This is a genomic window from Salinispora sp. CH2A1_6, from assembly GCF_056820975.1.
Genome location: NZ_JBXEDG010000003.1, coordinates 1136966 through 1194636, shown reverse-complemented (window position 1 = coordinate 1194636; position 57671 = coordinate 1136966). Strand labels below are relative to the sequence as shown.

54 protein-coding genes, 1 tRNA gene and 1 pseudogene (2 of these 56 running past the window's edge) are annotated in these 57671 nt (G+C 70.3%); 14 read left to right on the top strand and 42 right to left on the bottom strand.

The window, feature by feature from the left end:
- Positions 1-538, bottom strand: partial view of a helix-turn-helix domain-containing protein gene (locus AC1UKG_RS10510; RefSeq protein ID WP_026271219.1) — the 5' portion only. Its footprint begins 158 nt before the window's first position; the window shows 538 of its 696 coding nt (coding positions 1-538); its start codon is at positions 536-538; its stop codon lies beyond the left edge, outside the window.
- Between the two features lie 148 nt (positions 539-686).
- Here AC1UKG_RS10510 and AC1UKG_RS10505 point away from each other — a divergent pair, with 148 nt between their 5' ends.
- Positions 687-1118 carry a DUF3140 domain-containing protein gene (locus tag AC1UKG_RS10505; RefSeq protein WP_482642690.1) on the top strand — a complete coding sequence of 144 codons (432 nt, stop codon included), beginning with the start codon at positions 687-689 and terminating at the stop codon, positions 1116-1118.
- Between the two features lie 45 nt (positions 1119-1163).
- On the opposite strand, the gene polA is transcribed toward AC1UKG_RS10505, so the two are convergent.
- The 7 genes from polA to AC1UKG_RS10470 form a co-directional block, all read right to left on the bottom strand.
- A complete protein-coding gene (polA, locus tag AC1UKG_RS10500; RefSeq protein ID WP_018742759.1) occupies positions 1164-3863 on the bottom strand; it encodes a DNA polymerase I in 2700 nt (899 codons plus the stop codon).
- 173 nt (positions 3864-4036) lie between these two features.
- Positions 4037-4747, bottom strand: a complete 711-nt coding sequence (locus AC1UKG_RS10495) for an ABC transporter ATP-binding protein (protein ID WP_018742760.1) — start codon at positions 4745-4747, stop codon at positions 4037-4039.
- Positions 4737-5660 (bottom strand): ABC transporter ATP-binding protein, encoded by a 924-nt coding sequence (locus tag AC1UKG_RS10490; RefSeq protein WP_018742761.1) that lies wholly within the window; start codon positions 5658-5660, stop codon positions 4737-4739. The genes AC1UKG_RS10495 and AC1UKG_RS10490 overlap by 11 nt, the downstream gene beginning before the upstream one ends.
- Entirely contained in the window at positions 5650-6822 is a 1173-nt protein-coding gene (locus tag AC1UKG_RS10485; RefSeq protein WP_033662587.1) for an ABC transporter permease subunit, read from the bottom strand. The genes AC1UKG_RS10490 and AC1UKG_RS10485 overlap by 11 nt, the downstream gene beginning before the upstream one ends.
- Positions 6819-7793 (bottom strand): branched-chain amino acid ABC transporter permease, encoded by a 975-nt coding sequence (locus AC1UKG_RS10480; RefSeq protein WP_018223328.1) that lies wholly within the window; start codon positions 7791-7793, stop codon positions 6819-6821. The genes AC1UKG_RS10485 and AC1UKG_RS10480 overlap by 4 nt, the downstream gene beginning before the upstream one ends.
- A gap of 67 nt (positions 7794-7860) precedes the next feature.
- Positions 7861-9009: a branched-chain amino acid ABC transporter substrate-binding protein gene (locus AC1UKG_RS10475; RefSeq protein ID WP_026271220.1), complete on the bottom strand. Its 1149-nt coding sequence runs from the start codon at positions 9007-9009 to the stop codon at positions 7861-7863.
- 429 nt (positions 9010-9438) lie between these two features.
- Positions 9439-10059 carry a response regulator gene (locus AC1UKG_RS10470; RefSeq protein WP_018742765.1) on the bottom strand — a complete coding sequence of 207 codons (621 nt, stop codon included), beginning with the start codon at positions 10057-10059 and terminating at the stop codon, positions 9439-9441.
- 99 nt (positions 10060-10158) lie between these two features.
- On the opposite strand from AC1UKG_RS10470, the gene AC1UKG_RS10465 reads away from it, so the two are divergent.
- Positions 10159-10235: transfer RNA gene (locus tag AC1UKG_RS10465), tRNA-Leu, on the top strand.
- Between the two features lie 516 nt (positions 10236-10751).
- Positions 10752-11231 carry an Lrp/AsnC family transcriptional regulator gene (locus tag AC1UKG_RS10460; protein ID WP_018742766.1) on the top strand — a complete coding sequence of 160 codons (480 nt, stop codon included), beginning with the start codon at positions 10752-10754 and terminating at the stop codon, positions 11229-11231.
- 207 nt (positions 11232-11438) lie between these two features.
- Here the strand turns inward: AC1UKG_RS10460 and AC1UKG_RS10455 are convergent, their stop codons facing one another.
- The 7 genes and pseudogenes from AC1UKG_RS10455 to AC1UKG_RS10425 all read right to left on the bottom strand — a co-directional run.
- Positions 11439-12431, bottom strand: a complete 993-nt coding sequence (locus AC1UKG_RS10455; RefSeq protein WP_026325146.1) for a sulfite exporter TauE/SafE family protein — start codon at positions 12429-12431, stop codon at positions 11439-11441.
- A 166-nt stretch (positions 12432-12597) separates the two neighbouring features.
- The gene (locus tag AC1UKG_RS10450; RefSeq protein ID WP_018742768.1) at positions 12598-13068 is read right to left on the bottom strand and encodes an RrF2 family transcriptional regulator; all 471 of its coding nucleotides are present in this window, start codon (positions 13066-13068) and stop codon (positions 12598-12600) included.
- Between the two features lie 208 nt (positions 13069-13276).
- Positions 13277-14398, bottom strand: coding sequence for a hypothetical protein (locus AC1UKG_RS10445; protein WP_482642689.1), 1122 nt, complete (start codon positions 14396-14398; stop codon positions 13277-13279).
- Positions 14395-14925, bottom strand: coding sequence for a SigE family RNA polymerase sigma factor (locus tag AC1UKG_RS10440; RefSeq protein WP_018742770.1), 531 nt, complete (start codon positions 14923-14925; stop codon positions 14395-14397). Before AC1UKG_RS10440 ends, AC1UKG_RS10445 begins: the two co-directional genes overlap by 4 nt.
- A gap of 295 nt (positions 14926-15220) precedes the next feature.
- Positions 15221-16105: an acyl-CoA thioesterase gene (locus tag AC1UKG_RS10435; RefSeq protein ID WP_026271221.1), complete on the bottom strand. Its 885-nt coding sequence runs from the start codon at positions 16103-16105 to the stop codon at positions 15221-15223.
- Positions 16106-16157: 52 nt separating this feature from the next.
- Positions 16158-17606 carry a pyruvate kinase gene (gene pyk / locus AC1UKG_RS10430; protein ID WP_026271222.1) on the bottom strand — a complete coding sequence of 483 codons (1449 nt, stop codon included), beginning with the start codon at positions 17604-17606 and terminating at the stop codon, positions 16158-16160.
- A gap of 329 nt (positions 17607-17935) precedes the next feature.
- Positions 17936-18781: pseudogene (locus AC1UKG_RS10425) on the bottom strand (esterase/lipase family protein); the annotation flags it as partial.
- 267 nt (positions 18782-19048) lie between these two features.
- On the opposite strand from AC1UKG_RS10425, the gene AC1UKG_RS10420 reads away from it, so the two are divergent.
- Genes AC1UKG_RS10420 through AC1UKG_RS10410 form a run of 3 tightly spaced genes read left to right on the top strand, consistent with a single transcriptional unit; the run spans position 19049 to position 21136 of the window.
- Complete coding sequence (locus AC1UKG_RS10420; RefSeq protein ID WP_482642688.1) at positions 19049-20026, top strand: ABC transporter ATP-binding protein; 978 nt, start codon at positions 19049-19051, stop codon at positions 20024-20026.
- Positions 20023-20874 (top strand): ABC transporter permease, encoded by an 852-nt coding sequence (locus AC1UKG_RS10415; protein WP_029123051.1) that lies wholly within the window; start codon positions 20023-20025, stop codon positions 20872-20874. Before AC1UKG_RS10420 ends, AC1UKG_RS10415 begins: the two co-directional genes overlap by 4 nt.
- Before the next feature lie 10 nt (positions 20875-20884).
- A complete protein-coding gene (locus AC1UKG_RS10410) occupies positions 20885-21136 on the top strand; it encodes a helix-turn-helix transcriptional regulator (RefSeq protein WP_018742776.1) in 252 nt (83 codons plus the stop codon).
- Positions 21137-21227: 91 nt separating this feature from the next.
- Here AC1UKG_RS10410 and AC1UKG_RS10405 read toward each other — a convergent pair whose 3' ends face one another.
- From AC1UKG_RS10405 to trpC, 8 genes are all read right to left on the bottom strand, one after another.
- Complete coding sequence (locus AC1UKG_RS10405) at positions 21228-22025, bottom strand: SGNH/GDSL hydrolase family protein (protein ID WP_018813674.1); 798 nt, start codon at positions 22023-22025, stop codon at positions 21228-21230.
- Between the two features lie 196 nt (positions 22026-22221).
- Positions 22222-23727 (bottom strand): glutamate synthase subunit beta, encoded by a 1506-nt coding sequence (locus AC1UKG_RS10400; protein ID WP_482642687.1) that lies wholly within the window; start codon positions 23725-23727, stop codon positions 22222-22224.
- Positions 23720-28441 carry a glutamate synthase large subunit gene (gltB, locus tag AC1UKG_RS10395; RefSeq protein ID WP_018742779.1) on the bottom strand — a complete coding sequence of 1574 codons (4722 nt, stop codon included), beginning with the start codon at positions 28439-28441 and terminating at the stop codon, positions 23720-23722. The genes AC1UKG_RS10400 and gltB overlap by 8 nt, the downstream gene beginning before the upstream one ends.
- A gap of 190 nt (positions 28442-28631) precedes the next feature.
- Positions 28632-29819 carry an FAD-dependent oxidoreductase gene (locus tag AC1UKG_RS10390; protein WP_482642686.1) on the bottom strand — a complete coding sequence of 396 codons (1188 nt, stop codon included), beginning with the start codon at positions 29817-29819 and terminating at the stop codon, positions 28632-28634.
- A gap of 14 nt (positions 29820-29833) precedes the next feature.
- Positions 29834-30931: a prolipoprotein diacylglyceryl transferase gene (gene lgt, locus AC1UKG_RS10385; protein ID WP_018742781.1), complete on the bottom strand. Its 1098-nt coding sequence runs from the start codon at positions 30929-30931 to the stop codon at positions 29834-29836.
- Positions 30932-31034: 103 nt separating this feature from the next.
- Complete coding sequence (trpA, locus tag AC1UKG_RS10380) at positions 31035-31838, bottom strand: tryptophan synthase subunit alpha (RefSeq protein WP_018742782.1); 804 nt, start codon at positions 31836-31838, stop codon at positions 31035-31037.
- A gap of 4 nt (positions 31839-31842) precedes the next feature.
- A complete protein-coding gene (trpB, locus tag AC1UKG_RS10375) occupies positions 31843-33075 on the bottom strand; it encodes a tryptophan synthase subunit beta (protein WP_018813678.1) in 1233 nt (410 codons plus the stop codon).
- Positions 33076-33108: 33 nt separating this feature from the next.
- Positions 33109-33912 carry an indole-3-glycerol phosphate synthase TrpC gene (gene trpC / locus AC1UKG_RS10370; protein ID WP_482642748.1) on the bottom strand — a complete coding sequence of 268 codons (804 nt, stop codon included), beginning with the start codon at positions 33910-33912 and terminating at the stop codon, positions 33109-33111.
- A 457-nt stretch (positions 33913-34369) separates the two neighbouring features.
- Between trpC and AC1UKG_RS10365 the strand changes: the two genes are divergently transcribed.
- Positions 34370-34603, top strand: coding sequence for a hypothetical protein (locus AC1UKG_RS10365; RefSeq protein WP_018742785.1), 234 nt, complete (start codon positions 34370-34372; stop codon positions 34601-34603).
- A gap of 14 nt (positions 34604-34617) precedes the next feature.
- Here AC1UKG_RS10365 and AC1UKG_RS10360 read toward each other — a convergent pair whose 3' ends face one another.
- Genes AC1UKG_RS10360 through hisI form a run of 3 tightly spaced genes read right to left on the bottom strand, consistent with a single transcriptional unit; the run spans position 34618 to position 37198 of the window.
- A complete protein-coding gene (locus AC1UKG_RS10360; protein WP_482642685.1) occupies positions 34618-35211 on the bottom strand; it encodes a Trp biosynthesis-associated membrane protein in 594 nt (197 codons plus the stop codon).
- A complete protein-coding gene (locus AC1UKG_RS10355) occupies positions 35208-36761 on the bottom strand; it encodes an anthranilate synthase component I (RefSeq protein WP_018742787.1) in 1554 nt (517 codons plus the stop codon). Before AC1UKG_RS10355 ends, AC1UKG_RS10360 begins: the two co-directional genes overlap by 4 nt.
- Complete coding sequence (gene hisI / locus AC1UKG_RS10350) at positions 36758-37198, bottom strand: phosphoribosyl-AMP cyclohydrolase (protein WP_018730776.1); 441 nt, start codon at positions 37196-37198, stop codon at positions 36758-36760. Before hisI ends, AC1UKG_RS10355 begins: the two co-directional genes overlap by 4 nt.
- Positions 37199-37315: 117 nt before the next feature.
- On the opposite strand from hisI, the gene AC1UKG_RS10345 reads away from it, so the two are divergent.
- The 3 genes from AC1UKG_RS10345 to AC1UKG_RS10335 are packed head-to-tail and all read left to right on the top strand — an operon-like array spanning position 37316 to position 39432.
- Positions 37316-38053, top strand: a complete 738-nt coding sequence (locus tag AC1UKG_RS10345) for an ABC transporter ATP-binding protein (protein WP_018813681.1) — start codon at positions 37316-37318, stop codon at positions 38051-38053.
- Positions 38050-38805 carry an ABC transporter permease gene (locus AC1UKG_RS10340; protein ID WP_018742789.1) on the top strand — a complete coding sequence of 252 codons (756 nt, stop codon included), beginning with the start codon at positions 38050-38052 and terminating at the stop codon, positions 38803-38805. Before AC1UKG_RS10345 ends, AC1UKG_RS10340 begins: the two co-directional genes overlap by 4 nt.
- 30 nt (positions 38806-38835) lie before the next feature.
- Positions 38836-39432, top strand: a complete 597-nt coding sequence (locus AC1UKG_RS10335; protein ID WP_018742790.1) for a TetR/AcrR family transcriptional regulator — start codon at positions 38836-38838, stop codon at positions 39430-39432.
- Between the two features lie 95 nt (positions 39433-39527).
- Here AC1UKG_RS10335 and AC1UKG_RS10330 read toward each other — a convergent pair whose 3' ends face one another.
- Together AC1UKG_RS10330 and AC1UKG_RS10325 are read right to left on the bottom strand one after the other, a co-directional pair.
- Positions 39528-41294 (bottom strand): ABC transporter ATP-binding protein, encoded by a 1767-nt coding sequence (locus tag AC1UKG_RS10330; RefSeq protein WP_018742791.1) that lies wholly within the window; start codon positions 41292-41294, stop codon positions 39528-39530.
- A 66-nt stretch (positions 41295-41360) separates the two neighbouring features.
- Positions 41361-43238 carry an ABC transporter ATP-binding protein gene (locus AC1UKG_RS10325; protein ID WP_050564230.1) on the bottom strand — a complete coding sequence of 626 codons (1878 nt, stop codon included), beginning with the start codon at positions 43236-43238 and terminating at the stop codon, positions 41361-41363.
- A 129-nt stretch (positions 43239-43367) separates the two neighbouring features.
- Here AC1UKG_RS10325 and AC1UKG_RS10320 point away from each other — a divergent pair, with 129 nt between their 5' ends.
- Entirely contained in the window at positions 43368-43997 is a 630-nt protein-coding gene (locus AC1UKG_RS10320; protein WP_018742793.1) for a TIGR03085 family metal-binding protein, read from the top strand.
- A gap of 96 nt (positions 43998-44093) precedes the next feature.
- On the opposite strand, the gene AC1UKG_RS10315 is transcribed toward AC1UKG_RS10320, so the two are convergent.
- Complete coding sequence (locus tag AC1UKG_RS10315; RefSeq protein ID WP_018742794.1) at positions 44094-45401, bottom strand: low temperature requirement protein A; 1308 nt, start codon at positions 45399-45401, stop codon at positions 44094-44096.
- Between the two features lie 58 nt (positions 45402-45459).
- Positions 45460-46917 (bottom strand): MocR-like transcription factor YczR, encoded by a 1458-nt coding sequence (gene yczR, locus AC1UKG_RS10310; protein WP_026271225.1) that lies wholly within the window; start codon positions 46915-46917, stop codon positions 45460-45462.
- A gap of 61 nt (positions 46918-46978) precedes the next feature.
- Here yczR and yczE point away from each other — a divergent pair, with 61 nt between their 5' ends.
- Complete coding sequence (yczE, locus tag AC1UKG_RS10305) at positions 46979-47620, top strand: membrane protein YczE (RefSeq protein ID WP_018742796.1); 642 nt, start codon at positions 46979-46981, stop codon at positions 47618-47620.
- A 143-nt stretch (positions 47621-47763) separates the two neighbouring features.
- Positions 47764-48225 carry a hypothetical protein gene (locus AC1UKG_RS10300; protein WP_018742797.1) on the top strand — a complete coding sequence of 154 codons (462 nt, stop codon included), beginning with the start codon at positions 47764-47766 and terminating at the stop codon, positions 48223-48225.
- Positions 48226-48259: 34 nt separating this feature from the next.
- Here AC1UKG_RS10300 and hisF read toward each other — a convergent pair whose 3' ends face one another.
- The 10 genes from hisF to hisD all read right to left on the bottom strand — a co-directional run bounded on the left by hisF (position 48260) and on the right by hisD (position 55679).
- Positions 48260-49024 (bottom strand): imidazole glycerol phosphate synthase subunit HisF, encoded by a 765-nt coding sequence (hisF, locus tag AC1UKG_RS10295; protein ID WP_018813682.1) that lies wholly within the window; start codon positions 49022-49024, stop codon positions 48260-48262.
- 110 nt (positions 49025-49134) lie between these two features.
- Positions 49135-50139 carry an NADP-dependent oxidoreductase gene (locus AC1UKG_RS10290; RefSeq protein WP_482642684.1) on the bottom strand — a complete coding sequence of 335 codons (1005 nt, stop codon included), beginning with the start codon at positions 50137-50139 and terminating at the stop codon, positions 49135-49137.
- Positions 50140-50144: 5 nt separating this feature from the next.
- The gene (locus AC1UKG_RS10285; RefSeq protein ID WP_018742800.1) at positions 50145-50594 is read right to left on the bottom strand and encodes a MarR family transcriptional regulator; all 450 of its coding nucleotides are present in this window, start codon (positions 50592-50594) and stop codon (positions 50145-50147) included.
- A 152-nt stretch (positions 50595-50746) separates the two neighbouring features.
- Positions 50747-51472 carry a bifunctional 1-(5-phosphoribosyl)-5-((5-phosphoribosylamino)methylideneamino)imidazole-4-carboxamide isomerase/phosphoribosylanthranilate isomerase PriA gene (gene priA, locus AC1UKG_RS10280; RefSeq protein WP_018742801.1) on the bottom strand — a complete coding sequence of 242 codons (726 nt, stop codon included), beginning with the start codon at positions 51470-51472 and terminating at the stop codon, positions 50747-50749.
- Positions 51473-51488: 16 nt separating this feature from the next.
- Positions 51489-51812 carry a hypothetical protein gene (locus AC1UKG_RS10275; RefSeq protein ID WP_018813685.1) on the bottom strand — a complete coding sequence of 108 codons (324 nt, stop codon included), beginning with the start codon at positions 51810-51812 and terminating at the stop codon, positions 51489-51491.
- Positions 51809-52474 carry an imidazole glycerol phosphate synthase subunit HisH gene (hisH, locus tag AC1UKG_RS10270; protein ID WP_482642683.1) on the bottom strand — a complete coding sequence of 222 codons (666 nt, stop codon included), beginning with the start codon at positions 52472-52474 and terminating at the stop codon, positions 51809-51811. The genes AC1UKG_RS10275 and hisH overlap by 4 nt, the downstream gene beginning before the upstream one ends.
- Positions 52471-52644 (bottom strand): hypothetical protein, encoded by a 174-nt coding sequence (locus tag AC1UKG_RS10265; protein WP_018730760.1) that lies wholly within the window; start codon positions 52642-52644, stop codon positions 52471-52473. The genes hisH and AC1UKG_RS10265 overlap by 4 nt, the downstream gene beginning before the upstream one ends.
- 31 nt (positions 52645-52675) lie before the next feature.
- Entirely contained in the window at positions 52676-53287 is a 612-nt protein-coding gene (hisB, locus tag AC1UKG_RS10260) for an imidazoleglycerol-phosphate dehydratase HisB (protein WP_018742805.1), read from the bottom strand.
- Entirely contained in the window at positions 53284-54360 is a 1077-nt protein-coding gene (locus tag AC1UKG_RS10255) for a histidinol-phosphate transaminase (protein WP_018742806.1), read from the bottom strand. Before AC1UKG_RS10255 ends, hisB begins: the two co-directional genes overlap by 4 nt.
- Positions 54357-55679 (bottom strand): histidinol dehydrogenase, encoded by a 1323-nt coding sequence (gene hisD / locus AC1UKG_RS10250; RefSeq protein WP_018813686.1) that lies wholly within the window; start codon positions 55677-55679, stop codon positions 54357-54359. Before hisD ends, AC1UKG_RS10255 begins: the two co-directional genes overlap by 4 nt.
- Positions 55680-55786: 107 nt before the next feature.
- Between hisD and AC1UKG_RS10245 the strand changes: the two genes are divergently transcribed.
- On the top strand, positions 55787-56485 hold the full coding sequence (locus AC1UKG_RS10245; RefSeq protein ID WP_018742808.1) for an LON peptidase substrate-binding domain-containing protein: 699 nt from the start codon (positions 55787-55789) through the stop codon (positions 56483-56485).
- Here AC1UKG_RS10245 and AC1UKG_RS10240 read toward each other — a convergent pair.
- The gene (locus AC1UKG_RS10240) at positions 56400-57227 is read right to left on the bottom strand and encodes a DUF2567 domain-containing protein (protein WP_018813687.1); all 828 of its coding nucleotides are present in this window, start codon (positions 57225-57227) and stop codon (positions 56400-56402) included. The genes AC1UKG_RS10245 and AC1UKG_RS10240 overlap by 86 nt on opposite strands.
- A gap of 56 nt (positions 57228-57283) precedes the next feature.
- On the bottom strand, positions 57284-57671 hold the 3' portion of the coding sequence (locus AC1UKG_RS10235) for an AAA family ATPase (protein ID WP_026271227.1). 1082 nt of this gene lie beyond the right edge of the window; only the last 388 of its 1470 coding nucleotides appear in the window; its start codon lies beyond the right edge, outside the window; its stop codon occupies positions 57284-57286.

Below are 57671 nucleotides of genomic sequence, written 5' to 3'. Positions count from 1 at the left end.
CCGCCGCCTCGCGTACCCGTTCGACCTGCCGTACGGCGCCCTGGGTGAGCCCGGTCGCCGCTCGGAATCGACGTTCGACGGTCCGCGGCGAGACCGCTGGCCGGTGACCTCGGCGCACTGCGGTGACGATCGGGTCACGGACTACGGCTTCCGCACGGACCAGGCGATCCACCAGGGCCTCGGCGTCATCCGCGCCGGGAGTTTCCCAGCGGACGCCCGCCAGCCGGAAGGTTCGGCGGGTGGTGTCGGGAAGCGCGATACCGCCGTCCACGAGAGCCGGCGTCGAGAGGGCCCGCAGCGACGTACCGACGGCGAAGTCGATCCCGACGAAGCTCGCGTCCTCCGGGACCAGTGCTGCGCTGGTCTTCGTCTCGGGTCCGGTGATGGCCGCGTAGGCAGTGCCCTGCCGCTCCCAGAACACCAGGCCCCAACAGACCGTCGCTACCGAGGTCATCTCCGCGACGCCCGTACTCGTGCCGGTCCATACAGCGTTGATCCAGGGCGAATCGGACGCACGGGTCTGGAGTCGTAGGGCCACCGGACAAGGATAGGGGCCGCTCACCGTTCCGCCGCCGACTCGCCCCGGATCTGAACGAGGCGAACGGGCGCACCGCCGTCGGGGCCGTTTCCGCAGGTCCGGCTCGGGTATTCCGGACCGGACCGGACCGGACGGGAGGTGCTACGCCGTGAGCCGTCGGAACGACCCGCAGCAGACATACCGAGAGTTCACCGCAGCAGTGAATATGCGCCCCGGTGAACTGTCGGCCTGGTTGGAGACCGAGAAGTCCAAGCATGTGGGCTGGCGGAGGCGGGGTGACCAGGGCGGCGAGACAGTCGGCCACCGCTCCGGGCGACGAATCCTCGACCTGCTCCGGCGTCGACGGGACGATCTCTCCGAGGACGACTACCGGCACATGCGGAAAGTTGTCGGCTACGTCCGCCGGCACATGGCGCAACGGCCCAGCGGCGATGTTCGGGACACCCGATGGCGGTACTCCCTGATGAACTGGGGGCACGACCCGGTCAAAGGCCCGCTGCCGCCACCGGGGGGCCCGTCCCGCAAGGCGCTACGACGGCACGGGGCCCCGCCCAGAGAACGCCGGGGCCCCGGCCGGTAGCGGGCATGAAGTCCCGCTGCTTCAGGTCCTCGGCGAGCGGGCCGATCAGTGGTCGGCGCTGTTCCAGTCCCGTCCGTCGCCGACCGACACCTCCAGCGGCACGGACAGTGGGTACGCCCCGCCCATCTCCCGCCGGACCAGCGTCTCCAGCACCTCCCGCTCCCCGGGGGCCACCTCGAAGACCAGTTCGTCGTGCACTTGGAGCAGCATCCGGGAACGCAGGCCGGCGTCGCGCAACGCCGCGTCCACGTGCATCATCGCCACCTTGATGACGTCGGCGGCAGAGCCCTGGATGGGAGCGTTGAGCGCCATCCGCTCGGCCATCTCCCGCCGCTGCCGGTTGTCGCTGACCAGGTCGGGCAGGTAGCGGCGACGGCCGAGGACGCTCTCGGTGTAGCCGTCGCGCCGGGCCCGGGCCACCACCTCCTGCAGGTAGTCGCGCACCCCACCGAAACCGGCGAAGTAGGTTTCCATCAGCCCGCGCGCCTCCTCGGCGGTAACGCCGAGCTGCTGGGAGAGGCCGAACGCGCTCAGCCCGTAGGCCAGGCCGTAGTTCATCGCCTTGATCTTGCGCCGCTGGTCGGGGGTGACCGCCTCCACCGGCACCTGGAAGACCGACGAGGCGGTAGCCGCATGGAAGTCGCGGCCCGAGTTGAAGGCGTCGATCAGGGCCTCGTCCGCCGACAGGTGGGCCATGATCCGCATCTCGATCTGGCTGTAGTCGGCGGTGAGCAGGCTTTCATACCCGGCGCCGACCACGAATGCCCGGCGGATCCGTCGCCCCTCCTCGGTGCGGATCGGAATGTTCTGCAGATTCGGCTCGGTGGAGGAGAGCCGGCCGGTGGCCGCCACCGTCTGGTTGAAGGTGGTATGGATTCGACCGTCGTCGGAGACCGACTTGAGTAGCCCGTCAACCGTGCTCTTCAGCTTCGCCACGTCCCGGTGCCGCAGCAGGTGCCCGAGCACCGGGTGCGGGTTCTGCCCGTGTAGCCACTGCAGGGCGTCCGCATCGGTGGTGTAACCGGTCTTGATCCGCTTGGTCTTGGGGAGTCCCAGCTCGCCGAAGAGGATCTCCTGCAACTGCTTCGGGGAGCCCAGGTTGAACTCCCGCCCGACCGCCTCGTAGGCACCCTGCGCGGCGGCCTTCACCTCCGCGGCGAAGTGCGCCTCCAACTCGGACAGGTACTGCGTGTCGGCGGCGATGCCGGTGCGCTCCATGCCGGCGAGAACCCGCATCAGCGGCAGCTCCACCTCAGCCATCAGCCGGGCCGACTGCTCACCGTCACGCGACAACTCCGCGTCGATCGCCTCGGCGAGGTCGAGAGTAGCCCGAGCGCGCAGCATCAGGTTCTGCTCGGCCGCACCGTCATCACCCAGGCCGTCGAGGGTGAGCTGCCCGGTTTCTGGCAGGTCGACCCGCAGTTCCCGGTGCAGATAGCGCAGGGCCAGATCAGTCAGGTCGTAGGAGCGCTGGTCGGGCCGGGCCAGGTAGGCGGCGATCTGCGTGTCTCTGGTGATACCCCGGATCGACCACCCGCGGGCGGCGAACGCGAGCACTGCCGGCTTGCTGTCGTGCAGCACCTTTGGTCGACTCACGTCAGCCAGCCACTCCGCCAGGGCCGCCTCGTCGGCGACGTCGAGTCGGCCGGGGTCGAACCAGGCCCCGGCCCCGGCGGCGGTCGCCAGCGCCAGGCCGGTCACGTCGGCGAGGTGCCGCCGGTTGGGCCCGGTGTCGAGCGTGACCGCGAGGCCGACCGGCGTGTTCGGTGCCGTGTGCGCCCCCAGCCACGCGGCGAGCGCTCCCGGCGCGACGAGGAGCTCGCCCGCCAGGTCGAAGCCCGCCTCGGCTTCCGGCTCAACGGCGTCCAGGTACTGGTAGAGCCGATCTCGAAGGATGCGGAACTCCAGCGTGTCGAAGACCTGGTGCACCGCCTCCCGGTCCCAGCCAGCCCAGCGTGTCTCCGCCAGTGGCAGAGGCAGCGCCAGGTCGGTGACCAGGCCGTTGAGCTCGTGATTGCGGATCACGTCGGCGAGTCGCTCCCGCAGATTCGCCCCGGCCTTACCCTTGATCTCGTCGGCGCGGGCGACGACACCCTCGACCCCGCCGTAAGCGGTGATCCATTTGGCGGCGGTCTTCGGGCCGACGCCGGGGACGCCGGGCAGGTTGTCGCTGGTCTCGCCGACCAACGCAGCGAGGTCTCGATAGTGCTGTGGAGGCACCCCGTATTTCGCCGTCACCGCAGCCGGGTCCATCCGGGCCAGGTCGGAGACGCCCTTGCGGGGATAGAGCACCGTGACGTCGTCATCAACGAGTTGGAAAGCGTCCCGGTCTCCGGTCGTGATCAGGACCGACATCCCCTGTTCGCGGGCCTGCCGGGTGAGCGTGGCGATCACGTCGTCCGCCTCATAGCCCGCCATCTCCACCGCCGGGACCCGCAACGCCGCCAGAATCTCCTTGACCAGGCTGACCTGGCCCTTGAAGTCGCTCGGGGTCTCGCTGCGGCCAGCTTTGTACGCGGCATACCTCTCGGTGCGGAAGGAGTGCCGGGAAACATCGAAGGCCACGGCGATGTGGGTCGGCTGCTCATCCCGAAGAACATTGATCAACATGGAGGTGAAGCCGTAGACCGCGTTAGTCGGTTGCCCCGTCGTGGTGGAGAAGTTCTCGACCGGCAGGGCGAAGAACGCCCGGTAGGCCAGGGAGTGTCCGTCAACGAGGAGCAGGCGCGGCTTCGTGGCTGTCACGGTGGCGACTCTAGTCCGTGCCGCCGACAGGGCCGGGCGGCGGCACCGGGACGCCGGCGCGGAAAATCACTCGCCCGGCCGTCGTCCTCGTGGAAGTGACCCGGATCCGCCCCGGCCAGCGGCGGCCGGTCGTCCCGGTGCGGGACGACCGACCGCGTGGGCAGTGCCGCCGGTCAGGCGACGCCCAGGTACGCCTCCTTGACCGATGGGTCGTGCAGCAGGTCCTGGCCGGATCCCTCCTTCACGATCCGGCCGGTCTCCAACACGTACCCCCGGTGTGCCCGGGAGAGCGCCTGCTGGGCGTTCTGCTCCACCAGGAGGACCGTGGTGCCCTGCTGGTTGATCTCCACGATGATGTCGAAGATCTGTTGAATGATCATCGGGGCGAGCCCCATCGACGGCTCATCCAACAGCAGCAGCTTCGGCCGGGCCATCAAGGCCCGCCCGACCGCGAGCATCTGCTGTTCGCCGCCGGAGAGCGTTCCCCCCAGCTGACGACGCCGCTCCGCCAGCCGCGGAAACAGCTCGAACACCCGCTTCAGGTCAGCGGCGATCCCCGCACTGTCCCGACGGGTGTACGCCCCCATGTCGAGGTTGTCCAGGACCGTCATACCCGGGAAGATGCCCCGCCCCTCGGGCGACTGGCAGATGCCCCGCCGTACCCGCAGGTCGGCTCGGAGGTTGGTGATGTCCTCCCCGTTGAACCGGATCGCTCCCCGGCTCACCGGACGGAGTCCGGAGATGGCCCGCATGGTGGTGGTCTTACCCGCGCCGTTCGCGCCGATGAGGGCTACCACCTCGCCCTCGTTCACGTGCAGGCTGATCCCGTGCAGCGCCTCGATCCGGCCGTACCGGAGGGTCAGATCGTCAATCTCAAGCAGCATCTGCGGGCTCCCCCAGGTACGCCGCGATCACCTTCGGGTCGTCCCGCACCTCGGCGGGCGCCCCCTCGGCGATCTTCTTTCCGAACTCCAGCACCACGATCCGGTCGGTGACCCCCATGACGAGGCGCATGTCGTGCTCGATGAGCAGCACCGTGAAACCGCGATCCCGGATCTTGCGGATCAGTTCGAGGAGTTCCTCCTTCTCCGCCGGGTTGAAGCCGGCGGCCGGCTCGTCCAGGCAGAGCAACTTCGGCTCGGTGGCCAGCGCCCGCGCGATCTCCAGCCGGCGCTGGTAGCCGTACGGAAGGTTACGAGCCAGGTCGTTGGCGCGGTCGTCAATGCCGACGAAGCGCAGCAGTTCGTACGCCTTACGCTCGCCGGCACGCTCCTCGAGCGTGTGCCGCGAAATGCCGAACACCTGCGCCGAGGAGCGGCGAACCTGCTGCCAGAACCGCACCAGCGCATTGGTCGAATCGACCGTGGGCAACTCCTCCGGCTTCGGCTTGACCCGGTACAGCCGAAACAGCGCACCAACCACACTGGTGCGGTGCTGGGAGTCCGCACCCACCAGCACGTTCTCCAGCGCGGTCATCTCCGGGAAGAGCCGGATGTTCTGGAACGTCCGGGCGATTCCCATCTGGTTGATCCGGTGCGGCTTCCGTCCGCTGACCTGCTGTCCGTCGAACCGAACCGCGCCGGAGGTCGGCCGGTAGACCCCGGTCATCGCGTTGAAGCAGGTGGTCTTGCCGGCCCCGTTCGGACCGATGAGCCCGAGGATCTCGCCCTTGTGGAGGTTGAAGCTCAGATTGTCCAGCGCCACCACGCCGCCAAAGCGGAGCGTGACCCCGGCCACCTCAAGCAGCACCTCGGGCTTGGCGGCGTCCTCGGGTGATGTCTTCTGCTTAGGCAACATTTACCGGAGCCTCCTTCGCCCTGTCCTGCAGCTCGCGCGTTCGTCGCCGACTCGGCAACAGACCCTGCGGGCGCAGCAGCATGATGAGCACCAATGCTAGGCCGAAGGCGAGGACCCGGTACTCCGAGAAGTCGCGGAACCGCTCCGGCAGGTACGCGAGCAGGAAGGCGCCGACCGCCACTCCCGCCATGTTGCCGGAGCCACCGACCACCACCATCGCGACGAACAGAATGGAGAGCTGGACGTTGAAGGTCTCGGGCTGGATGAAGGCCGACCGGCTGGCGAAGAGCAGCCCGGAGAAGCCACCCAGGGCGGCACCGATGGCGAACGCCCAGAGCTTGAACTTGAACGGGTAGACGCCCATCACCGCGGCGGCGTCCTCGTCCTCCCGAATAGCCAGCCACGACCGCCCCACCCGGCTGTGCTCCAGCCGCCGGACCAGCAGGACCATCAGCAGCACCACGCTCAACGCCAGCCAGTACCAGGGCTTGATGTCGAGCAGTCCGAAGATCTTGTTGTCGGGCGACGGCGGACCTTCCGGGCCGGGAATGCCGGGCACGCCCTGCGCCTCGCCGGCCCACCCCGAGTTCTTCGCGACGATCCGAATGATCTCACCGAAGCCCAGCGTCACGATGGCCAGGTAGTCACCCCGAAGCCGCAGCGTCGGCCAGCCAAGCAGGACGCCCGCGACCAACGAGAAGGCCAACGCGATCGGGATACAGATCGCCCACGCGATCGCCCAGTCCGAGGAGAGGCCGAACTGCTCCTGCAACGCCCCCACAACCGGCGACTCGGCCGACCCGAACAGCGCCACGCTGTAGGCGCCCACCGCGTAGAAGCCGACGTAGCCGAGGTCGAGCAGACCAGCCAGCCCGATCACGACGTTGAGCCCGATGGCCACCAGGACGTACAGGGCGCAGACGAAGAGGACCCCAGCCCAGTTGGCGCCGCCGTCGATGGAGTCGGTCCGGAACCAGTCCAGCCCCGGAATGATCAGGTTCGTCCCCGGGATGTCGCCGAGGAACGGCAGGTAGTAGAGGAAGGCAACGCCCGCGAGCAGGGTCAGCCAACGCTGCCAACGAGGTAGTGCCCGCCACCGGTCACCCATACCCCCCAGAACGTGTCGACGCCGCTCGTTGAATTGTCGTAGTGCCTCTGTCATGCCCTCGCCTTTCCGAGAGACTCACCAAGCAGGCCGGTCGGGCGGAAGATCAGCACCACCACGAGCACCACGAAGGCAGCCACATCCTCCCAGGTGGATCGGGTCAACGTCGCCGCGTACACCTCGATGACCCCGAGTAGTAGGCCACCGAGCAGCGCGCCGCGGAGGTTACCGATACCACCGAGCACCGCCGCGGTGAACGCCTTCAGCCCGACCACGAAGCCGATGTCGAACTTGGTGATCCCGTACCGCATGTTCCACAACAGGGCCGCGGCGCCCGCCATCAGACCACCCAGGACGAAGACCAGCATGATCACTCGGTCCTGGTGCACCCCCATCAGCGCGGCGGTGTCTGGGCTCTGTGCCACGGCCCGCACCCCGCGGCCGTACCGCGTCCGGTTGATGAACTGGTCCAACCCGTAGAGCATCACGAGGGCGGAAACCACCATGATGATCTGTACGTTGGTGATGTCCGCGCCCGCCACCGAGAGCACTGTCTCCTGCTTCAGCAGCGGCGGAATCCCGATCACGAGTCGGTTCTCGGTGAATCCGCGCCCCGAGAAGAACCCCGCCATCCACAGCGCGAAGATCTCCACCAGGACGAGCGAGAGCCCGATGGCGGTGATCAGGAAGATCAGCGGCGGCGCGTTCATCCGGCGTAGTCGCCGGTAGGCGACCCGTTCGACGGTGAGCGCGGTGGCACCCGAGGCCAGCGCACCGACCACCAGACCGATGAGCAGGTAGACGATCGCCATCCCGATCGGCGGGTTGTCGGCCACCCCGAGCAGCGACCAGGTACCGAGGATCGCGAAGGTACCCACCATGAAGATCTCAGAGTGCGCGAAGTTGATCAGACGGAGCACACCGTAGACGAGCGTGTACCCCAAGGCGACGAGGGCATAGATCGCCCCCTTGGACAAGCCGTCAACAGTGTGCTGGGCTAGGTCGCCGAATAAGGCATCGAAATTCACGGGTTTCTCCCCTTTGGCACCGTTACGCGGCCGGGGCAAGCCCCGGCCGCGTAACGGTCATCCTGGCTCAGCTGAGCTTGATCTCCTGCTGGGCCGTGATCTCACCGCCCTTGATCTCGTAGGCCCAGATCACCACCCGGGACTCGTCCACGTCACCGCCGTCGGCGAACTTGAGGGACTTCGAGACTCCCTCCTTGTCATAGGAGTCGACCCACGCCAGCAGGTCCGCACGCGTGGTGTTGCCCTCGGCCAGGCCCTCGATCAACACATTCGCGGCGTCGAAACCCTCGGCACCGTAGGAACCCGGAGGCCCGCCGTACTCCGCCTCGAAGTCGGCCGCGAAGGTGCCACCGGCCTTGTCCGGCGGCAGGCACGGGCAGGTCACGATCACACCCTCGGCACTGGCCCCCGCGCCCTTCGGGAAGGACGGATCGTAGAGACCGTCGAAGCCGAGGAAAGGCGTCGTGATGCCGGCCTCCCGCAGCTGCTTCACCAGCGGAGCCGCCTCGTTCGTGTAGCCGCCGTAGGCGATCGCGTCCGGCGCGGCAGCCTTGATCTTCGAAATGGTGGCGGCGAAGTTGACCTGCTTCTCCTGCACCTGGTCGGCGCCGCCCGCCAACGCACCGAGGGACTTGGTCAGCTCGTCGGTGATGCCGGCACCGTAGGTGGTGCCGTCATTGATCACGAAGACCTTCTTGGCCTGCACGACATCCCGCAGGTAGACGGCGGCGGCAGCCCCCTGGACGGCGTCGTTACCGACCACCCGGTGGAACACCTCGTTACCGCCCGCGGTCAACTCGATCGCAGTCGCCGAAGGGCTGACCATCACCATTCCGGCCGCCTCGTAGACCGCCATCGTCGCCTTGCTCTCACCGGAGAACGCGCCACCGATGACGCCCAGGAAGGACTCGTCCCCGGTGACCTGGTTCGCGACCGGCGTGGCCTGGGTCGGATCGCCCTGGGTGTCGAACTCCTGCAGGTCCACCTTGCAGTCCGGGTTCGCCTCGTTGTGCTGCTTCACCGCAAGCAGTGCGCCGTCGCGCGACGGAATCACCAGACCCGAGTTCGGGCCGCTGAAGGCACCGAAGATGGCGATCTTGCCACCGCAGTCACTGCTGCCGCCGGCGTTCTCCTCCTCCGCCTGACAGCCCGCAGCGCCAATGAGGGCCGCCGACAACCCTATGGCGCCGAGCGCCCGTACGTACTTACGCCTCACGGCTATAGACCTCCTCCAGTTGCAGGAGCCCGAGCACACCCCGAGGCAGGCACCGCACCAGTACGGCAGCCTCCCCACCTCGATGTGAGCCCGCACACCCGCTACGGCTCGTGATGGCGGAGCGTACTGGGTCGATAAACGGTCCCGGAAGGCCTCGAGGCCACGCTTGTCAAACCGTTACGAATACAAAGGCCGATACGACCCGAACCCGTAACATCCCTCACCGCTGGCCCGAGGCCACGAGCGCACCGGCGATGACCAGCGCAGCCGGCCACCGCCAGCAACGCCGGCGGCAATCGAATTCGGCGGCGAGTAAGATCAACTTTGGCGTCGGGTCATGCCGGGGTGCACCCCGGGCGCACGAGGCCCCGGCGGCGCCGACCCGGGCCGCCGCGACCCTCGGGAGAAGAAGCAGAAGCGGGACCAGACCTACTGGGCCGGACGGGGCACCTCGCCCCCGGCGGTCTCCTGAAGGATCCGCTCGGCGACCTCTTTCATGGTCATCCGGTGGTCCATCGCGGTGCGCTGGATCCACTTGAAGGCTTGTGGTTCGGTCATCCCGTATGTGGTCATCAGCGCACCCTTGGCCCGCTCGATGACCTTGCGGATCTCCAACCGGTCAGTGAGGCCAGCAACCTCCGCCTCCAGGGCGGCGACCTCCGAGTAGCGCGACAACGCGATCTCTACCGCTGGGACCAGGTCGCTCTTCTGGAAGGGCTTGACCAGGTACGCCATCGCGCCGGCCGCCCGCGCCCGCTCCACCAAGTCCCGCTGACTGAAGGCGGTCAGGATGATGACCGGAGCGATCCGCTCGCCAGCAATCCGCTCGGCAGCGGCCAGTCCGTCCATAATGGGCATCTTGATGTCGAGGATGACCAGATCCGGCTTCAGCTCGTTGGCGAGCCGAACGGCCGTCTCACCATCGCCGGCTTCTCCGACGACCTCGTAGCCTTCCTCGACGAGCATCTCGGCGAGATCCAGCCGGATGAGCGCCTCGTCCTCGGCGATCAGTACTCGCCTGCGCTCGGCGTCCGTCTGCGTCTCGGCCACGAGCAACTCCCACTAGTCCGTACCGACACCCGACCGGGTGCCGCGCCCCTTAGCCTAGTGGGTACTCTATAGGCCGACACCGAGGCTGTCGGCAGCACTGTCCCCGTATTCCAACCGGTAGAGAAACGGAGCTCAAACCTCCGACAGTGTGGGTTCGAATCCCACCGGGGACACCAACATCGTCGCGCGGGTGGCGGTCGGCACATCGCGAGCGACGTAACGCTGCGGGCCACGGCCCCAGCGGGAAGCGCAGCGGCGGCCGCCCGGCCCGCCCGCTCCGCAGCAGCGCGAAGGGCCCTCGGCCGGCGAGTTGCCGGCCGCCGCACCAGTCCACCGACGGGCGTGCCGCTCGCCCGGCACCTCGACCACCGCAACCGTCGCCGCTGATACCGCTTCCGCATCTCGGCTACCGGCGGGCGACCGGGTGCTGAGCCGCAGCACCGGCTCGAGGGGCACCGCGCGGCCTCGGAAGGCAAGCGCGACCTCGAAGGGACACCGTGGGGGCTCGGAAGGGATGTCCGAAGGCTCCTCGATGGCCGGCGGAGTCGTCTCGGCCGATCCGTTCGGCTTCGGCGTCCGGAGACCATCACGACGAGAACCTTTGAATATTTGGCTATAAAGTAGCTCTTCCTCCGAACCAGATGCGCTGTCTCCACGTTGAAACTCGCTAAAATTCGAGGAAGGATGCCACCATGTCCTCTTCCCCGAATCCGGTTCAGCCCTATGCGAGCCTCGATGACACCGACCGCGCGATCCTGGCGGAGCTGGTCGCAGACGGCCGCCTCCCGAACAACGCCCTCGCCGAGCGGGTCGGGGTGGCGCCGTCAACCTGCCTCGCACGAACCAGGGCGCTACGCGGATGCGGGGCGATCCGCGGCTTCCACGCCGAGGTGGATCCGGCGGCGGTGGGCCTGCCGGTACAGGCGCTGATCTCCGTACGACTCTCCGCCCACGACCGGGCCGTGGTGGACGCCTTCCGCGCCCGATCAGTCCGCCTACCGGGGATGGTGGCGGTGTTCCACGTGGCCGGTGCGGACGACTACGTGCTGCACGTCCGGGCAGCGTCGGCGGACGCACTGCGGGACTTCGTACTCGACCACCTGGCAGTCGATCCGGCGGTGCAGCACACCCAGACCAGCCTGATCTTCGAGCAGGCCCGGGGCCTGGGGTAGGACGGATCACCGTCTCGGTGACGCCCCGAAACAGGATCTTCACGTCCGTGTCACGCCGGAGACGCGGACCGCGCCTAGTTTTGGTTCCGGTGGTGGTTGGCACTCCCGGTCGGGACGGGTCGGGAGCTGCCAAGTTGTGACGCACCGGGCCGGGGTCGACGGATTCCGCGAAGCCGGTCCGGTGCCTCACGCTCGCGCCGACGAGCGCTAGCGAACCAACCCAGAGTCGGCCACCGCCTCCTCCCGGGACGGTTCGGTGGCACGCTCACCTCGAGGCGGCTCGCTGGCACGCTCATCCCGGGCCGGCGTGGCACCGCGGACACCGGCGACGACGGTCCGGGCACGCCGGGCGCGCAGCAAGGCCCGGAGCGCGAACGCGACCGCGACACCCCAGGCGAGCGCCAGCAGGGCATACCCCACCGGCCGCACACCCCCATCAAGATCGAGAGCGCGCATCAGCGTACGAGCGTTGGTCAGCACGATCACCCCGCCGACCACCGCGCCGAGCAGTTGGGCCGGGACAAGGCGCACCAGCCAGGCGGCCACCGGCGCCGCGATCAGACCACCGGCCAGTAGCGCGAGCACCATCGGCAGCAGAAAGCCCTCGGAGCCGAGCCCGATCAGGAAGCCGACGCTGGCCGCACCGGCGACAAGGAACTCGGCGGTGTCCACCGACCCGATCACCCTGCGGGGTTCCAGTCGTCCAGTGACCAGCAGCGCGGGGGTCGCCACCGGCCCCCAACCCCCGCCACCGGTCGCGTCAACGAAACCGGCGACCAGCCCCAGGGGACCGAGGAAGCGGCCGCGCAGTCGACCGGCCCGTCGTTCGGTGCGCAGCGGTCGGGCGAAACGCACCAACAGGTACGCGCCGAGGGTGAACAAAATCGCCGCCATCCAGGGCGCGGCGGCAGCGGTGGAGAGAGCGGACAGGAAGGTCGCTCCGGCGAACGCGCCGAGGGCACCGGGCACGGCGATCCGCCCAACGACACGCCAGTCGACGTTGCCGAACCGCCAGTGCGCCACACCCGCCGCGAGCGTGGTGCCCACCTCAGCAAGGTGCACCGAAGCCGAGGCCGCGGCCGGCGCGACACCGGCGAGCAGGAGCAGCGTCGAGGAGGTCAACCCGTAGGCCATCCCGAGGGCGCCGTCAACGAGCTGCGCCGCCAACCCGACGAGTGCGAGGACCAACAGCTTACGCACCACGCCTCCCTAGTTTTCGGATATCTCCTATCGACTTGGTCGACAATGCGGGATGAGTGGGGCCTGGGTCAACCTTGTTCAAGGGCGAGTTTCGGCTCAGGTCGGGCCTGGGTGAGGTCGGACGCGGCTCAGGTCCAGGCGCGCGGCTCAGGTCCAGGCGCGCGGCTCAGGTCCAGGCGCGCGGGTCGGCGACCAACTCGGTAACCCGCGCCGGCAGGGCACCGTCGGCGACATCCGCCACGGTGACCAGCTCAAGGATCTGGCGTTCGCTTGCCCGCAGGGCGATCCACACATCCTGCAGGGCCCGCGCGGCACCGTGGTAACCGAGCTGCTCCGGCCGCTGCCCACGGACATGGGCCAGCGGACCGTCGATCACCCGAATCACCTCGGCGAGGGAGATCTCGGCAGCCGGCCGTGCCAGCCAGTAGCCCCCTTCCGGGCCCCGCTGAGCTCGCACCACACCGCCGCGACGCAGCTGCAACAGGATGCTCTCCAGGAACTTCGGCGGGATTTCCTGGGCTCGGGCGATCTGGTCGGCTGTGACGAATCGCCCTCGGCCGGTCGAGGCACCACCGGTCACCGCGGCGAGCTCGGCGACCGCGCGGAGGGCATAGTCAACCCGGGCGGAGAGACGCATGGCAGACAGGCTAGCCGGCTCGTCCGTCAACGGCCCGATCGTCCCTCGGATCTATCCGGCTCTGGGCAGCGAACACATGGTGCGACGATCACCCACCAACAGCGCAGGACCTCCACCTTCGAGCGGCTCCGAATGCGTACAAGCTGGAGCCGCCGTGCCCCGTGACACGGCGGCTCCAGAGCTGAGAGGCCCAGGGCCGATGGCGCGGTTAACCGCGATCAGACCTGTAGGCCAGCAAGGTCAGACCTTCGAACTCAACGGGTTCGACGACGTTACTGAGGGGCTCGAAGGAGCTGTTGAGCACGCTGATACCGCTCGCCCGCCGAATCAACACCTTGTCGTCGACGGTGAACAGGATGCTTCGGATTTCTCCCTCGCCCGGCAGCGGCACCGTCGCGCCCGTGGTGGTGTCGACCACACCAAAGCTGCGATCTTGGCGGGACGGGTCGGTGCCGTGCCAGCCCACCGCAACATACCGGCCATCCATCGATATACTTCGAACGGTCCAGCCATCCCACCGCTTCGCCTCAGCGGCAGGCGGGGTGTAGTCATACTTCCGCACTTGCGTCCCATTTGTTACATACGGGGTGCCATCCTGCTCCGCGGCCAGCCATGTTCCATCGGCGGACCAGCCTTGCACGCTATCCGCCCGAGGGCTGTCGGCCACCGGCTCCTTGCTTGCCACATCGAGGAGCACAAACTGCCGATCCGCAAGCCGCACTCCCAGCAGGTCATCGCCCTTCCACAGCAACGGCCGGGAGCCAAGGCAGTTGACATCGCCCAGCACGCTGACCATCTCCGGCGCATCCCCCGCCACCCCCAGCGGACCCACCAGCAGTTCTCCACTATGGCGATTCGCGTCGCTGCCCTTGACAAAGGCCACCCACTTACCATTCGGGGAGATGGTGAGCGTGTTCCTGGGGCACGGGTCATCGTCCGAGAGCGGGAAGCGGGCCACCACGTTGTTGGCCTCGCCCCGTACGGCATGGACAGCGGCATCGTCGCCAAGACCCAGGTAGTAACGGGTGCCAGGCAACCCTGTTGGCTCAACTGGCGTCGACGACGGAGTCGGGGACGGGTCGGCCGGCGGCGATGGGGGAACGATGACCGAAGGAGAGTCGGCTGGCACCGACACCGGACCATCGCCACGGGGAATCACCGCAAAGGCCGTACCAGTGGCGGCAAATAGCGTGAGGACAGCAGCGGACGTGACGATCACACGTCGGATAGCGAGCCGACGGGAGGTACGCAAGACCTGGTCACATAGGTCAACGGCGTTGACCTCTTCCGCCAGATCGGCGAGGTCGAGCCGGAGGCGGTCGTCTTTCATCGGGCGCTTCCTTCCAGGGCGTACAGTTCGGCGAGCTCGGGTGCGACAGTGCGTAACTTGGCCAAGGCCTTGGATGTCTGGCTCTTGACGGTGCCGACAGTGACGCCGAGCAGGCCGGCGGTCTCCACTTCGGTACAGTCCTCGAAGAAGCGCAGCACCAGCACCGCCCGCTGCTTCGCCGAGAGCTGAGCCAGTGCGTTGCGCAACGTGAGCCGCAAGACGGCCTGGTCCGCGGCGTCCGAATGCGGCTTGCTGTCGCCTCGCTCGGGCATCTCACCCGGCATCGACTCGCCTACACGTCGACGTCGCCACCACGAAACCTGCTGGTGGTACATGATCTTCCGCGTGTAGGCTTCGGCGTTCCCGCTGTCGTGCAGCCGTTTCCACGATTGGTGCGTCCGAGCGAGGGCCGACTGGACAAGATCCTCAGCGAGGTGCTGGTCACCGGTCAGCAGGTAAGCCGACCGCAGTAGCGCAGGCGTCCGGTTCCGGACGAACGATTCGAACTCTTTCAGCAAAGGGTCCACACGAGCCGATCCTTGGGTGAGGGTGTCCGTCGACATTTTTTACGCCCCTCTAGACGCCCAACCCCAGCACTTTGGTTGCCGCACCGCCAAAATCTCCGGGGAACTCCACGCAGTCGACGAATGACCTGGATCAACAAGCTTGCCCGAGGCGGCGATCCTGGCGCACTCTGCTCCCAACGCCGTGAGCCGGCACCCATCTTCGGGTACCGGCTCACGGGGGGCGATGACGTTGTCGTGTCGATGCTGCCGGAAGAACTTCGCCCGGATCCCCTCGACACCGATCACGCGTTGGCCGTCAGGCGCCAACTCTGCGCAGCAAGCCCTCCTGCACCGCGCTGGCGATCTGCCGGCCGTCCCGGGTGAACATCCGCCCGGCCGCCAACCCCCGTGCGCCCGACGCCGACGGGCTCCAGCAGTCGTAGAGGAACCACTCGTCGGCGCGGAACGGCCGGTGGAACCAGAGGGCGTGATCGAGACTTGCGCCCACCACCCCGCCGGGCCCCCAGACCTCGCCATGCACCGACAACACCGAGTCCAGCAGGGTGAGGTCGGAGGCGTACGTCAGAGCGCAGGCGTGCAGCAGCGGATCATCCGGGAGTTCGCCGTCGATCCGCATCCACACCCGCTGGTTCGGCTCGGCCGGACGGTCGCCCGGGCGCACCCAGCCGGGCTCGCCGACGTAGCGGACGTCGATCGGCCGGGGGATCAGCGCCCAGATCCCCAGCCGTTCCGGGTAGCGGGCGAGCCGGTCACTCATCGTCGGGATCTCGTCCGGGCCGGGCACGTCCGGCGGGGCGGGCGCGTGGTGGTCCAGCCCTTCCTCCTGACGCTGGAAGGACGCCGACATGAAGAAGATCGGTTTGTCGTGCTGCAGCGCCACTGACCGGCGGACGGAGAAGGAACGACCGTCCCGGACACACTCGACCTGGTAGTCGATGGGCACGCTTGGATCGCCCGGCCGCACGAAGTAGCCATGCAGGGAGTGCACGGAGCGCTCCGGATCCACCGTCCGCCCGGCGGCGACCAGTGCCTGACCGGCGACCTGCCCCCCGTAGACCCGCTGCGGGCCGACCTGCGGGCTCATCCCCCGGAAGGCTCGCTCGCCGGTCGAGCTGAGGTCCAGCACCTCCAGCAGTTGATCGACGGCGGCCTGACCGACCACCGCACCGGACTCGCTCACCGGGCCTCCAGTCGCGACCACGAGGATCGCGAGCTCGGCTCGCTCCGAACGCTCACTGGAGCGCCCGGGCCGCAGCGAGGTCGACCAGCGACCCGAGTTGGTGCACGCGCAGGGTGTTGGTCGAGCCGGGCGTTCCGGGCGGGCTACCGGCGACGATCACCACGTAGTCGCCGGGGTTGGCCCGACCGAGGCCGAGCAGCGCCTCGTCAACCTGCCGAAACATGGCGTCGGTGTGCTCGACGAAGGGCATCAGGAACGTCTGCACCCCCCAGGAGAGGGCGAGCTGGTTGCGCACCTCCGGCACCGGAGTGAACGCGAGCAGCGGCAGGTCGCAGTGCAGCCGGGAGAGTCGCCGGACGGTGTCGCCGGTCTGCGAGAACGCCACCAGAGCCTTGGCGTCGATCGCCCGGGCGATCGACGATGCGGCGATGGTGAGCGCGCCGCCGTGGGTGCGCGGATCGTGCTGGAGCCGCGGCACCCCGATCGAGCCCGCCTCCGTCGTCGCCACGATCTTTGCCATGGTGCTGACGGTGAGCACCGGGTACTTCCCGACGCTGGTCTCGCCGGAGAGCATCACCGCGTCCGCGCCATCGAGCACGGCGTTGGCCACATCCGAGGCCTCGGCACGGGTGGGCCGGGAGTTCTCAATCATGGAGTCGAGCATCTGGGTGGCGACGATGACCGGCTTGGCGTTCTCCCGGCAGAGCTGCACTGCGCGCTTCTGCACCAGGGGCACCTGGTCCAGCGGCATCTCCACACCGAGGTCACCACGGGCCACCATGATCCCGTCGAAGGCCAGGACGATCGCCCCGAGCTGATCCACCGCCTCCGGCTTCTCCACCTTGGCCAGCACCGGCCGGTGCACACCCTCCTCGGCCATGATGGCGTGGACCAGCTTGATGTCGTCGGCGGAGCGGACGAAGGAGAGCGCCACCAGGTCGGCACCGAGGCCGAGGGCGAACCGCAGGTCCTCGGTGTCTTTCTCCGAGAGCGCGGGGACGCTGACCTTAACGTTCGGCAGCGACACACCCTTGTTGTTGGAGACCGGTCCGCCCTCGGTGACCAGGCAACGGATGTCGTTGCCGGTGACGTCGGTGACCTCGACCGCGACCCGGCCGTCGTCAATCAGCAGCCGGTCGCCGGGCTTCACCTCCTCGGGAAGTTTCCGGTAGGTGCAGGCGACCCGGTCCCGGGTCCCGAGAATGTCATCACTGGTGATGACCACCGAGTCACCGGTACGCCACTCGTGCGGGCCGTCGGCGAACCGACCGAGCCTGATCTTGGGACCCTGGAGATCGGCGAGAACCGCGACCGGCCTCCCCGCCGCCTCGGCCGCCTCCCGAACCAGCCGGCAAACCGCCTCGTGATCGGCGTGGCTGCCGTGGCTGAAGTTGAGCCTCGCCACATCCATTCCGGCCTCAACAAGGCCACGAATGCGCTCCGGCGAGGAGACGGCGGGGCCAAGTGTGCAAACGATCTTTGCGCGGCGTGTCACGCCCATCAGGCTAATCTCTCCTCCGGGCCGGTCCGGGGGCCGACCCCTGTCGCAATGCGAACACGTTCTCCGACGTTGCGCGGCTGCACGGCCGGCAGTGGATAACCGCCGGGAACGTCGTGGGGGGGCGGGCGTCGGCGACCGCGCGCCCCGAGATCGTACCGCCCGCGGTCAGCCCGGCAGAAAGGCATGGGTGAACAGCACAGAGACATTCCACTCGGTCGCTGGTTTTCCCGTGCCCCCCCGCTACGACCAGGGACGCGCACGCCTCGGGAGGCCGACGCAGCTCGGCACGGGCCCGGGGAGACAAACCGGACCAGCCGGCACAACCCGGTGGGGCGGATCGACTCGTCACGCAGCGCCTGGCGGATCACCGTGTAGGTGGTCCCGTCCAGCGCCAGCCCGAGGTGGCCGACCAGCCGCAGCGGACACCGGGACTGGATCAGTACGTTCTTCGCCCCGTCAGCCAGCGCGGCATTGCCCACCGGCCGCACCAACTCGTCCTGCCACGTACGGATCGTGGTGTAGCTGACCGAGCCGGGGGTGTCGTCACCCGCGTTGAGATCGGCGAGGAAGTCCGAGCCGATCGTCATCTGCTGACAGGCCACGACACCCGCGCAGTTGCCGAGCCCGAGGAAGGCGACGATATTGGCCACGTACGTCCCGTACTGCGGGCTGCCGAGGCTGACGTATCGGCCGACGGCTTCGGTACCACCGAGCCGCTTCAGGTAGTAGCGGGCCACCAAGCCCCCCTCGGAGTGCCCCACCAGGTCCACCCGGGCGGCACCGGTGGTGGCGCGAACCTGGTCAACGTACTCGGCGAAGGCGCGGGCCGAGGTCGGGATGTCGCCGAAGCCCAGCCCCGGCAGTTCGTAGACAAAGGGACGGAAGCCGTCGGCGTCCAGACGCGCGGCGAGCGGCTTGTACGCGAAGGCGAAGCCGCTCAACCCGCCAACGATGATCACGGGGTTGTCGGCTGCCTCAGCCGGGCCGGCTGCGGCGGCACCGGAACCGCTCGCCGGGGCATGGTGGGTGGACGTTTGCTCCGCCGCCGTCCCGGCGGACGCCGCACTGGCGGCGCCCTCCGGGACGGCGGGTGCCGCGCTGGCGGCGACACCGGGGACGGTGAGCGTGGCGCCGAGCACGAACGCGAGCACGACGGCGGTCTTTCGAAGCAGCATGGCTGCACCTCCGTGAGGGTGGTGGTGGGTGCGGTGCGAGTCCGATCGACCGGTGCGAACGATGATGCGGGCCTGAATTCTCATTCGTCAATGCCTAGCTACCTCCCGGTAACCTGTTGTTCCATCAACGGCACACTCCGGCCACCCAGACAAAGGCCTCATAGGGGTGAGCAACCCACGGAGCCACCGCACCACGGCGAAGACACAGCCCCTCCCGGGGAGAGTTCCTATACCTAGAGATGTAGTAGAAGTGCTAACTTCCGGAGTATGACTACAGTCGAACGGCCGGAGGCTGTCGCGGCCCCCCGAAATCCCGACGACCAGTTGGTCCTCGACGTTCGAGACCTACGAATGCGCTACGGCGCCGTGGACGTGCTGAACGGCGTTGACCTCACCGCCCAGCGAGGCGAGGTGATCGCACTGCTCGGGCCGAACGGTGCCGGCAAGACGACCACCATCGAGATCCTTGAGGGATTCCGGCTGCCCTCAGCCGGGTCGGTCCGGGTCCTCGGCGTTGATCCCGCCCACGGCGACGAGCGGTGGCGCGCCCAGATCGGCGTGGTGCTCCAGTCCTGGCGTGACCACGGCCGGTGGCGGGTCCGGGACCTCCTCTCCCACCTCGGCGACTACTACGCGCCGTACGCGACCGACCAGATCCAACGCCCCTGGCCGGTGGACGACCTGCTGGCGGCCGTCGGGCTGACCGCACATGCCAGCACTCGGGTGTCCCGGCTCTCCGGCGGGCAACGGCGGCGGCTCGACGTGGCGGTCGGCATCGTGGGCCGGCCAGAGCTGCTCTTCCTGGACGAGCCGACAGTCGGCCTCGACCCAGCGGCCCGACGCGAGTTCCACGAACTCGTGCACCGCCTGGCCGACCTGGACCACACCACCATCCTGCTGACCACCCACGACCTGGCCGAGGCGGAGAAGCTCGCCGACCTGATCGTCATCCTGGCCAACGGCCGGATCATCGCCCAGGGCTCACCGGACCAGCTCTCCCGCCGGCTGACCACCGATGCGGAGATCCGCTGGACCTGCGACGGCCACCGTCACGTACACGCCACCATGGACGCCACCGGGTTCCTGCGCGACCTGCTCCGCGACCACGGCGACGGGGTACAGGAACTGGAGGTACGCCGCGCCAACCTGGAGGACGCGTACCTGGCCCTGGTGCACGAGGAGGAGACCGGAATCCGTACCGGCTGGGCCGAACGGGTGTGGCAGCAGCAGGAGGAGGCCCGATGAGCCCGAAGACCACCGCACTCCGGGCCGGCCTGCGACGCGGGATGATCGAGTTGCGCAGCACCTTCACCAACGGCCAGGACCTGTGGAACTACTTCTTCCCCACGGCGGTGCTGCTGGTCGCCGTCTTCTTCATGCGCGGGGCGACCGTACCCGGCACCGACTTCTCCCTCGGCGCGCGGACACTGCCCAGCGCGCTCGGCATGGGCCTACTCTTCGGCGGGCTGCTCGGGCTGGCCCAGCATCTCGTCGTGGACCGGGAGGACGGCACCCTGCTGCGGGCCAAGGCCATCCCGAACGGGATGCTCGGCTACCTGGTCGGCAAACTGCTGCTGGTCTCCTCGGTCGCGATGATCGGCCTGGTCATCCAACTGACCCCCGGGATGTTCTTCCTGGACGGGCTCCGGCTGGGCGACCCCGGTGCCTGGCTCACTCTGGCCTGGGCGGTGCCGCTCGGGCTGGTGGCGACGCTCCCGCTGGGCGCGATGATCGGCTCCCTGATCGAGAACCCGCGCAACATGGGGCTGATAGTGCTGCCGGTGATGGGACTCATCGGCATCTCCGGCATCTTCTACCCGATCACCGGCCTACCCGACTGGCTCCAGGGCGCCGCCCAGGTCTTCCCGCTCTACTGGCTAGGCTTGGGCATGCGCTCCGCGCTGCTTCCGGCTGACCTGGCGGCGGTCGAGATCGGCGGGTCCTGGCGCCATCTGGAGATGGTTGCCGTCCTCGGGGCGTGGGCGGTGCTCGGTCTCGTGCTGGCGCCGGTGCTGCTGCGACGGATGGCCCGCCGGGAGTCCGGCTCGCGGGTCACGGCCCGACGGGAGCAGGCCATGCGGCGGGTCGGATGAGAGGGCATTGATGAGCGAGACCGTGCACAACCGAATCGCGGTGCTGCGCGCCGAACGGGGCATCTCCCGGCGGCAGCTCGCCGACGCGCTCGGAGTGCACTACCAGACCATCGGCTACCTGGAGCGGGGGGAGTTTCGGCCCAGCCTGCACCTGGCGCTGCGGATCGCCGCCTACTTCGAGGTGCCGGTCGAGGTGGTCTTCTCGATCGAACCGTTTCCCCGCATCGGTGATGCCACTGTCGGAAACCGCCGTTCCGCGTGAACCAGGGGCAGCGGCCAGCACCGCCGGCGTCGGTACCTGCCCCCACGGCCGGCCGGCAGTCCACCCAGGGACTGCCGACCGGCAAGCGGTTTCAGCCGGTGACGGCGTTCAGCGCCGGCAGGTAGCCGTCGCGGTAGCCCTCGTCGTTGGGGTGGTACGCCTCGATGATCCCGGTGACGTCGTTGATCCAGGGCTCGTCGCCGCAGACGCCATGGCCGGCGAAGTAGGAACGGGGGTCGGCGAAGGTGGCACCGGCCGCGGCGGCGCGGCCGGCGGTGATGCTGTTGAGGAGGTCAGCGGCCTCGTTGAGCTGCTGCCGCTTGGTGCTGCTCATCCCGAACAGGCCACACCAGCCGGTCTCGAAGAGTCGCGGGTAGCCGAGCACGATCAGCTGGGCGTTCGGCGCCCGGTCCCGGATCGCCGCGTAGGTGGCGTCCAGCCGGCCGGGCAGGGTGGCCTGGGCGAAGTCCCGCGCCTCGTCGATGGCCTCCGAGCAGGACGAGGTGCTGCCGAACCGACAGGTGAGCATCACGCTGGCGAAGCCGGTGTCATTACCACCGATGGTGACCGTCACCATCGTGGTGCTGGCGCTGAGCGAGTCGACCTGGCTGTTGATGACGTCGGCGGTGACCGCGCCACCACAGGCCGGGAACTGGAAGCTGGTCACCGCATTCGCCGCAGCCCAGCGCGGGGCGTAGGACTTCTGACTGCGCAGGCAGATGGACCCGTCATACGGACCGGCGCCGACGCCGCTGGAGTACGAGTCGCCGAGCGCGACGTAGTTGATGGTCGCGGCCTGCGCGGCGCTGGGAACCAGCACTGCGCCGACGACGGCGACGCAGAGGGCGACCAGCGCCGCCAGGGCGCGGGCGGGTGCACGGGGTGGCATGTGGACCTCCACAGGGCCGGGGGTGGTGGAGCCCAGAGACCGCGCGCGTGGCCAGGGTAGAGCTTGTTACTAGCCGGTAATGCTACCGAAGCAATTCGCTAAAGTGAATGGGATGCGGCACCGCTCCGATCCCCGCAGCCGGCCGGGCCGCAGCCCGGCCAACCGCCCTCAGCCCAGCCACGGCAGCCCGCCGTCCTCAGCCGGCCAGCGGCCGAGCGTCCGAACCCACCGGCGCCGGCAGCGAACCCCGCCCGTCCAGGTACGAATGGATGGCGGCGGCGGCGGCCCGGCCCTCGGCGATCGCCCACACGATCAACGACGCCCCCCGGTGCATGTCCCCGGCGACGAAGACGCCGTCCACGTCGGTCTGCCAATCCGAACGGGCCGCCACCGCGCCCCGCTCGTTGCGGGAAACCCCGAGCTGCTCAAGCAGCGGCTGCGGCTCGGTGCCGTCGAACCCGATCGCCAGCAGAACCAGGTCGGCCGGCAGCTCCCGCTCGGTACCCGGCACCGGGGTGACGATCCGCCGGCCAGCACTCTTCTCCACCCTCACCTCGGCGATCCGGACCGCCCGCACCGCCCCGCTGCCGTCGTCCATGAACTCCTGCACGGCGACCGCGAAGACCCGCTCCCCGCCCTCCTCGTGCGCCGGGTACTCCCGCAGGATCCACGGCCAGGTCGGCCACGGATCCCGTGCCTCGTCCCGCTCCCGGGACGGCTGCGGGTAGAGATCCAGCTGGTACACCGCGGCGGCACCCTGCCGGTGGGCGACGCCGAGGCAGTCCGCGCCGGTGTCCCCGCCACCGATGATCACAACGTTCCGACCAGCCGCATCGATCGGCGTGCCGTCCGGCAGCACCGCGGCGGCCGGCGGCGTGTCCCCCGCGGCGGCGACCACCCGGTTGGCCGCGACCAGGTGCCCCATCGCCTGGTGCACCCCGCGCAACGAACGCCCGGGGGTTGCCGGGGTGTCCCGGCTGGCCAGGGCACCGCAGGCGAGCAGCACCGCGTCGTGCTCGGCCCGCAGCTGCTCGGCGGTCACGTCGACACCGACCTCCACCCCGGCCCGGAAGCGCACCCCCTCGGCGGCGAGCTGCGCCAGCCGCCGATCGATGTGGTGCTTCTCCAGCTTGAAGTCCGGGATGCCGTACCGCAGCAGGCCGCCGAGGGCGTCGTCCCGCTCGTACACGGTGACCGCGTGCCCGGCCCGGGCCAACTGCTGCGCGGCGGCGAGCCCGGCGGGCCCGGAGCCGACCACCGCCACCGACCGGCCACTGGCGGGCGGCACCGACCAGGGCCGCAGCCCGCCGCGGGCCACGGCGGCGTCGGCGATCTCCACCTCGACCTGTTTGATCGTGACCGGCTGCTGGCCGCCGAGGCCGAGTACGCAGGCCGCCTCGCAGGGCGCCGGGCAGAGCCGACCGGTGAACTCCGGAAAGTTGTTGGTGGCGTGCAGCGTCTCCACCGCGGCGTCCCAGCCACCGGTGCGGACCAGGTCATTCCAGTCCGGGATGCGATTGCCCAGCGGGCAGCCGTCGTGGCAGAACGGGATGCCGCAGTCCATGCAGCGGGTGGCCTGCTCCCGGATCAGCTCCTCACCTGCCGGTGCGTAGACCTCCCGCCAGTCCATGATCCGCACCGGCACGGGCCGGCGGGCGGGAAGCTGCCGGTCGTACCGCAGGAAACCAAACGAATCAGGCACGAGCTACCTCCTGGACGGCCACCCGCGCGACGGGCGACACCGGCGTGGACGGTGCGGACGACGCGGGCTGCGCTGCCGGCGCCGCCAGGGCGCTCATCACCGCATCGTCCACGTCGTAGCCGGCGGCCTCGGCGGCCCGCATGATCTCCCGCACTCGGCGATAGTCCCGGGGCACCACGGCGGTGAACTCCGCCACCGCCTCCGACCAACGCTTGAGCAAGTCCTCGGCGACCGCGGAGTCGGTCTCGGTGTAGTGCCGCTGGACCAGGTCGTAGAGGGTTGCCTGCTCCTGCTCGCTCAGGGGTGTCAGGTCCACCAACTCCGTGTTGACCCGCCGACGATCCAGCCGCCACACGAACGCGGTCCCGCCGGACATCCCGGCCGCGAAGTTCCGCCCCGTCGGCCCCAACACCACGACCGTACCGCCGGTCATGTACTCGCAGCCGTGGTCACCGACGCCCTCAACGACGGCAGCCGCCCCGGAGTTCCGTACCGCGAACCGCTCCCCCGCCCGACCACGGAGGAAGACCTCACCTGCGGTGGCACCGTAGAGGATCGTGTTGCCGGCGATGATCTGGTCCTCCGCCCGCCGGCCCGGCATGGCCTCCGCGTTGACGAAGGGCGCGGCCCGGTCCGGACGGAGCACCAGCCGCCCACCGGAGAGCCCCTTGCCGACGTAGTCGTTGGCGTCGCCGTGCAGGCGCAGGGTGACGCCGGACGGCAGGAACGCACCGAACGACTGCCCGACGGTGCCGCGCAGGTCGAACTCGATCGTGTCGGTGGGCAAGCCGGCCCCGCCGTGGCGACGGACCACCTCGCCACCGAGCATCGCACCGACGCTGCGGTGCTCGTTACGCACCGACACCTGCGTCCGCACCCGGGTGCCGGAGCGCAGCGCCGGCTCGGCGAGCGCGATCAGCTCGTTGTCCAACGCCGCCCCGAGACCGTGGTCCTGGGCACGGACACCCCGCCGCGCGGTCTCCTCGGGTAGCTCCGGCAGGCGCAGGACAGGGCTCAGGTCGACCCCGGCCGCCTTCCAGTGATCAACTGCGGGCGCGACATCGAGCAGTTCGGTCCGGCCGATCGCCTCGTCGATCGAGCGCAGCCCCAGCTCGGCGAGGTACCCCCGAACCTCCTCGGCGAGGAAGAGGAAGAAGTTCTCCACGAACTCCGGCCGGCCGGTGAACCGCTCGCGCAGCACCGGGTTCTGGGTGGCGATGCCGACCGGGCAGGTGTCCAGATGACAGACGCGCATCATCACGCAGCCCTCGACGATCAGCGGGGCGGTGGCGAAGCCGAACTCCTCCGCCCCGAGCAGGGCCGCGACCAGCACGTCCCGACCGGTCTTGAGCTGGCCGTCCACCTGCACGGTGACCCGGTCCCGAAGCTTGTTGAGCAGCAGGGTCTGCTGCGCCTCGGCCAGGCCCAGCTCCCACGGTGTTCCCGCGTGCTTGAGCGAGTTCAGCGGGGACGCACCGGTGCCGCCGTCGTGCCCGGAGATGAGGATGACGTCGGCCTTCAGCTTCGCCACACCCGCCGCCACCGTGCCCACCCCGACCTCACTGACCAGCTTGACGTGCACCCGCGCCGCCGGGTTGACGCACTTGAGGTCGTGCACGAGCTGGGCCAGGTCCTCGATGGAGTAGATGTCGTGGTGTGGTGGCGGAGAGATCAGGCCGACCCCCGGGGTGGCGTGGCGAGTCCGGGCGATCCACGGCCAGACCTTGTTGCCGGGAAGTTGGCCGCCCTCGCCGGGCTTGGCGCCCTGCGCCATCTTGATCTGCAGATCATCGGCGTTCACCAGGTACTCGGTGGTGACCCCGAACCGACCGCTGGCGATCTGCTTGACCGCGGAGCGGCGGGTCGGATCGTGTAGTCGCTCGACGTCTTCACCGCCCTCTCCGGTGTTGGACTTGCCGCCGAGCCGATTCATCGCGATCGCGAGGGTTTCGTGCGCCTCCACCGAGATCGACCCGTAGGACATGGCGCCGGTGGCGAAACGTCGAACGATCTCGGTGGCCGGCTCGACCTCCTCGATCGGCACCGGCGGGCGCACTCCGGTACGGAGCGTGAACCGCCCTCGCAGCGCGCCCCCCTGGGCGGCCAGCGCGTCAACCTTCGAGGTGTACGCCCGGAACACGTCGTACTGGCGACTGCGGGTGGCGTGCTGGAGCAGGAAGACGGTCTCCGGGTTGAACAGGTGCAGCTCACCCTCACGCCGCCACTGATACTCGCCGCCGGCATCCAGCCGATCGGTCGTCGCCGTCCCCGGCTCCGGCCAGGCGAAGGCGTGTCGAGCGGCGACCTCACCGTGGATCCCGTCCAGGTCAATCCCGCCGATCTTGCTGGGAGTGCCCCGGAAATACCGCTCGATCAGCTGGCTGTCCAGCCCAACCGCCTCGAAGACCTGGGCACCGCAGTACGACGACACGGTCGAGATGCCCATCTTCGACATGATCTTCAAAACGCCCTTGCCGAGCGCCTTGACGTAGTTGCGAACCGCGGTGCCCGGCTCGACGCCGGCCAGCGCCCCCGTCGAGATCATGTCTTCCACCGACTCGAACGCCAGGTACGGGTTGACCGCCGCCGCGCCGTACCCAACCAGCACGGCCGCGTGGTGCACCTCCCGGCAGTCGCCGGACTCCACGATCAGCGCCACCTGGGTCCGGGTCTGTTCCCGCACCAGATGCTGGTGCACCGCCGCGGTGAGCAGCAACGACGGGATCGGGGCGAGGTTGGCGTTGGAGTCCCGGTCGGAGAGGACGAGGATGCGTACGCCGTCCTCGATGGCCTCGGAGACGTGCCGACAGATCTCGGTCAGCCGCGCCCGGATGCCCGCGCCGCCCTCCCGGATCCGGTACAGGCCGGAGACCCGGACCGCCTTGAATCCGGGGAGGTCCCCGTCCTCGTCGATGGAGAGAATCTTCGCCAGCTCGTCGTTGTCGATCACCGGATAGGGGAGCACGAGCTGCCGGCAACTCGCCGGCCCCGGCTCGAGCAGGTTGCCCTCCGGCCCGATCGTGGTCTGCAGACTGGTCACCAACTCCTCCCGGATGGCGTCCAGCGGCGGGTTCGTGACCTGGGCGAAGAGCTGATGGAAGTAGTCGTAGAGCAGCCGGGGCCGGGTGGACAGCGGAGAGATCGGGGTATCCGTTCCCATCGACCCGATCGGCTCGGCCCCGACCCGCGCCATCGGCGCGAGGAGAATCTTCAGCTCCTCGTCGGTGTAACCGAACGCCTGTTGCCGGCGACGAACCGAGTCGTGGGTGTAGACGATGTGCTCCCGGGCCGGCAGGTCGGTCAGCTCGATGAGGCCGGCGTGGAGCCACTCCTCGTACGGCTGGGCCGCCGCCAGCTCGGCCTTGATCTCGTCGTCGTGCACGATCCGGCCGCCCACGGTGTCCACCAGGAACATCCGGCCGGGCTGCAGGCGCCCCTTGGCGACCACGGTGGCCGGGTCCAGGTCCAGCACGCCCGCCTCGCTGCCGAGCACCACCAGCCCGTCGGAGGTCTGCCACCAACGGCCGGGACGGAGGCCGTTGCGGTCCAGCACCGCCCCGACGATCTCGCCGTCGGTGAACGCCACCGACGCCGGCCCGTCCCAGGGCTCCATCAGGCTGGCGTGGAACCGGTAGAAGGCCCGCTGGTCAGCGGGCATGTCCGGGTCGTTCTCCCAGGCCTCCGGAATCATCATCAACACCGCGTTCGGCAGGCTTCGCCCCGCCAGGTGCAGCAGCTCCAGGACCTCGTCGAAGTTGGCCGAGTCGGACGCCCCCGGCGTACAGACCGGAAAAATCCGACGAATGTTGCCGGGCAGCGCCGCACCGGCTCCACCCGCGAGCATCGATTCTCTCGCCTGCATCCAGTTGCGGTTGCCCCGGATCGTGTTGATCTCGCCGTTGTGGGCGATAAACCGGAACGGGTGCGCCAGGGGCCAGGACGGGAACGTGTTCGTGGAGAAGCGGGAGTGCACCAGCGCGATGGCACTGCGCATCCGCTCGTCGGTCAACTCCGGGTAGAACTCCGGCAGCTGGTCCGGGGTGAGCATGCCCTTCCAGACCATCGTGCGGCCGGAGAGCGACGGGAAGTACGCCGGCACACCGCGCTCCGCCGATTCCCGCTCGGCCTGCTTGCGGACACAGTACGCCACCCGCTCCAGCTCGATGCCGGTCAACCGGGAACCGGCCGGGCCCGACGCCGAGTCGGTGAGCCGGTGCGCGGTGACGAAGAGCTGCCGGACCCGGGGCATCGCCGCGAGCGCCGTCGCGCCCAGGCCCGCCGGATCCACCGGCACGTCCCGCCACCCGAGCAGGTCGGCGCCCTCGACCAACGCGTACTTCTCCACCACCCGGCGGGCCCGCAGCTCGGCCTCGTCGTCGTCGGGCAGGAAGACCAGGCCGGTCGCGTACTCACCGATCGGGGGCAGCGGGAAGTCCACCACCGCGCGCAGCAGCGCGTCCGGCACCTGAATCAGGATGCCGGCGCCGTCGCCGGTGTTCGGCTCCGCGCCCCGGGCACCCCGGTGGTCCAGCCGACGCAGCGCGGCGAGCCCATTCGCCACCACCTCGTGCGACCGCCGGCCGCGCAGGTCCGCCACGAACGCCACCCCGCACGCGTCTCGTTCGTACGCGGGGTCGTAGAGCCCGGCGGTGGACCCGCTCGGGCCGGAGTGCGGGACCTGCTGCGGGATGCGGTGCGGGTACGGAACGGCCACCCGGGCCTCCTGTCGTCACTCAGGCTGAAACTTGGTCGGGACGACGTCGGCCCTCAAGGGTCATATGAGTCTACGTTAGGGGGGGCCACCCAAGGCCAGTGCAGATTGATCACACCTTCCAGAGTGTGAGAAATATACTCGCCCGTACCACACCCTCGGCCGACTCTCGCCGGACGGCATCCGGACCTGGTCAGGACGGGGGATGCCACTGGTCAGCGGTGGTGCCGGCGCGCCCCAGCAGCCGGGGGGTGAGGGCACCGAGGACAGCGTCGCGGGCGCGCAGCGCGAGCCGACCACGGGCCTGGAGCACCGCCGACATCCGTCGGGTCTGCCGAACCGTCGCCGCCACCCGGGGCCGTCGGGTCCGGTCGTAGGCGGCGACCGCGTCCGGCAGCCGGGACTCACGGAGCAGCGTGGCCAGGGTGGCGGCGTCCTCGAAGGCGAGGCAGGCCCCCTGCCCCAGGTGCGGGGGCATGCCGTGCGCTGCGTCACCGAGCAGCACCGCCCCGCCCGGACCGGTGGGGAAGCCGTACGTGCGGGGCAGCGGGCGCAGTTCACGGATCTCGCGCTGGACCAGGTCGGCCGGGTCGGTGGCGTCGAGCAGCTCGGCGACGGGTGCGGCCCAGCCGACGTACCAGCGACGCAGCAGGGCGAGCTGGGTCTCCGGCGACTCCGGCCGAGGCGCACCGGCGGCGGTGGCCACCCAGTAGATCCCGCCGCGGCGGGAGGCCCCGGACGAGCCCCGTTCGCCCAGCGACACGTAGATGAAGCGGTATCCGGCACCGAGTATCTCCCCGGCCGGCGGCAGATCGGCGGAGAGTTGGGGCGCCCGGTACCACGGGATCACCGCCCGCCACGCGGCCGAGCCACAACTGACCACCGCCGCCTCCGGTGCGAGTTGCGCACGAGCCACGCTGTCGAGGCCATCGGCGGCGACCACCAGGTCTGCCTCGTAGGTGTGCCGGCCGTCACCGACCGACGGACGGGCGCCCGGCTCCGCGCGAACCGCACGGAGGGTCACGCCGGTCCGCACCTCAACGCCCTCGCCCAGCCCGGCGATAAGCGCGTCGTGCAGGTCCTCCTGGTGCACCACCACCGGGCTTCGGTCCGCCGGGACCGGGCGGGGCCGCACCAGCTGGTGTCCGTCGGGTCGGCGCACCCCGCTGCTCGACAACGGGGTGGCGATCGCGTCGAGCCCGGCCCCGAGGCCGAGGGCGTGCAGTGCGCGCACCCCGTTGGGCCAGAGCACCACCGCGGTGGGTTCCGGACGGATCCGGTCGGCGCGCTCGACCAGCGTGACCTGCCAGCCGGAGCGCGCCAACGCGCCCGCGACCGCAAGGCCACCGACACCGGCGCCGACCACGACCGCGCTACGCATGCGGCCCTCCCCGCTCAGCTGTCGCGCTGGTCGGCAGAGCGGGCGGAATCCGCCGGCCGGTCGGTGGGCGGGTCGTCACCGGAGTGCCCAGGCTCCGGTGACGACGGCGCCTCGCCCGTCTCCCGCCAGTCCTGGAACTGTTCCTCGCTGACCACCTGGTAGCCCTCCGGCGCCGCCGGCCGGGCACCCGCCGCACGAGCGGAGAGGTCGACCTGCGACACGTCGGACTCGGGGGCGGACGCCGGCACCTCGCGGATCGGGATCAGGTACTCGCGCGGTCCACGCACCCGCAGGAAGTAGATCAACGCGGCGAGGAAGACCACCGCCGCGGTCCAGACGTTCAGCCGTAGGCCGAGAATCGTGTTCGCCTCGTCGGTGCGGATCATCTCGATCCAGAACCGGCCGGCCGTGTAGCCCAGCACGTAGAGCGCGAAGGCCCGGCCGCGGCCCAGCTTCAGCCGCCGGTCGAGGAGGAAGACGAGGGCGGCCACACCCAGGTTCCACAACGCCTCATAGGCGAAGGTCGGATGGTAGAGACCCGCCTCGAGGATGGGTGTCCCGGCGTCGTCGCGCAGGGCCTGGCCCGTCTCCGGGTCCATCCGGTGGATCTCCAGGCCCCAGGGCAGGGTGGTACGCCCGCCGTAGAGCTCGTTGTTGAACCAGTTGCCCAGCCGCCCAATCGCCTGGGCCAGCGGCAGTCCCGGGGCGAGGGCGTCCGCCACCACCGCGAGCGGAATACCGAGCTGCCGGGCGGCATACCACGCACCGAGCGCGCCACCGGCCACGGCACCCCAGATACCGAGACCTCCCTCCCAGATGGCGAAGGCCTTGAGCGGATCGCCACCGGTGCCGAAGTATTTCTCCGGTGAGGAGATCACGTGGTAGATCCGGGCGCCGATGATGCCGGCCGGCACCGCCCACACGGCGATGTCGAGCACCGCCCCCGGCGCCACCCCGCGCTGGCGCAGCCGTCGCTCGGTGACCCAGCAGGCCACCACGATGCCGAGGAGGATGCAAAGCGCGTACGCACGGATCGGCACCGGGCCCAGCTGCCACACCGCGGTGGTCGGACTGGGCAGGGCCGCCAAAGGGGTCTGCGAGGCGAGGGTCACGAGTGCACAGGCTACCGCCGTTCGGCCCTACCGTGGCACCCCGGCCCGCGCGGCCGGTGGCGCTCCTCTCCGAAATGCCGGGCCGGTGACCGCGGGGCGGGCGTCAGGAGGCCGGCTTCCGGACGCCGGCGGCGAGTTCGGCGCTCAGCTCCCGCAGGGCGGTCAGACCCGCCGGCAGACTCGCGGCATCGAGCATGCAGCGGATGAGGGCACTGCCGACGATGACCCCGTCGGCGAATCCGGCCGCCGCACCGGCCTGCTCCCCGGTGCCGATCCCGAGGCCAACGCCGACCGGCAGGTCCGTGACCGCCCGGACCCGGGACACCAGCACCGGAGCGGCCGCCGAAGCCTGCTCACGGGCCCCGGTGACGCCCATGAGCGCGGTCGCGTACACGAATCCCCGGCAGTGCTCGACGGTCATCCGCAGCCGAGCGTCAGTGGAGGAGGGCGAGACGAGGAAGGTCCGGTCCAGCCCGTACGCGTCGGAGGCGGCCAGCCACTCCTGCGCCTCGTCGGGAATCAGGTCGGGCGTGATCAGCCCGGTACCGCCCGCTGCGGCGAGGTCCCGGGCGAAGGCGTCAACGCCGTACTGCTCGATCGGGTTCCAGTAGGTCATCGTCACCACGGGCGCACCGGTGGCGGCGACCGCGTCAACGATGCGCAGCGTGTCGGCGACCCGGACCCCACCGGCCAGGGCGATGTCACTGGCCCGTTGGATCACCGGACCGTCCATCACCGGGTCGGAGTACGGAATCTCCACCTCGATGACGTCCACGCCCGCTTCGACCATGGCGGTCATCGCGGCGATGCTGCCCTCGACGGTCGGGAAACCGGCGGGCATACAGCCGACCAGGACGGCCCGGCCCTCGGCCCGGGCCCGGTCGAACGCAACCCCGATGCGACTCACGTTGTCACTCCTTGTCGAGGACGCCGAAGTACTCCCCGGCGGTGTGCACGTCCTTGTCACCACGGCCGGAGAGATTAACCACCACGACCGGCTCCCGACCCAGCTCGGCGGCGAGCTCCGGGGCGATCGCGACCGTGCCGGCCAGCGCGTGGGAGCTCTCGATCGCGGGAATGATGCCCTCGGTACGGCAGAGCAGCTCGAAGGCGGCCATCGCGTCGGCGTCGGTCACCGGCCGGTAGGTCGCCCGGCCGGTGTCGTGCAGCCAGGCGTGCTCGGGCCCGACCCCCGGGTAGTCCAACCCGGCCGAGATCGAGTGCGACTCGATGGTCTGACCATCGGCGTCCTGAAGCACGTAGGTCCGGGTCCCGTGCAGCACGCCCGAGGAGCCCCCGGTAATGCTGGCCGCGTGCCGGCCGGTCACCGGCCCGTCCCCGCCGGCTTCGAAGCCGTACAGGCGCACACTCGGGTCGTCGACGAAGGCGTGGAAGACACCGAGCGCGTTGGAGCCGCCGCCGACGCAGGCGGTGACCGCGTCGGGCAGCGCACCGACCAGGTCGAGGCACTGCTGGCGGGCCTCCTCTCCGATGCCCCGGACGAAGTCGCGGACCAGGGCGGGGAAGGGGTGTGGGCCGGCCGCCGTACCGATCAGGTAGTGGGTGTTGTCGACGTTGGCGACCCAGTCCCGCATCGCCTCGTTCATCGCATCCTTGAGGGTGCGTGACCCGGTGGTGACCGGCACCACGGTGGCGCCCAGCATCCGCATGCGCGCCACGTTCAGCGCCTGCCGTTGGGTGTCCACCTCACCCATGTAGACCACACACTCGAGGTCGAACAGGGCGGCAGCGGTGGCGGTGGCCACCCCGTGCTGACCGGCCCCGGTCTCGGCGATGACGCGCCGCTTGCCCATCCGCTTCGTCAGCAGCGCCTGGCCGAGCACGTTGCGCACCTTGTGCGCCCCGGTGTGGTTGAGGTCCTCCCGCTTCAACAGCACCTGGGCGCCGATCCTGGCGGAGAGCCGCCGGGCGGGGTAGAGCAACGAGGGGGCGCCGGCGTAGTCGCGAAGCAGGGCGGCGAACTCGGTCTGGAACGACTCGTCCCCCATCGCGGTGCGCCAGGCGCCGTCGAGCTCATCCAACGCGGCCACCAGGGCCTCGGGGACAAACCGGCCGCCGAACCGGCCAAAGTGACCGGCAGCGTCCGGGTATCGGCCGGTCGCGGCGGGCGTGTCGACGCTCATCGCGGCTCCCTTCGTTCTATTCGCCCAGTGCGTTCAGCGCACCGGACGGGGTGTCGCCGGGTGGTTACCAGCGTTGACCAACTCGGCCACCGCCTCACGGGGGCTCTTCTGGGTAACCAGGCCCTCGCCGACCAGGACCGCGTCGGCACCGGACGACGCGTACCGGATGAGGTCGTGGGGCCCGCGCACTCCCGATTCAGCGATCTTGACAACGCTGCTGGGCAGGCCGGGCGCGATCCGCTCGAAGACCGAACGATCAATCTCCAGTGTACGCAGGTCGCGCGCGTTGACGCCGATCACCTGGGCCCCGGCCTCCAAGGCCCGGTCCGCCTCCTCCTCGTCGTGCACCTCGACCAAGGCGGTCATGCCCAGCGACTCGATCCGCTCCAGCAGGCCAACCAGCACCTTCTGCTCCAACGCCGCCACGATCAGCAGCACCAGATCGGCGCCGTGCGCCCGCGCCTCATGCACCTGGTAGCTGGAGACCACGAAGTCCTTCCGCAGCACCGGAACATCGACCGCGGCCCGGACGGCGGCGAGGTCATCCAGCGAACCACCGAACCAGCGCCCCTCGGTGAGCACGCTGATCGCCCGGGCCCCACCGGCGGCGTAGTCGCTGGCGAGGTCGGACGGGTCGGCGATCTCCGCCAGCCGCCCCTTGGACGGCGAGGAGCGCTTCACCTCGGCAACCACCGCCACGCCGGGCCGACGCAGGGCCGCGTACGCATCCAGCGGCGGCGGAGCGGCAGCAGCCAGCTCTCGAATGCGGTCCAGCGGGACCTGCTCCTGCCGCCGAGCCACATCCTCACGTACTCCGGCCAGAATCTCGTCCAGCACGCTGGGCTTCGCCGAACCGGCGTCGCTTCCTTCCGCGTGCGCATGCTCCGCAGTCACCAACGCTCCCCTCTCCGGGCGTCCTGGGCCGATGCTAGGCGGCGTACCCGATGCAGGCCGCCGGGGGTATGGCGCTCCTCACGAATTGGCTTGCGGCATAATGCCCAACTTCCAGTGAAGGTGAGCTCACACACAGCCATCACCTCCGAGTCGCCGATCGAGGCCGATGATCATCGACCGCGGCCATCCTGGGTATTGATGTGATGCTATCCGGCAGGCCGGGCACCCCGGGGCGGGGCTGTGAGCAAGCTCAAGGCCAATGGACTCTTCCCAGGTCAGGGCCACGGAAGCAGAGTTGACGCGGCGGACACCCCGACGAAACGTGAGTCGACGAGCATCTCCCTCGGGCAAACTCGACTCGGCATCCGCCCGCGCCACCCAACGATCTCCGGGATTGATCATGAGCACTGAGAGCATCGACCTCACCACCATCTCCCGTACGGTCGCCTCGCTCGCCGTCGGCGTGGTGCACACGCTCGAACGCGCCGTGGTCGGCGAGGCGCAGATGCGCACCGCACGGGGCAACGCGTGGGAGGCCGTCTGCGCCGACCGGGCCCGCGCCGACCAGCGGGCCGAGTTGGACCGGATCGTCGCCGAACTCACCGCGAACCGCGATCCGCGGCCGATGCGCTGAGTCGGCGGCCCGCGTCAGTCGTCCGTCGGATCGGCACCCCGATCCAACGCGTCCCAGGCGTCCCTGTTGCCCCGGCCCGGCACCGGGCCGGGCACCGCCCCCGCCGGCCGCTCGTATCGCGCGCCCATCACCGACCACCGCTCCCCCCGGGCCGCGGTCAGCATGCCGGCGGCGGCGGCGCATCCGCCGCCGATCAGGCAGAGCAGCGGCCACTGCCGACTGACCGCGCCGTTGAGCCCCGCGAGCAGGCCATATCCGCCACCGGCCGCCACCGCCACCGCAAGCCCGGTCAGCACGCCGCCCAGCAGCCGACGGACCCGCCCCCGGGTGGCCAGCACCGCACCCCATCCGGCGAGGGTGACCAGGGCCAGTGCGGGCAGCCAGGGAAGTAGCTGCGCACCGGTGCGGGCAACGCGAACCGGCGGCAACGGGGCGGGGCGGGGCGCCAGCTCGACCACCCAGGGCCGGGTCACCGCCCACATCGAAAGGCCCGCTCCGGCTACCCCGAGGAGCACGGCGTAGACCAGTTCCCGGTGGCCGGCCTGGGGCCGCCCCGGGCCGGCCTCGCCCCGGGCACGCCCCGGACCGGACTCGCCCCGGTCACTCACCGGGCCGCACGCAGCGTCTCGGCCGCGGCGATGGCGGCCAGCACGGCGGCAGCCTTGTTCCGCGTCTCCTGCTCCTCGGCGGCCGGATCCGAATCCGCCACCACGCCCGCGCCGGCCTGCACGTGGGCGCGCCCGCCGTGGATCAGTGCGGTCCGGATCGCGATCGCCATGTCGAGGTCACCGCCGAAGCCGAAGTAGCCCACGGTGCCGCCGTAGAGCCCACGCCGTACCGGCTCCAACTCCTCGATCAACTCCATCGCCCGCACCTTGGGGGCACCGGAGAGGGTGCCCGCCGGGAAGGTCGCGACGAGCGCGTCAAAGGCGGTGCGGTCCGCGGCAAGCGCGCCGACCACCGTGGAGACGATGTGCATGACATGGCTGTACCGCTCGATCGTGGCGAACTCGGGCACCTCGACCGAGCCAGGTCGGCAGACCCGCCCCAGGTCGTTGCGGCCCAGGTCCACCAGCATCACGTGCTCCGAGCGCTCCTTGGGGTCGGCGAGCAGTTCGGCGGCGAGTTGGGCGTCGGCCTCCGGCGAGCTACCGCGCGGCCGGGTGCCGGCGATCGGATGCAGCAGGGCACGCCGCTCCCCGTCCACCTCGGTGGTCACCTTCAGGTGCGCCTCGGGAGAGGAACCGACGATGTCGAAGCCGTCGAAGCGCAGCAGGTACATGTACGGGCTGGGGTTGGTGGTCCGCAGCACCCGGTACACGTCGAGCGGGTCGGCGTCGGTCGCCCGTTCGAAACGCTGCGACAGCACGATCTGGAAGCACTCACCGGTCCGGATCGCCTCCTTGGCCGCCACCACCGCCTTCTGGTAGCCGCCCTCGGGCGTACGGCAGTGCACGTCCCCGACGGGTGCGGCGCCAACGGTGGAGGCCATCGGAGGAATCGGCCGGGACAGCGCGGCGGTCATCGCGTCCAGCCGCCCGACCGCGTGGTGGTACGCGGCGGTGGCCGCCGCCGCCCGATCCGGCGCCTCCGGCGGCGGGAGGATGGCGTTGGCCACCAGGAGCGCCGAGCCATCATAGTGGTCGAGCACCACCAGATCAGTGGCGAGCATCATTCCCAGCGCGGGCAGGCCGAGGTCGTCCTCGGTGCGCTCGGGCAGCCGCTCGAAGTGCCGGACCAGGTCGTACCCGAGGTAGCCGACCATGCCGCCGGTCAGCGGTGGCAGCCCGGCCGTGTCGTCGGGAGGTGGCCCCGCGAGGGCGGCGACGGTGTCTCGAAGCACCGCAACCGGGTCCCCGGTGGTGGGTAGCCCCGGCGGGGGCTGACCTGTCCACACCGCCACGCCGGCGCGTTCGGTCAGCGTGGCCGCGCTGCGAACCCCGACGAAGGAGTACCGGGACCAGGTCATGCCGGTTGAACCCACGCCCTGCTCGGCAGATTCGAGGAGGAAGGTACCCGGACCGCCGCCCAGCTTGCGGTAGACGCCGACCGGCGTCTCCGCATCGGCGAGCAGCCGCCGGGTGACCGGCACGACCCGCCTCCCGGCGGCCTGCTCGGCGAAGGTCGTCGCGTCCGGACGGACGGTGCCGTCGGTCATGAGCGGGCCTGCCGTTCGCCGGACCCGCCGGTGACCGGCAGGTCGTTGTGGAAGCAGCTTCGCCGGCCGGTGTGACACGCCGGGCCGACCTGATCGACATCGACCAGCAGGGCGTCCCCGTCACAGTCGAGGGCGACAGCGCGGACGTACTGGTGATGTCCGGAGGTCGCGCCCTTGACCCAGTACTCACCGCGGCTGCGGGACCAGTAGGTGGCCCGGCCGGTGGTCAGCGTCCGATGTAGCGCCTCGTCATCCATCCAGGCGAGCATCAGCACCTCGGCGGAGCCGTACTGGCGGACCACCGCGGCGAGGAGCCCGTCCGACGTTCGGCGCAGTCGCGCGGCGATGGTCGGGTCCAGGTGGGACGGCCGGGCCGGACCGCCACTCGGGTCCGAGCCGGGCAGGGCGCCGGGCGACGGCGCGTCAGGTACGGGCATAGTCACCCATTCTCCGATACCCGACGGGCGGCGGGTAGGGGACCCGTGTGCCTTGCTCACCCCACAGAATTCAACTACTGTTGAGTTTAATATTTGATCTTTACCGGGAGGTGGGCAATGCAGGACGCCATCGCCCTTCGCGACCTGGTTGTCGACCGGAGCGGGCGACGGGTGCTGTCCGGCATCAACGCCACCGTGCCGTGCGGGACGGTGACCGGCCTGCTCGGGCCGAGCGGCAGCGGAAAGACCACGCTCCTGCGGGCACTGGTCGGGGTGCAGGTCGTCACCGCTGGCACGGTCACCGTCCTGGGCCACCCGGCCGGCGCCCCACCGCTACGCCGCCGGATCGGCTACCTGACCCAGGCGCCGAGCGTCTATGCGGACCTGACCGTCCGGGAGAACGCCCGCTACTTCGCCGCCCTGCAGGGGCGCGACTCCGTCCAGGCCGACCGGGCCGTGACCGACGTCGGCCTGCGGGCAGCCGCCGGCCAGTTGGTCGCCACCCTCTCCGGTGGCCAACGCAGCCGCGCCTCGCTGGCCTGCGCGCTGGTCGGCGACCCCGAGTTGCTCGTGCTCGACGAACCGACCGTCGGTCAGGATCCGGTGCTACGAGCGGAGCTCTGGGCCCGGTTTCACGCGATGGCCGCCGCCGGCACCACCCTGCTCATCTCCAGCCACGTGATGGACGAGGCCGCCCGCTGTGACCGACTCCTACTGATCCGCGAGGGGCGGCTGATCGCGAACGACACTCCAGCGGCAGTACGCGCGGCGACCGGCGTGGACGACCTGGAGGAGGCGTTCCTCCGAATGATCCAGGCAGGCGAGGCCGGCACGGCCGGGCAGGAGGCGTCGTGAGTCCCCGGATCCTCGCCGCCACCACCGGCCGCATCCTGCGCCAACTGCGCCATGACCGGCGCACGGTCGCGCTGCTCGTGGTCGTACCCGCGGCACTCCTCACGGTGGTCTACTACATGTACGTCGACCAGCCGACACCACCGGGCCAGCCGGCGCCGTTCGATCGGATCGCACTGGTGCTGCTGGGGTTCTTCCCCTTCATCATCATGTTCCTGGTGACCAGCATCGCCATGCTGCGTGAACGCACCAGCGGCACGCTGGAACGGCTACTGACCACCCCGTTGGGCAAACTCGACCTGCTCTTCGGGTACGGCATCGCGTTCGGCCTGGCCGCCGTGGTCCAGGCGGCGGTCGCCGCCGCCGTGGCCTACTGGCTGTTCGATCTCGACACCGCCGGTAGCAGCGGGCTGGTCATCCTGATCGCGGCGGTCAACGCTGTGCTCGCCGTCGCGCTCGGGCTCCTCTGCAGCGCCTTCGCCCGGACCGAGTTCCAGGCCGTACAGTTCATGCCGGTCGTGGTCGCCCCGCAGCTGCTGCTCTGCGGGCTCTTCGTCCCCCGCGACGAGATGGCCGGCTGGCTCCAGGCGGTCAGCGACGTCCTGCCCCTGTCGTACTCGGTCGAGGCGTTGCAGGAAGTGGGCTCAAGCGCCGAACCCACCGCAACGATGTGGCGCGACCTCGCGATCGTGGGCGGCGCCGCGGTGCTGGCGCTGGTACTCGCCGCCGCCACCCTGCGCCGACGCAGCGGCTGACCCCGCGACGGCAACGAACGAAGGGCGACGATGGTACGGCGGATCGGACGGCGACCCGGCAACCCGAACACCGGGGCGACGATCCTGGCGGCTGCCCGGACCACCTTCGCCGAGCGGGGGTTCGACAACGCCTCCATCCGTGCCATCGCCGCCGCCGCCGGTGTGGACCCCGCGCTGGTGCACCACTACTTCGGCAGCAAGGACAAGCTCTTCCTCGCCGCGATGAACGCCCCGGCCGACCCGGCCGAGGTGGTGCCGACGGTACTCGCCGGGGACCCCGACCAGATCGGGGAACGGCTGGTCCGCGCCTTTCTCGGCATCTGGGACTCCCCCGCCGGCACCCCCGCGGTGGCGCTGCTGCGCTCGGCGGTCAGCAACGAGTGGACCGCTCGGCTGCTGCGCGAGTTCCTCACCACACAGGTGCTGCGCCCGGTCCTCGACCACCTCGACGTGGCTCCGGCGCAGGCACCGCTCCGCGGGGCGCTGGTGGCCAGCCAACTCTTCGGCCTGGCGATGGCACGCCACGTGCTCCGGCTCGAGCCCATCGCCAGCGCTGCCCCCGAAACACTCATCGGCTCCGTCGGCCCCACCATGCAGCGCTATCTCACCGCCCCGCTGGAGGGCTAGCCACCCCCTCCGGCGGAGCTGAGTCGCCCCGCCGGAGGGCTGAGGGCCGGCGTGCCCCCACCGGAGGGGCTGAGGGTCCACGCGGCCCGCCTCAGTTACCGGGTCTGCTCCAGCCACGAGGCGTAGAGCTGCCCGTATACCGACTCGGCGTCGCTGACCAGTTCCTCGTGCGGACCCCGCTGCACGATCCGCCCTCGATCCACCACGATCACCTCGTCGGCGGCCTGTGCCGTGGAGAGCCGGTGCGCGATGGCGAGCGTTGTCCGGCCCCGGGTCACCGCATCCAAGGTGCGTTGCAGACGCACCTCGGTCGCCGGATCGACCGCGCTGGTCGCCTCGTCGAGCACCAGCAGATCCGGGTCGGCGACGTACGCGCGGGCGAGCGCGACCAACTGCCGCTCGCCCACACTCAACGCCTCACCGCGCTCCCCCACCGCGGTGTTCAGGCCCGCCGGGAGGCTATCCAGCCAGTCCGCCAGCCCCAGCTCCACGAAGGTGGCGGTGAGCTGCTCGTCAGTGAGGTCCGGCCGGGCGAAACGAACATTCTCTGCGACCGTGGCGTCGAAGAGGAAGCCGTCCTGCGGGACCATCACCACCCGCGAACGCAGCGAGCCGAACCGCACCTCCCGCAACGGCACCCCGGAGAGCAGCACGTCCCCCTCGGTCGGATCCATCAGCCGGGTGAGCAGTTTCGCGAACGTCGTCTTCCCGCTGCCGGTCTCGCCGACCACCGCCACCCGGCTCTTCGCCGCAATCTCCACCGAGATGTCGTGCAGCACCGGCGCGCCGCCCGGATAGGCGAAGCCCACCCCGACGAAGCGGATGTCCAGCGGACCCGGCGGAAGCTCCCGCCCCGACTCGCCGGGGTCCGCGACATCCGGCTCGACATCCAGCACGTCCAGCACCCGTCGCCAGCCGGCGATCGCGTTCTGCGCCTCGTTGAGCACCTCGGTGGCGATCTGCACCGGCTGCACGAAGAGGGTCACCAGGAACAGGAACGCGGTCACCTCACCGATGCTCAACGTACGGTCAGCGCCGAGCAGCACTCCCAGCACCACCACGCCGGCCAGTGCCAACCCGGCCGCGATCTCCCCGACCGAGCTACCCAGGACGCTGATCCGGATAGCCCGTTGCTGAGCTCGCCGCTGGCTGTCGATCGCCTCGTCGAGCCGGCGCGCGGTGCGCCCGGAGATGCCATACGCCCGGATCACCGACGCGCCCACCACGCTCTCGGCGATCGCACCGAGCAGCGCGCCGGTGCGCTGCCGCACCACCCCGTACGCGCCGGCGAGCCGCCGTTGGAGCAGTCGGATCACGAACACCGCCGGGCCGAACGCCGCGTACACCACCAGGGTCAGCTGCCAGGAGTACGCGAGCATGACCGCTGTGGTGACCACCAGCTGACCGAGGTTGATCAGCAGGATCACACCGCCCCACTGGAGGAACTGGGTGATCTGGTCGACGTCACTGGTCACCCGGGACACCAACGACCCACGTCGCTCGGACTGCTGGTGCAGCATCGACAGGTCGTGGACGTGTCGGAAGGCGCGAATCCGCACGTTGGAGAGGGCGGTCTCACTGACGGTGAACAACCGCCGCATCATGAGATAGCCGCAGGCGGTGGTCACCACGAGCACCGCCGTAGTGACGGTCACCACCGTCCAGACCACATTCAGCCGGAGGCCGCCGGCGATGCCGTTGTCGATGCCCTGCTGCACCGCCACCGGCACGGCCGCCCGACCAACCATGTAGACCAGCGCCAGGCCGAGCGTGCCCGCCAACCCGACCCGCAGCTCCGGGGAGAGCGCCAAGCCCCGCCGCAGCGTCCGCCAGGTCGACTCAGCCGCCGCCTCCGACGCCATGGTGCTACTACTCACCGGTCCACCCTCCGCTCGCGACTGCGGGGCTCGCAAGCTCACTCCTCGCCCTCACCGGTCCACCTCCAGTTCGAGGCCGGTTGTCAGCGGCGGCGGGACCTCGTCGTACCCCTGCTGCTGGGCCTGCTCCGCATCGGCCTGCTCGTAGGCGGTGACCAGATCGGCGTAGCCGGGCACGGTGGCGAGCAGGTCGGTGTGCGTGCCCCGGGCTACCACCCCCCCGTGCTCCAGGTAGACCACCTCGTCGGCGAGGGCGATGGTCGCCCGCCGGTAGGCGACCACAAGGATCGACGTCGCCGCTCTCCCCGGCTCCACGGCGCGCAGCCCGGCCAGGATCGCCGCCTCCACCCGCGGATCGACCGCGCTGGTCGCGTCATCCAACACCAACAGGCGCGGCCGACCGACGAGGGCTCGGGCCAGGGTGAGCCGCTGCCGCTGCCCCCCGGACAGCGACGTACCCCGCTCACCGACCCGAGTATCCAGGCCCTCCGGGAGAGCGGCGACGAAGCCATCCGCCCCCGCCAACCGCAGCGCCGCCCAGACCTGTTCATCACCGAGGCCGGGCCGATCCAGGGTGATGTTCGCCCGCACCGAATCGTCAAAGACGAACGGCACCTGCGCCACGAGCGCGACCGTACGGGCCAGCGAGTCCGCGGTGAGGTCGCGTACATCCACCCCGTCCACCTCGACCGCGCCCGCACGTGGATCAACCAGCCGAACCGCGAGCGAGGTGATGGTGGACTTCCCCGCACCGGTCGGCCCGACCAGGGCGACGGTCCGCCCCGCCGGCACCGTGAAACCGACCTCACCCAGCACCTCGGCGCCGGGCAGGTGCGCCTCGGCCGGCTCGTACGCGAAGTGGACGTCGCGGAAGGTGAGCGTTGCCGGACCGGCGTCGTCGGGGTCCAGTGCCATTGGGCCGTAGGGCATCTTGCCGGTGGCGTCGAGTACCCGCCGGACCCGTTCCCAGCCGGCGACGCTGCGCGGCAACTCGGCCAGGACCCAGCCGATCGCGCGGACCGGGAACGCCAGCACGGTGAAGAGGAACGCGACGCTGACCAGTTCGGCCACGCTGATCGCGCCCTGCCGCAACCGAAGGGTGCCGACCACCAGTACGGCGAGCGTCCCGAGCCCGGGCAGGGTCTCCAGCATGGGGTCGAAGACGCCGCGCAGCCGCCCCACGGACACCAGCGCGTCCCGTAGGTCGCGGGCGCGCGCGGCGAACCGCTCGGTCTCCTGCGCCTCCCGGCCCATCGTCTTGACCACCAGCGCGCCGTCAAAGCTCTCGTGGGCGATCCCGCTGACCTCAGCCCGCAGCCGCTGGGCCCGGGCCTGGCGGGGGGCCATCCGGCGGGAGTAGGCAACGTTGAGCGCGAAGAGCGCCGGGAAGACACCCAACCCGACCAGGGCGAGCGCCCAGTCGGTGACGAGAAGCGAGATCACCGCACCGACCAGCATCACCAGTGTGCCCACGGCGAAGGGCAGCGGGGCCACCGGATGCCAGGCGGCCTCGACATCGGAGTTCGCGTTGGACAGTAGGGTGCCGGTGGCGTTGCGCTGGTGCCAGGAGAGCGGTAGGTCGAGGTACCGGCGGGTGACCCGACGGCGGTAGGTGGCCTGGAGCCGAAACTGCATGTAGCCGGCGCCGAGCCGACGGCCGAGGATGGCGACCACCCGCAGCACGCTGAGCCCGAACAACGCGGCGGCGGCCAGGGCGAGCGCAGCGGTGGGCACCGAACCCTCGGCGACCGCCGGCACCACCACGTCGCCGACCACCGCGCCCACCACGAATGCGCTGCTGACGACCAACAACCCGAAGAGCACACTGGAGCTCGCCGCGATCGCGAAGATCCTGGGTTGTTCCCGAATCGCCCGGCCGAGGACGACCAGCCCTCGCCAGAGCACGTCCCGACTTGTCCCGCTCGCCACGTTCTCCCCCGCCGTAAGTTGCCGCTGTCTCCCCCATCCTTACCTGCCGGAGCCAGGTCCGACGACTCGGAGGCCATTCTCATGCCGCGGGACCGAGGCATTCGGACGTGATGGGCCTACCATCATGGGATGCCGAAGTACGCCCGATCGGAGCGGGAAGCGCTCGCCGAGCTGATGCAGACGCTGGGCCCGGACGCACCGACCCTCAACACGGGGTGGACCACCGGAGACCTCGCCGCCCACCTGGTGCTTCGGGAACGCCGCCCGGACGCCGCCGGCGGCATTCTGTTACCGCCGCTACGCAGGTACGCCGAGCGGGTCCGCCGACAGCTCGCCGCCCGCCCCTGGGAGCGGCTGATTGACCAGCTACGTCGGCCGCCGGTGTGGAGCCCGATCAGCAATCCGCTGCTCGACGAGGCGGCCAACACGATGGAATTCTTCATCCACCACGAGGACGTTCGCCGGGCACAAGCCGACTGGCAGCCCCGCGATCTGCCGGCGGGGCTGCAACAGGCGCTGTGGCAGCGGGCAAGGGGGCTGGCCCGGCTGACGCTGCGCCGCTTCCCCGCCGAGGTGCTGGTCCAGGCCCCGGGGTACGGGCAGCGAGCCGCCGGTCGGGGCGGCGAGCAGCTCCGGTTGGTGGGTGCCCCCAGTGAGTTGGTGCTCTTCCTGAGCGGACGGCAACGGGCGGCGCGGGTGCAGATCGACGGCCCGTCGGGCCCGGCCGACCGACTGCGCGACGCCCAGTTGGGGCTGTGAAGCGCCCGCAGGTTCGAAAAGTTCCACCGCACCGCCGCACCCGACCCGGTCGGACTTGCGACATCTCCGGCCCTCCGGGTGGCGATACGGGAGTGGTCACAGGTTCCGGTCGCGCCACTCATCCTGTTTGGCCTCGGTCGCCAGCTGTTCCCGCAACGCCGTCTCCCGGATCTGATGCCGGTTCGACGCGTCCACGACGTACTGCACGATCAACAGCAACAGGCACACCGCCGACAGCAACACCAGGGCGAGCAGACCCGGCAGCCGGTGGGACAACGGAATCAGCGGGAGGAGCAGCGCGACCGCGGTGACCGGCGGCCAGCGGAGTTTGCGGGGCGCCACGGCGCCCAACGCGATCAGGGTGACCAAGTAAATGATCACACCGCCGTAGAGGCTCAGCGCCTCAATGACCGGCAGGGGCACCCCCCAGGCCGGCGTCTGTGGATCCGCCAGGTCATGCAGCAGCCGCTTCAGGGCTAGGGCGAACAGGATGATCCCCGCCACCAGCGGCAGATGTAGGTAGGTGTAGGCGTAGCGGGCTAGTCTGCGCCGTGCATCCGGGTCCTGGGTCCGGTACAGGGCGTGCTCCATCCCGACCGCGAGACTGTCGAAGTACGCCCACCACAGCACGGCGATAACGGCGATACCCACCACCGCCGCCAGCACGACCGGCGCGGTCAACGGCAGGCGGTCGGCGGCCAGGTTCGGCCCGAGCCCCAACGAAATGATCGACTCCCCCAAGGCGATCAACACGATCAGGCCGTACCGCTCCGCCCAGTGCGCGGCGGAGGTCACCGTCCCCCGCACACCCAGGCCGGCGCCGTACTCGACGACGATCGCGGCGATCCAGAACGTGAGCCGGAGCAGCCGCTCGGCATCCCCCTCGGCGAGGTGCTGCGGCACCAGCGCAGCGGCGACCAACAGGGCGCTGGCGGTCAGCGCCGGCGCGAGCAGCAGGAGCCAGCGCCGACGCAATTTCGGGTTTGACCGCGCCACCCAGCCGAAGACACCCACCTGGAGCAGCCGCACGAGGCAGTAGCAGGCCGCGAAGAGCAGCGGGCCGGCCAGGCCCTCGGGTATCGCCACGAACGCCGACGGGCTACTCAGCGCGAGCACGAAGACCGCGGCCGTGGTGACGAACCCGACCAGCGGGACGCTGCCCTGATCAACGCGGACCACGTTGCCGAGGGCGGCGAAGCCCACCCAGCACCACCAGAGCAACGCCAGCACCAGCAGCGACCGCAGGAGGACGGGCACGCTGAGGTCGGTGGCGGCCAGCTCGGTGACGTTGAGAAACGCGAAGACGAAGACCAGATCGTAGAAGAGCTCGAGCCGCGTGGTCCGGGAGCCGGGCGCTCCCGGCCGAACCGCCGGCGACCAGCGGACCCGGTTCTCGCGCTCCACCCGACCAGTTTCCCAGCGGGACCGGCCGCTGCGGGTGGCTTCCGCCAGCGCTGCACGATCAGGCGATGACGGCGGGCTCCGACCACTGCGGCCGGCCGGCGCGGTCCAGGTCGTAGCGGACGGCGGCGATCCGGTCGACCGCCTCCACCAGATCGACCTCGGGCAGGGTGAACGGCAACCGTAGGAAACGCTCCAGCGTCCCGTCCAGACCGAACCGGGGGCCGGGGGCGAGGCGCACGCCCACCTGTTCGGCGGCGCGGGCGAGTGCGCTGGAGATCGGACCGTCGAGCTCCGCCCAGAGGTTGACTCCGCCGTGCGGCACGGTCACCCGCCACTCGGGCAGGCGCTCGGCGAGGGCACCGAGCAGGACGTCCCGCTGGGAGGTGAGCTGGACTCGCCGGGCGGCCACGATCGCCGGTCCCTGCGCCAGTAGGTGGACGGCGACCAGTTGGTCCAGCACCGGACTCGCCATGTCCACCCCGACCCGGACGGCGGCGAGCCGCTGCACCTGCGGCGCGGACGCACGGATCCAGCCGATCCGCAGCCCGCCCCAGTACGCCTTACTCATCCCCCCGACCGTGAGCACCCGGGAGTGTCGGTCGAAGCTGGCCGTGGGCGGGGGCATCACCCCGCCGGCCAGGGACAGGTCCACGAACGACTCATCGATCACGAGTTCGGAGCCGACGGCGTGAGCGGTGGCGACCAGCCTTTCCCGCAGCTGGGCCGACATCAGGTGTCCGGTCGGGTTCTGAAAGTCCGGGATCAGGTAGGCCAGCTTGGGTCGCCCCTGGCGGAGGGCGCCAAGCAGGAGGTCAGCGTCCCAGCCGAGGGCATCCGGGGCGAGGCCGTGAGTGCTGATGCGGGCCCGCCGGGCGTGCAGCGCGGCCAGGGCGTTCGGGTAGCTGGGCGCCTCCACCAAGACGCTGCCGCCCGGACTGTGCGTGAGACGGAGCACCAGGTCCAGGGCGTGTTGGGTGCCATTGGTGACCATGACCTGCTCGGGTGAGGTGGGTAGGCCCCGTTCGTCGTACGTGCGGGCGATGGCCTCCCGCAGTTCGCTGATACCGGTCGGGTGGTAGCCCGCCCCACCCAGGTAGCGGGGCAGGTCAGCGGCGGCCGCCTGGGCGGCGGGCAGCAGCTCGGGCGGGGCGGCAAGGGCCGCAACTCCAAGATCAAGCATCTCGCGGTCGTCGAGCGGGGTCCAGAGGCCACTCCCCGCCATCCGATGGTTGCCGGGGAGCATGGTCCAGCTGCCAGCGCCGCGTCGGCTGGCGAGGTGACCACTGTCGCGAAGCTCCCGGTAGGCCGCGGTGACCGTGGTCCGGCTGATCCGCAGCGCCTCCGCCAGCTCCCGCTCGGCCGGCAGACGAACGCCCAGCGAGAGCCGCCCATCGGCGAGCAGCCCCCGGATGGCCGCGGCCAGCGCCACGTAGTCGGGGCTACGTCGGCGACCGGGGAGCGCATGCCACTGGCCGAGCAGCCGGGCTAACTGGTTTCCGCGTATCTGACTCGCCATGGGGGCCACTCCACCGAAATTGGCTCTACTGGTTGCCTGATTGGTTACTAGATTGGCATGCGTGCAACAGATTGGCAATCTCAGCTACCGGCCCGCGCGACGGCTGACCCAGCTCTACGCTGGACTCGGCCTCTACGGCGTGAGCATGGCCCTGTTGATCCGCTCCGGCCTCGGCCTGGACCCCTGGGACGTCTTCCACCAAGGGATCGCCGGGCACACCGGGCTCTCCTTCGGCACGGTGACCATCGCGGTCGGGGCGCTGGTGCTGCTGCTGTGGATCCCGCTACGGCAGCGGCCGGGCCTCGGCACGGTCAGCAATGTGGTGGTGGTCGGGCTCGTGGTGGACGCCACCCTCGCCCTACTACCGGCGGACCTGCCGCTCGCCACCCGAACCGCCCTACTCGTCGGCGGGATCGTCGCCAACGGCACGGCGAGCGGACTCTATCTCGGCTCCCGGCTCGGACCCGGCCCCCGCGACGGCCTGATGACCGGCTTCGTCGCCCGCCGGCCACGATTCTCGATCCGGCTCGTCCGCACCACCATCGAGGTCGCCGTACTGGGGCTGGGCTGGCTGCTCGGCGGCGCGGTCGGCCCCGGCACGGTGGCGTATGCCCTGACCATCGGCCCGCTGACCCAGTTCGTGCTGCCCCACGTGACGGTCCCTCCTCCGCCCAACCCCACCCCAGTCCCGGCTCCCGGTTGAGCCGTGTGCTCCCGCGCACCGTCCCCGTCCCGCCGACCCCCCGGCGGCTGTCCGGCTCACCGCTAGCGACGCAAAGGACGACCCGTTGTAGTCCAATGGGAGGAGGTGTTTCCTTTCCGGCGCGGGATCGGCACAATCTGGCCATGGGGGAGAGACAGTGGCAGTGGACGGACGCTTGGATCTTCGTATCGCTGGTGATCGCAAACGGCGCCGGCCGGCATCGTCGCGCAGCGTCCAGCCGGCGGCCCCTGGGAGTCCGTCTCGCCGACGTTCTCTCCACCGCCGACCACCTCAACCGCGCGCTCCCCGAACGGCAGGAGGTCGAGGTCGCGATCCGTCGGTTGGCCGGCAGTGGCCTGGTCAGCGTCACCGACGGCTGGTTCCGGATCACGCCGGAGGGAGAACGGCTCTGGCGCACCCGCCCGCACGCCGGCCTGGCCACCACGGTCGACACCGTGCAGGGCGCGTTGAGCCGTCAGCACACCCCGGGCGATGCGGACTGGCATCTGGACGAGGCCGAGCACGCGGCGGCAGTCCAGGAGTACGCGGTCCGCTCCATCCCGTCACCGCGACGGTCCCCCAAGAGCCACGCCCGCCGGGACTGACCGGCCCGGCCCGCCCGCTGGCCGACGAGGCGGGTCAGCGAACCGGGTGACCGCCCTCGCGAAGCATGTCCTTGACGTCGCCGACGGTGAGCTGGCCGAAATGGAAAACACTCGCGGCGAGCACCGCGTCGGCACCGGCGTCAACCGCCGGCGGGAAGTGAGTCGCCTCGCCCGCGCCCCCACTGGCGACCACCGGCACGTTGACCACCGCCCGCACCGTGCGGATCAACTCCAGGTCAAAACCGGCCTTGGTGCCATCCGCATCCATCGAGTTGAGCAGAAGCTCACCCGCGCCCAGCTCGGCGCCGCGCCGCGCCCAGTCGATGGCGTCGATGCCGGTACCACGCCGGCCGCCGTGCGTGGTCACCTCGAACCCGCTGGTGGTGGCGGAGGAGGCGCGCCGCACATCGAGGGAGAGCACCAGCACCTGCCGGCCGAACTGCTCCGCGATCTCAGCGATCAGCTCGGGGCGGGTGATCGCGGCGGTGTTCACGCCGACCTTGTCCGCCCCCGCGCGCAGCAACGCGTCAACGTCACTGACCTGCCGCACCCCGCCACCAACGGTGAGCGGAATAAAGACTGACTCCGCGGTCCGGCGGACCACGTCCAGCATCGTGCCGCGGTCGCTCACCGAGGCGGTGACATCCAGGAAGGTCAGCTCGTCAGCGCCGGCCCGGTGGTACGCCGCAGCCCGTTCCACCGGATCGCCCGCGTCCCGCAGGTTGAGGAAGTTGACGCCCTTGACCACCCGCCCGGCATCCACGTCGAGACAGGGAATCACACGTACGGCCACGGACATGTCCTCAGCCTAGCCAACGCGATCCGCCGGCGGTCACCGTGTGCGGCGCCACCGGGGGATCGCGTTGGACCAGCTACGTCCCTACCGCCGAGGCGAGGCGGGTTCCCTGCTCACACCCGGACCAGCATCTTGCCGAGGTTCTCGCCGCGGAGCAGGCCCAGGAAGGCCGCCGGAGCGTTCTCGATGCCGTCGATGATCGTCTCGTCGTAGCTGAGCTTCCCGTCGCGGAGCCAGCCGCCGACCTCCTGCGCGAACTGCTCGCCCAGCTTTCCGTAGTCGGAGACGATGAAGCCGCGCAGGGTGAGCCGCTTGCTGATGATCATCGCCAGGTTGCGCGGAGCGGCTGGCGGCTCGGTCGCGTTGTACTGCGCGATCATCCCGCAGATCGCGGCCCGGCCGTTCGGCCGCATCGCGCCGATCGCCGCCTCCAGGTGCTCGCCGCCCACGTTGTCGAAGTAGACGTCGATCCCCTCCGGCGCGGCGGAGTGCAGCGACTCCCGCACCGGGCCGTCGTGATAGTCGAAGGCGACGTCGAAACCGAGCGCCTGCAGCCGCTCAACCTTGGCCGGCGAGCCGGCGCTGCCGACCACCCGGCCGGCCCCGCGAAGCTTGGCGATCTGGCCGACCATGCTCCCCACCGCGCCAGCCGCCCCGGAGACGAAGACGGTCTCCCCGGGCTGCATGGTGGCGACCTCGAGCAATCCGGCGTAGGCGGTAAGCCCGGTCATTCCCAATACGCCGAGGTACGTGCTGACCGGGGCGAGGGCAGGGTCGACCTTCCGGACGGTCGCTGCGTCCAGCAGCGCGTACTCCCGCCAGCCGAGCCCGTGGAGCACCGTGTCGCCGAGGGCGAAGCCGTCGGCCTCACTCGCCACCACCTCGCCGACCGCCCCGCCGTCGAGCGGCGCGTCCAGCGCGAACGGCGGGACGTAGGAGGCAACATCATTCATCCGCCCCCGCATGTACGGATCGACGGAGATAAAGGTGTTGCGAACGACGATCTGCCCCGGGCCCGGAGTGGGGATCTCGGTGGAGACCAACCGGAAGTTCTCCTCGGTCGGCCAACCCTGCGGCCGCGAGGCTAGCTGGATCTCACGGTTGGCGGTCTTGCTCATGGTCACTACTGCTCCTTGTGTTGGTGGATCGTTCTGGTGATCCGCGTGAGGGTGTCGCGCAGGACGACGAGATCGTCAGCACTGAGCCCGGTCGCCTGGGCCAGTTGGCGGGGAACGTCGGCCATGCGCCCACGCAGGGCCCGCCCCGCCGGAGTCAGCTCCACCGCCACCCGTCGTTCATCGGCCGCCGACCGCCGCCGGACCACCAGGCCCGCCGCCTCCAGCCGCTTGAGCAGTGGGGAGAGCGTTCCGGAGTCCAGCCGCAGCCGGGCGCCGAGGCCAGAGACCGTCGGCGGCTGCTCCTGCTCGCCCTCCCAAAGCACCAGCAGCACGAGATACTGCGGATAGGTCACCCCGAACTCGGCGAGGATGGGCCGGTAGACATCGGCCATGGCGCGTGAGGCGGTATAGAGCGCGAAGCACACCTGCCGCCGCAGCACCAGATCATCGGTCACCAGAAAAGCGTAGCCCACAGTTTAGTTGTGCACAACTAAACTGTGGGCTACGCGTCCTCCTGGCTCCGCAACCACCGGCACGAGGGGACAACACACCCCGCCGGCCAACACTGCCGGCGGGGCGGCCACGCGGCAAGGACGCCGGTGAGAGATCAGGCGTCGGCCAGGGTCCGCAACGCCTCGGCCACGGTGAAGGCACCCGCATAGAGCGCCTTGCCGGCGATTACCCCCTCCACCCCGACCGACTCCAGGGCAGCCAGCGCACGCAGGTCGGCCAGGGTCGAGACACCACCGGACGCGATCACCGGAGCGCTGGTGCGGGCACAGACCTCACGGAGCAGCCCCAGGTTCGGCCCCCGCATCGTGCCGTCCTTGGTGATGTCGGTAACCACGTACCGGGACGCGCCGGCCCGGTCCAGCCGCGCCAGCACCTCCCACAGATCGCCGCCGTCTCGGGTCCAGCCCCGAGCGGACAGGGTCTGCCCTCGCACGTCGAGGCCGATCGCCACCCGGTCGCCGTACTCGCCGCAGACCCGATCGCACCACTCGGGATCCTCCAGCGCGGCGGTGCCGATATTGACCCGAGCGGCCCCGGTCGCCAGCGCGGCCCGTAACGACGTATCGTCCCGGACTCCGCCGGAGAGCTCCACCCGCACATCCAGACGACGCACCACGTCGGCGAGCAACTCCGCGTTGGAGCCCCGACCGAAGGCCGCATCCAGGTCAACCAGGTGAATCCACTCCGCCCCGTCGCGCTGCCAGGCCAACGCGGCATCGAAGGGATCACCGTAGCTGGTCTCGCTACCGGCGGCGCCCTGCACCAACCGGACCGCTTGCCCGTCAGCGACATCAACAGCGGGCAACAGGGTGAGGCTCACAGAAAATCTCCTCGGATCAGGAACGACGGTCCAAGGCGATCACCACGATCGCCGGCAGTACGAGCAGCAGGAGCGCGACCAGCCCGAACCGCAACGCAAGATCATCTACTAGGGTCCAGATCAGCAGGACCACGGCCACCGTCGACAACACGATCGCGGCGCGCTCGCCGCGGGTTCGCCGGGGCAGCCGGCCGACCCGCCCCCGGCGTACCGTCGGGGTCAGCCGACGAAGCAGTGCGCGCCGCTGGGCCTGCCGGGCGAGCTGCCGCTGCCGCGCCGCCCGCCGCTGCGCCGCCTCCGCCTCCCGAGCAGCCCGACGCCGCGCCCGTTCCTTGCTCACCGACGCCCCCCAGCAGAGTGGCCGGTCGCCGGCTGGGCGCGCGACGAAAGTGTGCGCAACCAGTTCCGCAGCAGCGCGGCCCCCGTGTCGGCGGACTTCTCCGGATGGAACTGGACGGCGCTGAGTGGGCCCCGCTCCACAGCCGCCACGAACTCCGCCCCGTGGTGGGCGGTGGTCACGGCAACGCCGGCAGCGGCCAGCGGGGCCACCCCGTCCGCCGCGTATGAATGGACAAAATAGAACCGGCTCGAGGCCAAGCCGGCGAAGAGCACCGAATCGGCCGGCGGCGAGACCGTGTTCCAGCCCATGTGCGGCAGCCGCACAGCGGGGAGTTGACCCACCTGTCCGGGCAGCAGGCCAAGACCATTGGTCACCACACCGTGCTCGGCGCCGCGCTCGAAGAGCACCTGCATGCCGACGCAGATGCCGAGCACCGGACGGCCGGCGGCGACCCGCTCGACAATCACCGGACCGGCGCCCAGCGCCGCTATCCCTGCCATGCAGGCGGCGAAAGCCCCGACGCCGGGAACCACCAGACCGTCCGCATCAGCAGCAGCGGCCAGGTCGTCGGTCACCGTCACCTCCGCGCCGACCGCCGCGAGGGCCCGCTCCACGGAGCGAAGATTCCCCGACCCGTAGTCCAGCACCACAACCCTGCTCACGAACCCTCCCCCGGCAGCAACCACAGGCCCCCGGCCACCGCCGCCAACATGGCCAGCGCCGCGGTGGTGAGCACCACACCACGCGGCACCCCCTGCCGATGCAACGAGAGCGCCCCGCCGACCAGCACCCCAGCCAGAATCAGCAGCAGGATCGGTAGCACCCCACCCATCAGCGCCACCCTCCACCCACGACCACGGCCCTCACAGTCTCCCCTTCGTGCTGGGCACCACGTCGGCGAACCGCGGGTCCACGGCTGTCGCCTCGCGCAACGCCCGGGACACCGCCTTGAACTGGGCCTCCACCACGTGGTGGGCGTCCGGGTGCCCGCCCGGCCGGGCCGCTCGCAGCACGTCGACGTGCAGCGTCACCCGGGCCGACTGGCCGAAGGATTCCCAGATGTGTCGGGTCATGCTGGTCGGGTAGACCGGTCCGATGTACGGGGCGAGCGACGGCTCGTCGTGCACGACATACGGCCGACCCGAGAGGTCAACGGCGGCCCGGACCAACACCTCGTCCATCGGAACCGTAGCCGAGCCGTACCGCTGGATGCCGGCCCGGTCACCCAGCGCGCGATCAACCGCGGCGCCCAGCGCCAACGCCGTGTCCTCCATCGTGTGATGTGCGTCGATGTGGAGATCACCGACGGTGTGCACGGTGAGGTCAAACCCGCCGTGCCGGGCGATCTGGTGCAGCATGTGGTCATAGAAGCCGACACCGGTCTCGATATCGGCCTTGCCGCTACCGTCGAGGTCAACCTCGACGAGAACCTTGGTTTCCTTGGTGACCCGCTCGACCCGGGCGGTACGACTCATGACGAAAGCTTCTCCACTGCGATCAGGAAGGCATCGGTCTCGGCGGGGGTGCCGGCAGTGACCCGCAACCAGCCGGGCAGGCCGACATCACGAACCAGGACCCCGGCGTCGAGCAGGACCTGCCATGCGGCGCGCTGGTCCCCACCGACCTCGAACAACACGAAATTGGCGTCGCTGTCGGCGACCCGGTGGCCGCGGGCACGGAGCTCGGTCACGATCCGATCCCGCTGCACCTTGATCGCCGAGACGGTGCTCAGCAGCTCGTCGCGATGCGCCAGGGCGGCCCGCGCCGCCGCCTGAGTCAGCGTGGACAGGTGGTAGGGCAGCCGGACGAGTTGCACGGCCGCCACCACCGCCGGGTCGGCGGCCAGGTAGCCCAGCCGCCCCCCGGCGAACCCGAACGCCTTGCTCATCGTACGGGTCACCACCAGCCGGGGGTGGTCACGCAACAGCGACAGGGCACTGACCGTGCCGGCCCGGGCGAACTCCGCGTACGCCTCGTCAACCACCACCATCCCCGGCGCCTCGGCCAGCACCGCCGTGACCACGGCCAGGTCCAGGACAGTGCCGGTGGGGTTGTTCGGCGAGCAGAGAAAGACCACATCCGGACGGTGCTCACGGACCTGCGCCACCGCCTCGGCGACGGTCAGCCCGAAGTCGACGCCGCGCCGGGCCGGCGCCCACCGGGTACCGGTGCCGAGCGCCAGCAGCGGATGCATCGAGTACGCCGGCAGGAAACCGAGCGCGGTCCGCCCCGGCCCGCCGAAAACCTGGAGCAGTTGCTGGTGGACCTCGTTGGAGCCGTTGGCTGCCCATATTTGATCAAGATTGAACCCGGCACCCAGGTACGCCGCCAAGTCGCCCCGGAGCGCCACCGCGTCCCGGTCCGGGTACCGGTTGAGGTCCCGCAGCTCGGCGGCGATCGCCCGACCGATCGTCTCGGCCACCGCATCCGGCACCGGGTACGAGTTCTCGTTCGTGTTCAACCGAACCGACACGTCCAGCTGCGGCGCCCCGTACGGGGTCAGCCCGCGTAGGTCCGCCCGGATCGGCAGATCGTCCAGGCCGGTCACGATGCTCCCTCCGGCAGCCGCACGGTGACCGCCTGGCCGTGTGCCGGCAGGTCCTCCACCGTCGCCAGGGCGACCACGTGCGGCGCCACGTCCCGTAGCGCGTCCTGCGTGTACTCCACCAGGTGGACACCACGCAGAAAGGACTGCACCGACAGGCCCGACGAGTGCCGGGCGCAACCCCCGGTAGGGAGCACATGGTTGGAGCCGGCGCAATAGTCGCCGAGCGACACCGGCGACCAGGCACCGACGAAGATCGCCCCGGCGTTGCGCACCCGCAGCGCCCACTCGCGGGCATTCTCGGTCTGGATCTCCAGATGCTCGGCCGCGTAGGCGTCCACCACCCGCAGCCCGGCCGCCAGGTCCGCGACGAGGACGACGCCGCTCTGCTCTCCGGTGAGCGCGGTGCCGATCCGCTCGGTGTGCCGGGTCGCCGCTACCTGCCGGGCCAGCTCCTGGTCCACCGCGTCGGCCAGCTCCACCGACGGTGTGACCAGCACGCTCGCCGCGAGCGGGTCGTGCTCGGCCTGGCTGATCAGATCGGCGGCCACGTGCACCGGATCGGCGGTGTGGTCGGCCAAGATCGCGATCTCGGTGGGGCCGGCCTCGGCGTCAATACCGACCACGCCCCGCAGCAACCGCTTGGCGGCGGTGACCCAGATGTTGCCCGGGCCGGTGATCAGGTCAACCGGCGCACAGAAGTCGGTGCGGTCGGGGTCAACCGAGCTGCCGTAGGCGAGCATCGCCACCGCCTGCGCGCCGCCGACGGCGTACACCTCGGTCACCCCAAGCAGTGCGCAGGCCGCGAGCACCCGCTGGTCGGGCAACCCGCCGTTGTCCCTACGCGGTGGACTGGCCACGACCAACGAACGCACCCCGGCCTCCTGCGCGGGCACCACGTTCATGACCACCGTTGACGGGTACATCGCCAGGCCACCGGGCACATAGAGCCCGACCCGATCAACCGGCACCCAACGCTCGGTGACCGTGCCACCCGGTACGACCTGCGTGGTGTGGTCGCTGCGACGCTGCGCGGCGTGCACCCGGCGGGCCCGGGCGATCGACTCCAACAACGCGGCGCGGACCTGCGGGTCGAGCTTCCCCTCGGCCTCGGCGATCACCTCCACCGGGACCCGCAGCACCTCCGGCGAGACTCCGTCGAACCGCTCGCTCGCCGCCCGGATCGCCGGGTAGCCATGCTCCCGTACCTCCGCCACGAGCGGGCGAATCCGCTCGACCGCCGCGGAGACGTCGAGCCGGGCACGGGGCAGCAGGCGGCGCGGGTCACGAACCCCGCCACGTAGATCGATCCGGTGCAACACCCTTGCGAGTCTAGGCGGCTCGGGTCCGGACTGACCGGCACCGCCCACACGGCGAGACGATGAGCCGAGACACACCCTCCGGAGCCGGATCGGGCTACCCTCGACCCGTGACTGCGCGGCTGCCGGTGTTCCCGCTCGGGACCGTTCTCTTCCCCGGTCTGGTGCTGCCGCTACACATCTTCGAAGACCGATACCGCGCACTGGTACGCCACCTACTCACCCTGCCGGAGCAGCGCCCACGCGAGTTCGGCGTGGTGGCGATCCGGACCGGTTGGGAGGTCGCTCCCACCGCGCCGGACGGCCGTCCGTTGCCCGACGACGACGTCACGCTGCACGAGGTGGGCTGCACCGCCGAGCTGCGACAGGTGACCGAGCTGCCGGACGGGGGCTACGACATCGTCACCGTGGGTCGGCAACGGTTCCGGATTGACAGCGTCGACCGGGCCAGCGCGCCCTACCTGACCGCCGAGGTCCAGTGGTTGACCGAGCCGCACCCCCAGGACGAGGCCGGGGAGCTGTCGGCTCAGGTGACCGCGGTCTTCCGGCAGTATCTGGGCCTGATCCGCGCTGACCCGGGGGAGGCATCGGAGCAACTCCCCGAGGATCCGACGGTCCTGTCGCACCTGGTCGCCGCGACGGCCGCGCTGACCCTCGCCGACCGGCAGCGGTTGCTCGCCATCGACGACACCGCGGCCCGGCTCCGTGCCGAGCTGCGGCTGCTCACCCGCGAGGCGGCGCTGCTGCGTCAGGTCCGGGCGGTTCCGGTGCCGCTGAAGGAGTTGGCGTCTCCGCCGACCCCCAACTGACACCCGGCCCGGTCGACCAGTCGGGGGTCGGCTCCGGGCGCAACGACGGCCAACGGGACCAGCCCGCCAGCAGGGTGTAGCCGACCGCCGCACCAAACGCGGGCAGCAGCACGTTGCCGTACGGCACCGGCAGTAGACCCACCCACTCCACTCCCCCGGCCCGCAGTTGCGCGGGGTGTCCGAAGCTCTGCCCCTCCGCGGCGGTCGCCAACAGGTGCTCGAAGGTCGCCAGCCCGACCCGTTGGCCGACCTGCCAGGCGACCAGCGCCGCGCCCAGCGACCCGAGCACGGCGGCAGCCAGTCCGATCGGACCCCGGGAGCGGCGCAGCAGGAACCAGAGGCCGACCGCGACCAGGACGCCGAAGCCGAGACCGAGCAGGCTGAACCAACCGTCGGCGGCGATCGGCTGCTCCGGCTGTGACTCGCCGTAGACCGGACCCGACGCGGTCTGCACCACCGGAGTGTCGGGGGCCAGCGTGGCCCAGAGCAACCCCAGCGGGACACCGAGCAGCATCACCCCGAACACTCCCGCCGCCGCCCGCCCGAGCTGCGGCCGGAGCCGTTGCCGCGGCACCGCGGCAACGGACGGCGCCCCATACCAGGTCAGCGAGGCGGGCGGCACCGGTCCGACGGCCGAAGCACGATCCGGGTACGGCGAAACGGGGCCATCGCCCGGCGCTTCGCCGTACGGCGGTACGGCCCCGGAACTGGGCCGGTCGGGGTCGGGGGTGTCCGCACTCACCCGGTGATCCTCTCAGGAGTGGCGGCGCCGTGGGGCGCCGGTGACGACACGCCCACTCAGCGGGCGAACGGCTCCAGCATCACCGCGGCGGCGCTCAACCACGCCTCCCGGGTCGCCGGCTGAAGCTGGTGGTACTCGATTGACGAGCCGGACTCCAGGATCGGGTCATACGGCACCACGGTCACCGCCCGGGTCCGGGTAGCGAAGTGTCGTTCCAGGTCTGCGCGGAGCTCACTGCGCCCCGGAGTCGGGCACGAGATCAGGGTCACCGCGTTGTCGGCCAACTCCCCCATGCCCACCTCGTGTAGCAGGTCGAGCATCCAGTCGGCGCTGAACGCGGCGTCCTCCCGCGGCACCGTGGTGACCACGAGTTGATCGGCCGCCTGCATGACGGTACGCCAGTTGGGGCTCTCCACGTTGTTGCCGGTGTCCACACAGATCACG

Coding starts and splice junctions, on each gene's coding strand:
- AC1UKG_RS10495 (WP_018742760.1), bottom strand. CDS start 4,747: ATGCTGCTTGAGATTGACGATCTGACCCTCCGGTACGGCCGGATCGAG.
- AC1UKG_RS10490 (WP_018742761.1), bottom strand. CDS start 5,660: ATGTTGCCTAAGCAGAAGACATCACCCGAGGACGCCGCCAAGCCCGAG.
- AC1UKG_RS10485 (WP_033662587.1), bottom strand. CDS start 6,822: ATGACAGAGGCACTACGACAATTCAACGAGCGGCGTCGACACGTTCTG.
- AC1UKG_RS10460 (WP_018742766.1), top strand. CDS start 10,752: ATGTCCTCTTCCCCGAATCCGGTTCAGCCCTATGCGAGCCTCGATGAC.
- AC1UKG_RS10450 (WP_018742768.1), bottom strand. CDS start 13,068: ATGCGTCTCTCCGCCCGGGTTGACTATGCCCTCCGCGCGGTCGCCGAG.
- AC1UKG_RS10445 (WP_482642689.1), bottom strand. CDS start 14,398: ATGAAAGACGACCGCCTCCGGCTCGACCTCGCCGATCTGGCGGAAGAG.
- pyk (WP_026271222.1), bottom strand. CDS start 17,606: ATGGGCGTGACACGCCGCGCAAAGATCGTTTGCACACTTGGCCCCGCC.
- AC1UKG_RS10420 (WP_482642688.1), top strand. CDS start 19,049: ATGACTACAGTCGAACGGCCGGAGGCTGTCGCGGCCCCCCGAAATCCC.
- AC1UKG_RS10415 (WP_029123051.1), top strand. CDS start 20,023: ATGAGCCCGAAGACCACCGCACTCCGGGCCGGCCTGCGACGCGGGATG.
- AC1UKG_RS10410 (WP_018742776.1), top strand. CDS start 20,885: ATGAGCGAGACCGTGCACAACCGAATCGCGGTGCTGCGCGCCGAACGG.
- AC1UKG_RS10405 (WP_018813674.1), bottom strand. CDS start 22,025: ATGCCACCCCGTGCACCCGCCCGCGCCCTGGCGGCGCTGGTCGCCCTC.
- AC1UKG_RS10390 (WP_482642686.1), bottom strand. CDS start 29,819: ATGCGTAGCGCGGTCGTGGTCGGCGCCGGTGTCGGTGGCCTTGCGGTC.
- trpB (WP_018813678.1), bottom strand. CDS start 33,075: ATGAGCGTCGACACGCCCGCCGCGACCGGCCGATACCCGGACGCTGCC.
- AC1UKG_RS10365 (WP_018742785.1), top strand. CDS start 34,370: ATGAGCACTGAGAGCATCGACCTCACCACCATCTCCCGTACGGTCGCC.
- AC1UKG_RS10355 (WP_018742787.1), bottom strand. CDS start 36,761: ATGACCGACGGCACCGTCCGTCCGGACGCGACGACCTTCGCCGAGCAG.
- hisI (WP_018730776.1), bottom strand. CDS start 37,198: ATGCCCGTACCTGACGCGCCGTCGCCCGGCGCCCTGCCCGGCTCGGAC.
- AC1UKG_RS10345 (WP_018813681.1), top strand. CDS start 37,316: ATGCAGGACGCCATCGCCCTTCGCGACCTGGTTGTCGACCGGAGCGGG.
- AC1UKG_RS10335 (WP_018742790.1), top strand. CDS start 38,836: ATGGTACGGCGGATCGGACGGCGACCCGGCAACCCGAACACCGGGGCG.
- AC1UKG_RS10330 (WP_018742791.1), bottom strand. CDS start 41,294: ATGGCGTCGGAGGCGGCGGCTGAGTCGACCTGGCGGACGCTGCGGCGG.
- AC1UKG_RS10320 (WP_018742793.1), top strand. CDS start 43,368: ATGCCGAAGTACGCCCGATCGGAGCGGGAAGCGCTCGCCGAGCTGATG.
- yczR (WP_026271225.1), bottom strand. CDS start 46,917: ATGGCGAGTCAGATACGCGGAAACCAGTTAGCCCGGCTGCTCGGCCAG.
- AC1UKG_RS10300 (WP_018742797.1), top strand. CDS start 47,764: ATGGGGGAGAGACAGTGGCAGTGGACGGACGCTTGGATCTTCGTATCG.
- hisF (WP_018813682.1), bottom strand. CDS start 49,024: ATGTCCGTGGCCGTACGTGTGATTCCCTGTCTCGACGTGGATGCCGGG.
- AC1UKG_RS10290 (WP_482642684.1), bottom strand. CDS start 50,139: ATGAGCAAGACCGCCAACCGTGAGATCCAGCTAGCCTCGCGGCCGCAG.
- AC1UKG_RS10265 (WP_018730760.1), bottom strand. CDS start 52,644: ATGGGTGGGGTGCTACCGATCCTGCTGCTGATTCTGGCTGGGGTGCTG.
- hisB (WP_018742805.1), bottom strand. CDS start 53,287: ATGAGTCGTACCGCCCGGGTCGAGCGGGTCACCAAGGAAACCAAGGTT.